This window comes from Neisseria sp. Marseille-Q1983 (genome assembly GCF_018224585.1).
Lineage (GTDB): Bacteria > Pseudomonadota > Gammaproteobacteria > Burkholderiales > Neisseriaceae > Neisseria > Neisseria polysaccharea.
On sequence record NZ_JAGTUI010000016.1, the window covers coordinates 1 to 49,536 of the forward strand.

53 protein-coding genes and 2 pseudogenes are annotated in these 49,536 nt (G+C 53.6%); 30 read left to right on the top strand and 25 right to left on the bottom strand.

All coding sequences use genetic code 11. The features are described 5' to 3' along the window. Positions 1-86: 86 nt before the first annotated feature. Positions 87-602: an acyltransferase gene (locus KEM39_RS05245; protein WP_192886293.1), complete on the bottom strand. Its 516-nt coding sequence runs from the start codon at positions 600-602 to the stop codon at positions 87-89. A 134-nt stretch (positions 603-736) separates the two neighbouring features. On the opposite strand from KEM39_RS05245, the gene rpmE reads away from it, so the two are divergent. From rpmE to KEM39_RS05270, 5 genes are all read left to right on the top strand, one after another. Beyond that, complete coding sequence (gene rpmE, locus KEM39_RS05250) at positions 737-952, top strand: 50S ribosomal protein L31 (protein ID WP_003713538.1); 216 nt, start codon at positions 737-739, stop codon at positions 950-952. Between the two features lie 315 nt (positions 953-1,267). Further along, positions 1,268-1,897 (top strand): CadD family cadmium resistance transporter, encoded by a 630-nt coding sequence (locus KEM39_RS05255; protein ID WP_192886292.1) that lies wholly within the window; start codon positions 1,268-1,270, stop codon positions 1,895-1,897. Positions 1,898-2,042: 145 nt separating this feature from the next. Then, positions 2,043-3,719 carry an ArnT family glycosyltransferase gene (locus tag KEM39_RS05260; protein WP_118997118.1) on the top strand — a complete coding sequence of 559 codons (1,677 nt, stop codon included), beginning with the start codon at positions 2,043-2,045 and terminating at the stop codon, positions 3,717-3,719. Between the two features lie 101 nt (positions 3,720-3,820). Beyond that, entirely contained in the window at positions 3,821-4,426 is a 606-nt protein-coding gene (locus KEM39_RS05265; protein ID WP_003750963.1) for a glutathione S-transferase N-terminal domain-containing protein, read from the top strand. A gap of 71 nt (positions 4,427-4,497) precedes the next feature. After that, on the top strand, positions 4,498-4,890 hold the full coding sequence (locus KEM39_RS05270; protein ID WP_101129563.1) for a ClpXP protease specificity-enhancing factor: 393 nt from the start codon (positions 4,498-4,500) through the stop codon (positions 4,888-4,890). Positions 4,891-4,918: 28 nt separating this feature from the next. On the opposite strand, the gene KEM39_RS05275 is transcribed toward KEM39_RS05270, so the two are convergent. The 4 genes from KEM39_RS05275 to ltgA form a co-directional block, all read right to left on the bottom strand. Beyond that, entirely contained in the window at positions 4,919-5,068 is a 150-nt protein-coding gene (locus KEM39_RS05275; protein WP_009345481.1) for a hypothetical protein, read from the bottom strand. A 20-nt stretch (positions 5,069-5,088) separates the two neighbouring features. Then, on the bottom strand, positions 5,089-5,535 hold the full coding sequence (locus tag KEM39_RS05280; RefSeq protein WP_180301970.1) for a GatB/YqeY domain-containing protein: 447 nt from the start codon (positions 5,533-5,535) through the stop codon (positions 5,089-5,091). A 131-nt stretch (positions 5,536-5,666) separates the two neighbouring features. Then, positions 5,667-5,879: a 30S ribosomal protein S21 gene (gene rpsU / locus KEM39_RS05285; protein ID WP_002214819.1), complete on the bottom strand. Its 213-nt coding sequence runs from the start codon at positions 5,877-5,879 to the stop codon at positions 5,667-5,669. Positions 5,880-6,167: 288 nt separating this feature from the next. Next, the gene (ltgA, locus tag KEM39_RS05290; RefSeq protein WP_101129561.1) at positions 6,168-8,015 is read right to left on the bottom strand and encodes a lytic transglycosylase LtgA; all 1,848 of its coding nucleotides are present in this window, start codon (positions 8,013-8,015) and stop codon (positions 6,168-6,170) included. A 479-nt stretch (positions 8,016-8,494) separates the two neighbouring features. Between ltgA and KEM39_RS05295 the strand changes: the two genes are divergently transcribed. The 4 genes from KEM39_RS05295 (at position 8,495) to KEM39_RS05310 (ending at position 13,855) form a co-directional block, all read left to right on the top strand. Continuing rightward, entirely contained in the window at positions 8,495-9,232 is a 738-nt protein-coding gene (locus KEM39_RS05295) for a methionine ABC transporter ATP-binding protein (protein WP_101129559.1), read from the top strand. Between the two features lies 1 nt (position 9,233). Beyond that, complete coding sequence (locus KEM39_RS05300) at positions 9,234-9,920, top strand: methionine ABC transporter permease (RefSeq protein ID WP_101129558.1); 687 nt, start codon at positions 9,234-9,236, stop codon at positions 9,918-9,920. Between the two features lie 6 nt (positions 9,921-9,926). Then, complete coding sequence (locus KEM39_RS05305; protein ID WP_118997117.1) at positions 9,927-12,791, top strand: DNA methyltransferase; 2,865 nt, start codon at positions 9,927-9,929, stop codon at positions 12,789-12,791. Between the two features lie 200 nt (positions 12,792-12,991). After that, positions 12,992-13,855, top strand: coding sequence for a MetQ/NlpA family ABC transporter substrate-binding protein (locus tag KEM39_RS05310; protein ID WP_101129556.1), 864 nt, complete (start codon positions 12,992-12,994; stop codon positions 13,853-13,855). A 62-nt stretch (positions 13,856-13,917) separates the two neighbouring features. On the opposite strand, the gene KEM39_RS05315 is transcribed toward KEM39_RS05310, so the two are convergent. Then, the gene (locus KEM39_RS05315) at positions 13,918-14,487 is read right to left on the bottom strand and encodes a UbiX family flavin prenyltransferase (protein WP_180301969.1); all 570 of its coding nucleotides are present in this window, start codon (positions 14,485-14,487) and stop codon (positions 13,918-13,920) included. Between the two features lie 157 nt (positions 14,488-14,644). On the opposite strand from KEM39_RS05315, the gene KEM39_RS05320 reads away from it, so the two are divergent. The 16 genes and pseudogenes from KEM39_RS05320 (at position 14,645) to KEM39_RS05395 (ending at position 28,822) form a co-directional block, all read left to right on the top strand. Beyond that, positions 14,645-15,505 carry a ParB/RepB/Spo0J family partition protein gene (locus KEM39_RS05320; protein WP_101129555.1) on the top strand — a complete coding sequence of 287 codons (861 nt, stop codon included), beginning with the start codon at positions 14,645-14,647 and terminating at the stop codon, positions 15,503-15,505. A 232-nt stretch (positions 15,506-15,737) separates the two neighbouring features. After that, the gene (locus tag KEM39_RS05325) at positions 15,738-16,091 is read left to right on the top strand and encodes an ATP synthase subunit I (protein WP_002214803.1); all 354 of its coding nucleotides are present in this window, start codon (positions 15,738-15,740) and stop codon (positions 16,089-16,091) included. Continuing rightward, the gene (gene atpB, locus KEM39_RS05330) at positions 16,081-16,947 is read left to right on the top strand and encodes a F0F1 ATP synthase subunit A (RefSeq protein ID WP_025457637.1); all 867 of its coding nucleotides are present in this window, start codon (positions 16,081-16,083) and stop codon (positions 16,945-16,947) included. Before KEM39_RS05325 ends, atpB begins: the two co-directional genes overlap by 11 nt. A 57-nt stretch (positions 16,948-17,004) precedes the next feature. Further along, positions 17,005-17,241, top strand: coding sequence for a F0F1 ATP synthase subunit C (gene atpE / locus KEM39_RS05335; protein ID WP_003676106.1), 237 nt, complete (start codon positions 17,005-17,007; stop codon positions 17,239-17,241). Between the two features lie 73 nt (positions 17,242-17,314). Next, a complete protein-coding gene (locus KEM39_RS05340; protein ID WP_101119100.1) occupies positions 17,315-17,785 on the top strand; it encodes a F0F1 ATP synthase subunit B in 471 nt (156 codons plus the stop codon). 4 nt (positions 17,786-17,789) lie between these two features. Continuing rightward, positions 17,790-18,323, top strand: a complete 534-nt coding sequence (locus KEM39_RS05345; RefSeq protein ID WP_025457638.1) for a F0F1 ATP synthase subunit delta — start codon at positions 17,790-17,792, stop codon at positions 18,321-18,323. A gap of 10 nt (positions 18,324-18,333) precedes the next feature. Beyond that, positions 18,334-19,881, top strand: coding sequence for a F0F1 ATP synthase subunit alpha (gene atpA, locus KEM39_RS05350; RefSeq protein ID WP_025457639.1), 1,548 nt, complete (start codon positions 18,334-18,336; stop codon positions 19,879-19,881). A 24-nt stretch (positions 19,882-19,905) separates the two neighbouring features. Then, positions 19,906-20,781: a F0F1 ATP synthase subunit gamma gene (atpG, locus tag KEM39_RS05355; protein WP_002214786.1), complete on the top strand. Its 876-nt coding sequence runs from the start codon at positions 19,906-19,908 to the stop codon at positions 20,779-20,781. Positions 20,782-20,818: 37 nt separating this feature from the next. Further along, positions 20,819-22,216, top strand: coding sequence for a F0F1 ATP synthase subunit beta (gene atpD, locus KEM39_RS05360; protein ID WP_002218047.1), 1,398 nt, complete (start codon positions 20,819-20,821; stop codon positions 22,214-22,216). 10 nt (positions 22,217-22,226) lie between these two features. Next, complete coding sequence (locus KEM39_RS05365; protein WP_025457640.1) at positions 22,227-22,649, top strand: F0F1 ATP synthase subunit epsilon; 423 nt, start codon at positions 22,227-22,229, stop codon at positions 22,647-22,649. Positions 22,650-22,844: 195 nt separating this feature from the next. Beyond that, positions 22,845-23,741 (top strand): glycine--tRNA ligase subunit alpha, encoded by an 897-nt coding sequence (glyQ, locus tag KEM39_RS05370; protein WP_025457641.1) that lies wholly within the window; start codon positions 22,845-22,847, stop codon positions 23,739-23,741. A 116-nt stretch (positions 23,742-23,857) separates the two neighbouring features. Further along, positions 23,858-25,921: a glycine--tRNA ligase subunit beta gene (glyS, locus tag KEM39_RS05375; protein ID WP_211709680.1), complete on the top strand. Its 2,064-nt coding sequence runs from the start codon at positions 23,858-23,860 to the stop codon at positions 25,919-25,921. A gap of 16 nt (positions 25,922-25,937) precedes the next feature. Beyond that, positions 25,938-26,986, top strand: a pseudogene (locus KEM39_RS05380) (glycosyltransferase family 2 protein). Between the two features lie 41 nt (positions 26,987-27,027). Beyond that, positions 27,028-27,867 carry a glycosyltransferase family 25 protein gene (locus KEM39_RS05385; protein WP_118829841.1) on the top strand — a complete coding sequence of 280 codons (840 nt, stop codon included), beginning with the start codon at positions 27,028-27,030 and terminating at the stop codon, positions 27,865-27,867. An 11-nt stretch (positions 27,868-27,878) separates the two neighbouring features. Beyond that, positions 27,879-27,974, top strand: coding sequence for a hypothetical protein (locus tag KEM39_RS05390; protein WP_002233110.1), 96 nt, complete (start codon positions 27,879-27,881; stop codon positions 27,972-27,974). A gap of 41 nt (positions 27,975-28,015) precedes the next feature. Next, positions 28,016-28,822 (top strand): glycosyltransferase family 25 protein, encoded by an 807-nt coding sequence (locus KEM39_RS05395; protein ID WP_211709682.1) that lies wholly within the window; start codon positions 28,016-28,018, stop codon positions 28,820-28,822. A 408-nt stretch (positions 28,823-29,230) separates the two neighbouring features. On the opposite strand, the gene KEM39_RS05400 is transcribed toward KEM39_RS05395, so the two are convergent. Continuing rightward, entirely contained in the window at positions 29,231-29,956 is a 726-nt protein-coding gene (locus KEM39_RS05400; RefSeq protein WP_123196433.1) for a 16S rRNA (uracil(1498)-N(3))-methyltransferase, read from the bottom strand. A 103-nt stretch (positions 29,957-30,059) separates the two neighbouring features. Between KEM39_RS05400 and KEM39_RS05405 the strand changes: the two genes are divergently transcribed. Continuing rightward, the gene (locus KEM39_RS05405) at positions 30,060-30,854 is read left to right on the top strand and encodes an inositol monophosphatase family protein (RefSeq protein ID WP_002234194.1); all 795 of its coding nucleotides are present in this window, start codon (positions 30,060-30,062) and stop codon (positions 30,852-30,854) included. Between the two features lie 217 nt (positions 30,855-31,071). Here the strand turns inward: KEM39_RS05405 and KEM39_RS05410 are convergent, their stop codons facing one another. From KEM39_RS05410 to KEM39_RS05475, 14 genes and pseudogenes are all read right to left on the bottom strand, one after another. Beyond that, positions 31,072-31,557, bottom strand: a complete 486-nt coding sequence (locus KEM39_RS05410) for a YchJ family protein (RefSeq protein ID WP_118829845.1) — start codon at positions 31,555-31,557, stop codon at positions 31,072-31,074. 191 nt (positions 31,558-31,748) lie between these two features. Next, positions 31,749-32,495: a 3-oxoacyl-ACP reductase FabG gene (gene fabG / locus KEM39_RS05415; protein WP_118829847.1), complete on the bottom strand. Its 747-nt coding sequence runs from the start codon at positions 32,493-32,495 to the stop codon at positions 31,749-31,751. A gap of 61 nt (positions 32,496-32,556) precedes the next feature. Then, positions 32,557-34,122 carry a glutamine-hydrolyzing GMP synthase gene (gene guaA, locus KEM39_RS05420; RefSeq protein WP_211709683.1) on the bottom strand — a complete coding sequence of 522 codons (1,566 nt, stop codon included), beginning with the start codon at positions 34,120-34,122 and terminating at the stop codon, positions 32,557-32,559. Between the two features lie 99 nt (positions 34,123-34,221). Next, the gene (gene msbA, locus KEM39_RS05425; protein ID WP_002240059.1) at positions 34,222-36,087 is read right to left on the bottom strand and encodes a lipid A export permease/ATP-binding protein MsbA; all 1,866 of its coding nucleotides are present in this window, start codon (positions 36,085-36,087) and stop codon (positions 34,222-34,224) included. Between the two features lie 137 nt (positions 36,088-36,224). Further along, positions 36,225-37,151 carry an ACP S-malonyltransferase gene (fabD, locus tag KEM39_RS05430; protein ID WP_118829852.1) on the bottom strand — a complete coding sequence of 309 codons (927 nt, stop codon included), beginning with the start codon at positions 37,149-37,151 and terminating at the stop codon, positions 36,225-36,227. Between the two features lie 25 nt (positions 37,152-37,176). Further along, positions 37,177-37,548, bottom strand: coding sequence for a DUF1294 domain-containing protein (locus tag KEM39_RS05435; protein ID WP_118997116.1), 372 nt, complete (start codon positions 37,546-37,548; stop codon positions 37,177-37,179). A gap of 46 nt (positions 37,549-37,594) precedes the next feature. Further along, positions 37,595-38,557, bottom strand: a complete 963-nt coding sequence (locus KEM39_RS05440) for a beta-ketoacyl-ACP synthase III (protein ID WP_118997115.1) — start codon at positions 38,555-38,557, stop codon at positions 37,595-37,597. Positions 38,558-38,583: 26 nt separating this feature from the next. Further along, positions 38,584-38,788 (bottom strand): annotated as a pseudogene (locus KEM39_RS05445) (hypothetical protein). A 19-nt stretch (positions 38,789-38,807) separates the two neighbouring features. Continuing rightward, a complete protein-coding gene (locus KEM39_RS05450) occupies positions 38,808-39,224 on the bottom strand; it encodes a DUF6911 family protein (RefSeq protein WP_101129674.1) in 417 nt (138 codons plus the stop codon). A 26-nt stretch (positions 39,225-39,250) separates the two neighbouring features. Then, a complete protein-coding gene (locus KEM39_RS05455; RefSeq protein ID WP_118997114.1) occupies positions 39,251-39,502 on the bottom strand; it encodes a MafI family immunity protein in 252 nt (83 codons plus the stop codon). A gap of 135 nt (positions 39,503-39,637) precedes the next feature. Continuing rightward, the gene (gene plsX / locus KEM39_RS05460) at positions 39,638-40,693 is read right to left on the bottom strand and encodes a phosphate acyltransferase PlsX (protein WP_118997113.1); all 1,056 of its coding nucleotides are present in this window, start codon (positions 40,691-40,693) and stop codon (positions 39,638-39,640) included. Positions 40,694-40,781: 88 nt separating this feature from the next. Beyond that, positions 40,782-41,309 (bottom strand): phosphoribosyltransferase, encoded by a 528-nt coding sequence (locus tag KEM39_RS05465; protein WP_118997112.1) that lies wholly within the window; start codon positions 41,307-41,309, stop codon positions 40,782-40,784. 174 nt (positions 41,310-41,483) lie between these two features. Continuing rightward, positions 41,484-41,663, bottom strand: a complete 180-nt coding sequence (gene rpmF / locus KEM39_RS05470) for a 50S ribosomal protein L32 (RefSeq protein ID WP_002214744.1) — start codon at positions 41,661-41,663, stop codon at positions 41,484-41,486. A gap of 33 nt (positions 41,664-41,696) precedes the next feature. Beyond that, positions 41,697-42,200 carry a YceD family protein gene (locus KEM39_RS05475; RefSeq protein WP_118997111.1) on the bottom strand — a complete coding sequence of 168 codons (504 nt, stop codon included), beginning with the start codon at positions 42,198-42,200 and terminating at the stop codon, positions 41,697-41,699. A gap of 147 nt (positions 42,201-42,347) precedes the next feature. On the opposite strand from KEM39_RS05475, the gene KEM39_RS05480 reads away from it, so the two are divergent. Both KEM39_RS05480 and KEM39_RS05485 read left to right on the top strand, forming a co-directional pair. Beyond that, on the top strand, positions 42,348-42,938 hold the full coding sequence (locus KEM39_RS05480) for a Maf family protein (RefSeq protein ID WP_118997110.1): 591 nt from the start codon (positions 42,348-42,350) through the stop codon (positions 42,936-42,938). 46 nt (positions 42,939-42,984) lie between these two features. Continuing rightward, positions 42,985-43,710 (top strand): SAM-dependent methyltransferase, encoded by a 726-nt coding sequence (locus KEM39_RS05485; protein ID WP_118997109.1) that lies wholly within the window; start codon positions 42,985-42,987, stop codon positions 43,708-43,710. 80 nt (positions 43,711-43,790) lie between these two features. Here KEM39_RS05485 and yidC read toward each other — a convergent pair whose 3' ends face one another. From yidC to rpmH, 4 genes are all read right to left on the bottom strand, one after another. After that, the gene (gene yidC, locus KEM39_RS05490) at positions 43,791-45,428 is read right to left on the bottom strand and encodes a membrane protein insertase YidC (RefSeq protein WP_118997108.1); all 1,638 of its coding nucleotides are present in this window, start codon (positions 45,426-45,428) and stop codon (positions 43,791-43,793) included. Between the two features lie 166 nt (positions 45,429-45,594). Then, entirely contained in the window at positions 45,595-45,816 is a 222-nt protein-coding gene (yidD, locus tag KEM39_RS05495) for a membrane protein insertion efficiency factor YidD (protein ID WP_118997107.1), read from the bottom strand. Between the two features lie 49 nt (positions 45,817-45,865). Next, on the bottom strand, positions 45,866-46,231 hold the full coding sequence (gene rnpA / locus KEM39_RS05500) for a ribonuclease P protein component (RefSeq protein ID WP_118997106.1): 366 nt from the start codon (positions 46,229-46,231) through the stop codon (positions 45,866-45,868). Between the two features lie 2 nt (positions 46,232-46,233). After that, positions 46,234-46,368, bottom strand: coding sequence for a 50S ribosomal protein L34 (rpmH, locus tag KEM39_RS05505; protein ID WP_002214728.1), 135 nt, complete (start codon positions 46,366-46,368; stop codon positions 46,234-46,236). Positions 46,369-46,655: 287 nt separating this feature from the next. Here rpmH and dnaA point away from each other — a divergent pair, with 287 nt between their 5' ends. Together dnaA and dnaN are read left to right on the top strand one after the other, a co-directional pair. Next, positions 46,656-48,212 carry a chromosomal replication initiator protein DnaA gene (dnaA, locus tag KEM39_RS05510; protein ID WP_118997105.1) on the top strand — a complete coding sequence of 519 codons (1,557 nt, stop codon included), beginning with the start codon at positions 46,656-46,658 and terminating at the stop codon, positions 48,210-48,212. Positions 48,213-48,291: 79 nt separating this feature from the next. Next, entirely contained in the window at positions 48,292-49,395 is a 1,104-nt protein-coding gene (dnaN, locus tag KEM39_RS05515) for a DNA polymerase III subunit beta (RefSeq protein WP_118997104.1), read from the top strand. The last annotated feature ends 141 nt before the right edge of the window (positions 49,396-49,536 follow it).

Genomic DNA, 49,536 nt, shown 5'->3' on the forward strand with positions numbered 1-49,536 from the left:
ATTTGTACTGTCTGCGGCTTCGTCGCCTTGTCCTGATTTTTGTTAATCCACTATAGATTATCCGCCCCGACACGTTCAGACGGCATTTAATCATCCAGCAGATTCTTTTTCACCACTGCCGGATTGCCTGCTGCCAAAGAGTAGGGTGGAATGTCTTTTGTAACCACCGCGCCTGCGCCCACGACCGAACCGCGTCCGACGGTTACGCCCGCCATCACAATCACCCTGCGCCCCAGCCAGACATCGTCCTCCAACGTAATCGGACGGATTTCCGTGTAGCCCTCAAAACGTTTGTTTTCACGGTCAAACTTGTGGTTGGTCGAATAGAACAGGCATTCCGGCCCCATCATCACATTTTTGCCAACCACCAGCCCACGGCAGATTTCACAGTTTACCCCGATACCGGAACCATCGCCCAAAACCGTATCCGGGAACACATAGGCACCGCGTTCGATATTGACCCCGCGTCCGATATGCGGAGAAATCCGCCGTGCCAGAAAACCGCGCACCCGTCTGCCGACGATGCCGATGCCGCGCATATGCGACGGCGGCAACACCGAACCGGCGAAGCGCAGCAGCAGGAAAAAGAATTTTGATCCCATCAAACCTCCCTCAAAAGAACTTTTTACATTTTATCGAATATCCTCTTGACGTAACAACAGAAAATAGAGAGAATGTCGGACTTGTCTGTAGCATAGGTACATCCCCTATGCCCGCTTTTTTGAAAGGAAATCAAATGAAACAAGGTATTCACCCGAACTACCACGAAGTCAACGTTACCTGCTCCTGCGGCAACAAATTTGTAACCAAATCCGCGATGGAAAAAGAAAACTTCAATATCGAGGTTTGCTCCCTGTGCCACCCGTTTTATACCGGCACCCAGAAAATCGTCGATACCACCGGCCGCGTGGACAAATTCAACAACAAATTCGGCAACCTGTTCAAACGCTGATTGCCGCTTTGCAAGAATTAAGCCCTGCCATCATTTCGATGGCAGGGCTTTTTAATATTTGGCACACTGACTTCTTATCTATATAGTGGATTAACAAAAATCAGGACAAGGCGACGAAGCCGCAGACAGTACAGATAGTACGGAACCGATTCACTTGGTGCTTCAGCACCTTAGAGAATCGTTCTCTTTGAGCTAAGACGAGGCAACGCCGTACTGGTTTTTGTTAATCCACTATATTTTGACGGGGTTGAAGTTGACATCTACAAGGTTTAATGTTTGAATACATTAAAAAAATATATTTGAATGAGATGTTTTATGATTCAAAATGTCGTTACTTCAATAATCCTGTATTTTGGGACAGCCGTAGACTTACTTATTATCCTAATGTTATTTTTTGCCAAAAGAAAAAGCAGAAAAGACATCATTAACATCTATTTAGGCCAATTTCTAGGCTCTGTTAGCCTGATATTGCTAAGTTTGCTTTTTGCATTTGTCTTAGATTATATTCCTAGTAAAGAGATTTTAGGTTTGCTCGGCTTGATTCCGATTTTCCTAGGCATCAAAGTTTTGCTTTTAGGAGATTCCGATGGAGAGGCTATTGCCAAAGAGGGTTTGCGCAAAGATAATAGAAACCTGATTTTTCTAGTCGCTATGATTACTTTTGCAAGTTGTGGCGCTGACAATATTGGTGTCTTTGTCCCATATTTTACTACCTTAAATTCAGCGAATTTGATAGTGGCTTTACTTACCTTTCTAGTCATGATTTATCTCTTGGTTTTTTCTGCCCAAAAATTGGCACAAGTCCCTTCTGTCGGAGAAACTTTGGAAAAATATAGCAGATGGTTTGTTGCCGTTGTTTATTTAGGATTGGGGATATATATCCTGATTGGAAACAACAGTTTTGATATGCTATGGACTGTGTTGGGCCGGGAAAAAATATTATGAAAAAGATAGTATCTGCAAAGACTGCCCCGTGCAGTCTTTTTTGTTGCCGGTCTTTTTGTGTCTGATGCCGTCTGAAGCAGTCTCTGCACGACCTTTGTGCGAATATTTGCTACACTTGGCAATCCGTCCATTTCTTCTCACGCTTATGCTGACCTATACCCCGCCCGATGCCCGCCCGCCCGCCAAAACCCACGAAAAGCCGTGGCTGCTGCTGTTGATGGCGTTTGCCTGGTTGTGGCCCGGCGTGTTTTCCCACGATTTGTGGAATCCTGACGAACCTGCCGTCTATACCGCCGTCGAAGCACTGGCAGGCAGCCCCACCCCTTTGGTTGCCCATCTGTTCGGTCAAATCGATTTCGGCATACCGCCCGTGTATCTTTGGGTTGCCGCCGCGTTCAAACATTTGCTGTCGCCGTGGGCTGCCGACCCGTATGATGCCGCACGCTTTGCCGGCGTGTTTTTCGCCGTTGTCGGGCTGACTTCCTGCGGCTTTGCCGGTTTCAACTTTTTGGGCAGACACCACGGGCGCAGCGTTGTTTTAATCCTTATCGGCTGTATCGGGCTGATTCCGGTTGCCCATTTCCTCAATCCCGCCGCCGCCGCCTTTGCCGCCGCAGGGCTGGTGCTGCACGGCTACTCGCTGGCACGCCGGCGCGTGATTGCCGCCTCTTTCCTGCTCGGTACGGGTTGGACGCTGATGTCGCTGGCGGCAGCTTATCCGGCGGCATTTGCCCTGATGCTGCCCCTGCCCGTGCTGATGTTTTTCCGTCCGTGGCAAAGCAGGCGTTTGATGTTGACGGCAGTCGCCTCGCTTGCCTTTGCCCTGCCGCTGCTGACTGTCTATCCCCTGCTGTTGGCAAAAACGCAGCCGGCACTGTTCGCGCAATGGCTCGACTATCACGTTTTCGGTACGTTCGGCGGCGTGCGGCACGTTCAGACGGCATTTAGTTTGTTTTACTATCTGAAAAACCTGCTTTGGTTTGCATTGCCTGCGCTGCCGCTGGCGGTTTGGACGGTTTGCCGCACGCGCCTGTTTTCGACCGACTGGGGGATTTTGGGCGTTGTGTGGATGCTTGCCGTTTTGGTGCTGCTCGCCGCCAATCCGCAGCGTTTTCAGGACAACTTCGTTTGGCTGCTGCCGCCGCTCGCCCTGTTCGGCGCGGCGCAACTGGACAGCCTGAGGCGCGGCGCGGCGGCGTTTGTCAACTGGTTCGGCATTATGGCGTTCGGACTGTTTGCCGTGTTCCTGTGGACGGGCTTTTTTGCGATGAATTACGGCTGGCCCGCCAAGCTTGCCGAACGTGCCGCCTATTTCAGCCCGTATTATGTTCCTGATATCGATCCTATTCCGATGGCGGTTGCCGTACTGTTCACACCCTTGTGGCTGTGGGCGATTACCCGGAAAAACATACGCGGCAGGCAGGCGGTTACCAACTGGGCGGCAGGCGTTACCCTGACCTGGGCTTTGCTGATGACGCTGTTCCTGCCGTGGCTGGACGCGGCGAAAAGCCACGCGCCCGTCGTCCGGAGTATGGAGGCATCGCTTTCCCCGGAATTGAAACGGGAGCTTTCAGACGGCATCGAGTGTATCGGCATAGACAGCGGCGACCTGCACACGCGGATTGTTTGGACGCAGTACGGCACATTGCCGCACCGCGTCGGCGATGTACAATGCCGCTACCGTATCGTCCGCCTGCCCCAAAACGCGGATGCGCCGCAAGGCTGGCAGACGGTTTGGCAGGGTGCGCGCCCGCGCAACAAAGACAGTAAGTTCGCACTGATACGGAAAATCGGGGAAAATATATTAAAAACAACAGATTGAGCCGAATTTCTGGATTAAGTGCCGGAAATCGCGTATAATTGCGCGATTAAACCTTTATAAATCAGCCGTTTTGTAGGCATCACACAGGAGCGACAATTATTATGATGACCCTCTATTCCGGCATTACCTGCCCCTTCAGCCACCGCTGCCGCTTCGTTTTGTACGAAAAAGGTATGGATTTTGAAATCAAAGACGTCGATATTTACAACAAGCCCGAAGACCTCGCCGTCATGAACCCATACAACCAAGTCCCCGTGCTGGTCGAGCGCGATTTGGTGCTGCACGAGTCCAACATCATCAATGAATACATTGACGAACGCTTCCCCCATCCGCAGCTTATGCCCGGCGATCCCGTTATGCGCGGCCGGGGCCGGCTGGTGCTGTACCGTATGGAAAAAGAATTGTTCAACCACGCCCAAGTTTTGGAAAACCCCGCCGCTACCAACAAGGAACAGGCGAAAGCGCGCGAAGCCATCGGCAACGGTCTGACGATGCTTGCCCCTTCGTTCAGCAAAAGCAAATACATCCTCGGCGAAGATTTTTCTATGATTGATGTCGCCCTGGCCCCGCTGCTGTGGCGGCTCGACCACTACGATGTCAAACTGGGCAAAAGTGCCGCGCCGCTGCTCAAATACGCCGAGCGCATCTTCCAGCGCGAAGCCTTTATCGAAGCACTGACACCCGCCGAAAAAGCCATGCGCAAATAAGCCCGGAATGCTTGCAAAACCCGTCGTTTTGCAGGCATTTTCCTATTTTGGCGTACAACACGGAACCCATTATGCCCACCTCAACCAAACCCTATATTCTCCGCGCACTTTGCGAATGGTGCAGCGACAACAGTCTCACACCGCACATCCTTGTCTGGGTCAACGAACACACGCGCGTCCCCATGCAGTACGTCCGCGACAACGAAATTATGCTCAACATCGGCGCGACCGCCACGCAAAACCTTCAAATCGACAACGATTGGATCAGCTTTTCCGCCCGCTTCGGCGGACAGGCGCACGACATATGGATACCTGTCGGACACGTCCTCAGCATTTTTGCACGGGAGACCGGAGAAGGTATGGGGTTTGAATTGGAGGAGTACCGCCCCGATACGCCGCCTGAAAACACCTCTGCCGAAACCGCGCCCCGACCCGCCAAAAAAGGCTTGAAATTGGTCAAATAAATCTATGCCGTCTGAACGGAATCGTGTTTCAGACAGCATTTTGTCCGATGGGGCGCAAACGGAATCTGTTTATCGGCAAAACCCGTTTCGGCGTATCAAAACCGTGTTGCCCCTGCCGATTCGATATTGGGATATTGAAAATGCCGTCTGAACCTGCGATACGGGCTTCAGACGGCATTTTTCCTTATATTCATACAATCAGGCGGTCAGTACGGCTTTCAGGATTTTGTTGACTTCGCCCATATCGGCTTTGCCGGAGAGGCGGGTTTTCAATACGCCCATCACCTTGCCCATATCCGCCATACCTGCCGCGCCGGTTTCGGCAACGGCGGCATCGACCGCAGTACGGATTTCGCCGGTGGAAAGCATTTGGGGAAGGTAGCGGTGCAGTACCTCGATTTCGTCGTTTTCTTTATCTGCCAAATCCTGGCGGCCGGCTTCAGTGTAGATTTTCGCGCTGTCTTTGCGCTGTTTGACCATTTTGGTCAGGATGGCGGTGATTTTGGCATCGTCGGCTTCGGTGCGTTCGTCCACTTCAAACTGTTTGACGGCGGCGTTGATGAGGCGGATGGTGCCGAGGGAAACTTGGTCTTTGGCGCGCATCGCGGTTTTCATGTCTTCGGTAAGGCGGATTTTCAGGCTCATGATGTCCTCGCTGGGATGTCGGATGGAAACGGCGGGTTTCGATGCCGTCTGAAAAGCAAAACACACCGCAGAGCAGGTCTTGCGGTGTGTCCTCATATCACAGGGCTGACCTGTAATCTGTACTTGAACGTTTAGTACATTTTGGGCGGCAGTTGTTGGCTGCGCAGGCGTTTTTGCAGGCGTTTTACGGCTGCCGCTTTTTTGCGTTTGCGTTCGGTAGTCGGTTTTTCGTAGGCTTCGCGGGCGCGCAGCTCGGTCAGCAGGCCGGTTTTTTCTACGGCGCGTTTGAAACGGCGCATAGCGACTTCAAAGGGTTCATTCTCTTTTACGCGGATTGCAGGCATTTTATTTCCTTTAATAAATTCGGTTGTTTCATCTGCCCATCATATCGGTGGAAAGGGTAGGGCAGACGGTGTTGAAGGTTTACCGTATCGCTGTGCCTTGCGGCGGCGGGATACGCGCCGTGACGGAAACATCACCTCCTAACGGGTCGGCTTGTGCCGTGTCAAGCTGCTTGAAAAAGCAGGAAAAATAATTTTCGGATTGTCTTATATTTATGGTTCGCCGTCAATGCCGTTCGGGATAAAAATGCCGTCTGAAAGGCCGGGCGGGTTTCAGACGGCATCGGTACGTCAGCGGGCGGGGACAATGCCCATACGCTGTTTGAGCGGGATGTGCGGCGCGCCGAAGAGGGAGGCGTAGTAGGCGGCATTGGTCATCACTTTTTTGACATAGTCTCGCGTTTCGGAAAACGGGATGGTTTCGGCATATACCGCGCCTTCGAGGGGCGTGTCCGCCTGCCATCGGCGCGCCCTGCCGGGGCCGGCGTTATAGCCTGCGGTAGCGAGGACTTCGTTGTTTTGCAGGCGGCGTTTGGTGTCCGCCATATACCACGTTCCCATACGGATATTGCCGTCGGCGGTGTAAAGTTGTGCGGCATCCATACCGATTTTGCCGGCGATTTCGCGCGCGGTGGCGGGCATAACCTGCATCAGCCCCTGCGCGCCTACGCCGGATTGCGCGCCCATAACGAAGCGGCTTTCCTGACGAATCAGCCCGTAAACCCACGCCGGATCGACATTAACATTTTGCGCGTGGCGGATTACCGTGTCTTTAAACGGCGAAATGTAGCGCAAGGTGTAGTTGAGTTTGCGGTCGGTGCGTTCCGCGCTGTTGACCGCCATATCGTAAAAACCGTGGTCGAACGCGGTTTGCGCGGCGGTCAGCAGCTTGTCTTCATCGAAGCCGCGCGTGGCAAAACGCCATTCCGCCTGAGCCTGACGGCGCATTTTTGCATCGCCGGCGGTTCGGCTGTTTTGGAACAATACCAGTGCGCGTTTGACTGCGCCGTCTTCCGCCATACGGAGGACGCTGTTTTTACCGGCATCGGGAACATTGTTGCGCGTATCGATTTTGCGCCCCAACTCTTCCCCTGCCAGTACGGCATAAAAATTCCTGCCCGTCGCTGCCGCCTGTTTGTAAAGTTTTTCCGCCTCTTGCGTGTTGCCCGTTGCGGCGCGACTGCGTGCCAGCCAGTAGAGCCAGGTCGGGCTTTTTTGCAGTTTTTCGGGCATATGCGAGATAACGGAAGCCAGCTCGTCCCAACGTCGGGCGCGCAAGGCGGCGCGGGCGTACCACTCGATTTGGTCATCGGTCAGTTGGCGGCGGTCGGAAACTTTGCCGTAATAGTCCAAGGCGGCAGGCACATTGAGGTTTTGCGACTGATAATGCCCCAATACGCCCCACGCGAAACTGCGTTGTTCGGGGCTTAAACCGTTTTCCATTTCGGACAGCAGGGCGGCGGCATTCGGCGATTTGCGTGCTTCTTTGCCGATGACGTTCAACAGGGCATATTCGCGCGAACCTTGTGTGCCGCCGTCAAATGGGCTGCCCAATGCGGCGGCAAGGTTGCGTGCGTCTGTGGTTTGGCGGCCGGCCAACAGTCCGCGAACGCGCCTCCAGGCATTGTTGCCGTCCAACAAGCCGGATGCGGCTGCCTGTTCCAACAGTTTGGTGCAGCCCGAAGGCAGTTTGCCCGTATTTTTAACCAGTTCGGCGGCACGCGTATAGTCGTTGCGGCTCGAATCGGCGTAGCATTCGACTTCTTGGGCGCGCCCTTCAGGTTCGAGTTTGGCGTATTCCCGTGCAAACAGCGTCCACTGTCTGCGCGCGCCCAAAGACTTCAGCCACTCGTTGCGGACATTTTCTGCCATCGCGCTGTCGCCGGCGTTTTCCAAATAGGCGGCGACGGCGGCATCGTTTTTTTGTTTCACTGCATCCAGTGCGGACGGGTAGCCGCCGTAATCTGCCAGCGTTTTTCCTTCGGGTTCGGCAGGGCGGGTGGGAACGCTTGCCGAAAGACCGGCAGTTTCTATATTGCCTGCCGGGGTCTTGCCGCCGGGCGCGTGTGTCGAAGAACACGCGGCAAGCACCAGGGCCGCCAGCAGCGGCAGGGAATGCTTCATAGAGGGTAGGTACATCGGATTTCCTTAAGAATCGGAACCCTGAACGGTCAGGGTTGGAAAAGACAAAATGCCGTCTGAACAGGCGTTTGCCCGAATTATATGCCGAAACTGCACCGCCTTTGGAATGTTTCCGACATAATTTATATTTTTCAATCATTTGCCGTTTTGGTGAAAACCGCTGCCTTTGCCCGTTTCAGACGGTATAGTGGATTAACAAAAATCAGGACAAGGCGACGAAGCCGCAGACAGTACAAATAGTACGGCAAGGCGAGGCAACGCCGTACTGGGTTTTGTTAATCCACTATATTGTCCGAAATGGTTGCCCGCTTCCTGCCTTATTGACAAAAAAACGCTTTCCCGATAATATCCTACGAAAATTAACCTGCCGATTTGACACAGCTTGCGGGCATAACAGCTAAAGCGTTCCGACAATTCCAGCTTTATCTTCCGCGCCCGTTGTGTCCGACATCGGGCTTTGTTTTATGGGAAAGACAATGATTATTTTGGACAAGGTTTCCAAGCATTACCAAACGCGCGACAAGACCCGTTTTGCCGCCGTCGAGCCGACCAGCCTCGAAATCCGCGACGGCGAAATCTTCGGGCTGATGGGCTATTCCGGCGCGGGCAAATCCACCCTGTTGCGGCTGATTAACCTGTTGGAACGTCCCGACACGGGCAAGGTCAACGTCTGCGGACAAGAGCTGACCGCGCTTGATGCCGCCGCATTGCGTCAGGCGCGGCAGAATATCGGCATGGTATTTCAACAGTTCAATCTTTTGAGCAACCGCACCGTCGCCGGCAATGTCGCCTTTCCTTTGGAAATCGCCGGATGGCCGTCTGAAAAAATCAAAGCGCGCGTCAAAGAATGCCTTGAAATCGTCGGACTGACCGAACGCACCGGCCACTATCCCGCCCAGCTTTCCGGCGGACAAAAACAGCGCGTCGGCATCGCCCGCGCGCTCGCATCCAAGCCGCAAGTCATCCTCGCCGACGAACCCACTTCCGCCCTCGACCCCGCCACCACGCGCAGCGTCTTGGAATGTTTGGAAGACATCAACAAACGCTTCAACGTAACCATCGTCATCGTAACCCACGAAATGAGCGTCATCAGACGACTGTGCGACCGCGCCGCCCTCTTGGATAAAGGCAAAGTCGTCGAAATCGTCGAAGTACGCGGCAACCAAATCCACGCCCGATCCGACATCGGGCGCGAACTGATTCGGGAGGACTGATATGGCAGACTTAACATTCCAACAAGCCGTTTCCAACATCATCGGTATGAAAGGCGAAATCGTCCGCGCCTTGGGCGAAACCTTTGTGATGGTCGGGCTGTCCACCACATTCGCCGTCATCTTCGGCACGCTGCTGGGCGTGCTGCTCTTCGTAACCTCCAGCCGCCAGTTGCATTACAGCAAGCCGGTAAATTTCCTGCTCGACAACTTAGTCAACCTCATGCGCGCCTTCCCCTTCGTCATCCTGATGATTGCGATGATACCCGCCACACGCGTCATCGTCGGCAGCACCATCGGCCCGGTTGCCGCCTCGCTGGTGTTGAGCGTGTCGGGATTGTTTTATTTTGCCCGTTTGGTGGAACAAAACCTGCGCGAAGTCCCCAAAGGCGTGATTGAAGCCGCCGCCGCGATGGGTGCGCCGCCGGTTGCCATCGTCCGCAAAGTCCTCTTAAATGAAGCGCGCGCGGGTATGGTTTCCAGCATCACCGTGCTTGCCATCGGACTTTTGTCATACAGCGCGGCGGCAGGAATGATAGGCGGCGGCGGCTTGGGCGACCTCGCCATCCGCTACGGCTACTACCGCTACCAAACCGAAGTCATCGTCTTCATCGTCGCCCTCCTCGTGCTGCTGGTCATCCTGATTCAAAGCACCGGCAACGCGTTGGCGCGGAAACTCGACAAACGTTAAACCCGAATGCCGTCTGAAAGCACACTTCAGACGGCATTTTCCCAACAGGCACGCATCATGACCCCAGACCTCCAAACCCTCCAACACAACGCCGAACAATTCATCCGCGACTGCGAACCCCTGCATTACGAAATGGGGCACGCCCAAAAATTCATCGCCGCCTTATGCAAAGTGTACGGCCTCGACGCACACTTCGCCGTCCAATACGAACACCGCGTCCGCAAAGCCGACCTCAAAGGCATCAACCGCATCGACGGCTTCTTCCCCGGCCTGCTGATGATAGAAATGAAATCCGCCGGCGAAGACCTCGAAGCCGCCTTCATCCAAGCCCTGGAATACGTCCAACTCATAGAGCGCATCGAAGACAAGCCCCGCCACATCCTCGTCTCCGACTTCAAAAACCTCCACCTTTACGAGCTGAACCAAGGCTTTACCGGCATCGTCCTCGACAAAACCCTCAAAATCAAACTCACCGGCTTCCGCGCCCACGTCCAAGACTTCGCCTTCATCGCAGGCTACGAAGCCGCCATTGCCGAGCGCAACGAAGCCCTGACTATAGCCGCCGCCGCCAAACTCGCCGCCCTGCACCAAGAATTCCACAAACAAGGCTACCAAGGCGCAGAACTCCAAACCATGCTCGTCCGCATCCTCTTCTGCCTCTTTGCCGACGATACCGGACTCTTCGCCCAAAACAAAGCCTTCGAGCAACTTGTCGAAGAAAGCCTCGCCGACGGCGCAGACCTCGGCAGCCGCCTCAACGCCCTCTACAAATGGCTCGACACCCCCGAAGACAAACGCCGCACCACCCCCCGCGCCCTGCTTGACCAATACAGCGGCTTCCGCCTCAAATTCCCCTACATCAACGGCAAACTTTTTTCAGACGGCATAGACGAATTCGTCTTCAACGCCTCTATGCGCCGCACCCTCCTCGAATGCTGCGAAATCGACTGGAGCCTCATTTCACCCGACATCTTCGGCACACTCTTCCAAAACATTATGGAAAACGCCGACGCACCCGGCGGCGGCAAAAAATCCGTCCGCCGCCGCGAACTCGGCGCACACTACACCAGTGAAAAAAACATTAAACGCGCCATCGCCCCCCTCTTTCTCGACCGCCTCAAAGCCGAGCTTGAGCAGGCCGCCGGCGACCCCAAAAAACTCGCCCGCTACATCACCCGCCTGCAAACCCTCCAAATCCTCGACCCCGCCTGCGGCTGCGGCAACTTCCTCATCGTCGCCTACCGCGAAATCCGCCTGCTTGAAATGCAGGCAATCCGCCAACTCGCCCGCATTCCCGGCGCACAGCAAATGCAGTCCCAATGCGACGTCCACCAATTCCACGGCATCGAAATCGACCCCGCCGCCGTCGAAATCGCCACCGTTGCCATGTGGCTCACCGACCACCAGATGAACCGCCTCTACCAAGACGGCTACAAACGCATCCCCCTCGCCCACAAAGCCGACATCCGCTGCGCCAACGCCCTCCAAACCGACTGGGCAGACGCCATATCCCCCCAAAACCTCGACTATATCGTCGGCAACCCACCGTTTTTAGGCAAAAAAGAACAAAATGCCGAACAGAAAAAAGATATGGAAAAAGTGGTAGGACATCTCAAAGGTTCGGGGATTCTCGATTACGTTACAGCTTGGTATTTCAAAGCAAACGAATTGATGAAACACAACCCCAAAATCCGCACCGCCTTCGTTTCCACCAACTCCATCACCCAAGGCGAACAAGTCCCCGCCCTCTGGAAGCCCCTGCTTTCAGACGGCATCCGCATCCGCTTCGCCCACCGCACCTTCAAATGGAACAACGAAGGCAAAGGCACCGCTGCCGTCCACTGCGTCATCATCGGCTTCGACCGCGACGAAATCCAAAAAGGCGAACGCCTCAGCCTTTGGGATTACAGCCAAGACATCGGCGGCGACGGCAAAGAACACCAAGTCCGCAAAATCAATCCTTATCTGCTTGAAGCAGACAATATCCTGCCCGCCAAAAGAAGCCGCCCCGTATCAACAGATGTTCCGACAATGAATTACGGAAGCATGCCGATTGACAACGGCTTGCTGATTCTGTCTCAAGAAGCGTTTCAGACGGCATTAAACGAAGACCCCGAAAATAGCGAACTGATCCGCCCCTATATGGGCGGCAGCGAATTTCTGAACAATGAAAAACGTTATTGCCTGTGGTTGGAAAACGTCGATCAAGAACGCCTGTCCCAAAGCAAATTTGCTTCGGAACGGGTAGGGCAAGTCAAAGCCTACCGCCTGTCCAGTTCGCGCGCAGCCACTGTAAAACTGGCTGAAACACCGCACTTGTTCGGCGAAATCCGCCAACCTGACAGCCGTTATCTGCTGTTGCCCAAAGTGTCGTCTGAAAACCGCCGTTTTCTTCCCATCGGTTACATCGAACCTGAAACCATTGCCAACGGAAGCGCATTGATTATCCCCAACGCCACCCTCTGCCACTTCGGCATCCTAAGCTCCACCATGCACAACGCCTTCATGCGCACCGTCGCAGGCAGATTGGAAAGCCGTTACCAATACTCGGCAAGTATCGTGTACAACAACTTCCCCTTCCCCGAAAACCCCTGCCGCGCCGCCATCGAAACCGCAGCCCAAGCCGTCCTCGACGCACGCGCCGCCGAAACCGAACGCATCCGCCGCCTCAACCGGACCCTGCCAGAAAAAGAACGCCGCCCCATGCCCACACCCGCCACCCTCTACAACCCCGACACCATGCCCCCCGCCCTCGCCGCCGCCCACAACGCCCTCGACGATGCCGTGGACGAGGCCTACGGCTACACAGGCGGCAACAGCGACAGCGAACGCACCGCCTTCCTCTTCCGCCTCTACAAAAATGCCGTCTGAAAAAGGCGGGCGAAAAACCCGCCACGGCATCGGTTCGGCTGCGGTTCGATGCCGTCCGAACGCCAAAACCCCCACCGCTATCCGAAAAATGCTATAAAATCCCCCTGTTCGCGGCAAATGCCGTCTGAACGCCGAATCCGGACGGCAGGGTTTCCTGCCCGTCATTTTTGTTTGAAACCGCCACAACATCAGGAGAAAATATGAAAACCTTCTTCAAAACCCTTTCCGCCGCCGCACTCGCGCTCATCCTCGCCGCCTGCGGCGGCCAACAGGACAGCGCGCCCGCCGCATCCGCTTCTGCCGCCGCCGACAACGGCGCGGCGAAAAAAGAAATCGTCTTCGGCACGACTGTCGGCGACTTCGGCGATATGGTCAAAGAACAAATCCAACCCGAGCTGGAGAAAAAAGGCTACACCGTCAAATTGGTCGAGTTTACCGACTATGTGCGCCCGAATCTGGCATTGGCGGAGGGCGAGTTGGACATCAACATCTTCCAACACAAACCCTATCTTGACGATTTCAAAAAAGAACATAATCTGGACATCACCGAAGCCTTCCAAGTGCCGACCGCGCCTTTGGGACTGTATCCGGGCAAGCTGAAATCGCTGGAAGAAGTCAAAGACGGCAGCACCGTATCCGCGCCCAACGACCCGTCCAACTTCGCACGCGCCTTGGTGATGCTGAACGAACTGGGTTGGATCAAACTCAAAGACGGCATCAATCCGCTGACCGCATCCAAAGCGGACATCGCCGAAAACCTGAAAAACATCAAAATCGTCGAGCTTGAAGCCGCGCAACTGCCGCGCAGCCGTGCCGACGTGGATTTTGCCGTCGTCAACGGCAACTACGCCATAAGCAGCGGCATGAAGCTGACCGAAGCCTTGTTCCAAGAACCGAGCTTTGCCTATGTCAACTGGTCTGCCGTCAAAACCGCCGACAAAGACAGCCAATGGCTCAAAGACGTAACCGAGGCCTATAACTCCGACGCGTTCAAAGCCTACGCGCACAAACGCTTCGAGGGCTACAAATACCCTGCCGCATGGAATGAAGGCGCAGCCAAATAAGGCAGTCGTATAAAATGATGCCGTCTGAACCGCATTCCGTGTTCAGACGGCATTTTTGTCCTTTAATCCGCCATCCCCTGCCATTCCGCCGAATCCGGCGTATCGATTCCGAACAGCGACAGCGCGTGTGCGACACTGTGTGTAACAATATCGTCTGCGGTTTGCGGCTTGCGGTACATCGCAGGAACAGGGGGAAACACCACGCCGCCCATTTCCGTTACCCGCTTCATATTGTCCAAATGGGCAAGGTTCAGCGGCGTTTCGCGCACCATCAGCACCAGCCGCCGCCTTTCCTTCAAAACCACATCCGCCGCACGCGTCAAGAGGTTGTCGCCGAAGCCGTGCGCGACCGAGGCAAGCGTCCGCATCGAACAGGGGGCGACCAGCATCCCGTCCGTTTTAAACGTACCGCTGGCAATGCACGCCCCGATATTGCCGATCGGATGCACGAAGTCCGCCAAGGCATACACTTCGTCTCTCGCATAAGCCGTTTCCGAAGAGCGCGCCATCTCCGCGCCTTTCGATACCACAAGGTGCGTTTCGACATCTTGCGCGCGCAAAAGTTCCAAAGCCTTCACGCCGTATTGGAAACCGCTCGCCCCGCTGATGCCGATTATCAAACGCCGTACCATCATCCGCCTTTCCCATAAAACCGCCTGCAACGGCAAACCGGCTATTATAGTGAAAAAACAGAAATCCGATAAACACGGATACAAATTGTCGGCAACACCCAATATCCGATAAAATACCCGATTTAACATCCTATCTGAATAGGCACGGGAGGGCGGTATGGCAAAAGTAAAAGGCGGATTGGGGCGCGGCTTGGATTCGCTGCTCGCCAACGGCGCGGACAACAGCAGCGGCGACCGATTGACCACGGTTGCGGTTAAAGATATCCGGCCCGGCCGCTATCAGGCGCGTGTTCAAATCGATGACGAAGCCTTGCAGGAACTGGCAGATTCGATTAAGGCGCAAGGCGTGATACAGCCCGTCATCGTGCGCGAACACGGACTGTCCCGATACGAACTGATTGCAGGCGAACGCCGTTGGCGCGCCGCACAGATTGCCGGCCTGACCGAAATCCCCGCCGTTATCAAAACCATCAGCGACGAAACCGCATTGGCAATGGGTTTGATCGAAAACCTCCAGCGCGAAAACCTCAACCCCATCGAAGAAGCACAAGGCTTGAAACGCCTTGCCGACGAGTTCGGGCTGACCCACGAAACCATCGCCCAAGCCGTCGGCAAAAGCCGAAGCGCGATTTCCAACAGCCTGCGCCTTTTAAGCCTGCCCGAACCCGTGCAGGAAATGCTTTACCAACGCCGCCTCGAAATGGGGCACGCCCGCGCACTGCTGACCCTGCCCGTCGTCGAACAGCTCGAGTTGGCGCAAAAGGCCGTCAAAAACGGCTGGTCGGTGCGCGAAGTCGAACGCCGCAGCCAGGCCGCCCTTCAAAACAAACGCCCCGAGCCCAAAAAAACTGCCGCCGCCGACATCGGCCGCCTGAATGATTTGCTGACTGAAAAACTGGGTGTTAACGCCGAAATCAAAACCGCCAACCATAAAAAAGGCAGAATCATCCTGCATTTCGACACGCCCGAAACCTTCGACCACATCTTGAAGCAGTTGGGAATAGATTACCTGCCTTAATTTTGCAGGATATGCCGTCTGAAACATAAAACGTAAAGAAATTCGGACAAACTTTCCAATAATCTGTAATTATATGTAATGTGTGTTAGAATGACACCTGCCGCCGTTATTCAGGCGGCGGGTGCGGCGGATTGGGATACGTTGTTTCACAAAGATTAACTGTCGCTTGACGTAATAAGGCTTCTAAATTATATTAGCCGCGCCTCAAATCCGAGGCGGAAACATTCCCTTTATGAAGCAGATTATCATCCTACAATCCGCCGTATTGTCCATATGCGCCGCAGTTGCCTTTGCCGTATGGGGTTTTGCCGGATTCCTTTCGGCGGTCGGGGGCGGTTTGTCCTACCTGCTTCCCACGTTTGTTGCAGTTTTACTTTTAAAACTTTTCAGGGGAAACCCTTTCCTGCAAAGCAGGATGTTCGTCTTCGGAGAGATTTTAAAAGTAGTGCTGTCGCTGTTGTCTATGCTTGCCGTATTTGCAATATGGCATCAATCGCTGGTGTTCGCCCCGTTTCTAATGGGGCTGCTCGGTGTCAGCCATTTGGTTTTTTTAGTATTGTTGAGAGTGAAAGATTATGGCAGGTGAAACCATTACCGCTGCCGACTACATCAAGCACCACTTGCAGAGCTTGACCAGTTTGTCGGATGTTACTCAGGGTCAGGGACTGAAAAACATTGCTGATTTTTCGTTTATTAACCTTGATGCCGTCTTTTTTGCCGTCCTGTTGGGCGTAATCGGCAGCTTTCTGTTGTGGCGCGGTGCAAAAAAAGCGACGGCAGGCGTTCCCGGACGTTTTCAGGCCGCCGTGGAAATCTTGTTCGAGTTTGTGGACGATATGTGTAAGAGCATCATTCACAATGAAAAGTCTAGAAAAGCCGTCGCGCCGTTGGGTCTGACGCTGTTTGTCTGGATTTTCCTGATGAACGCGATGGATATGCTGCCGGTCGATTTGCTGCCGATGGTATGGCAGGGCATTACCGGCAACCATCACGCCCTGCTGCGCGTCGTGCCGACTGCCGATTTGAACACCACTTTGGCACTCGCTGTCGGCGTGTTGCTGATTTGTATTTATTACAACATCAAAATCAAAGGATTGGGCGGATGGTTTCACGAGTTGTTCAGCGCGCCGTTCGGTGCAAAACTCGCACCTGCGAACTTTCTGTTGAATTTGGTCGAGTTTCTTTCTAAAACCGTATCCCACGGTATGCGGCTGTTCGGCAATATGTATGCGGGCGAATTGGTATTCTTGCTGATAGCCTTGCTTGGCGGTGCTTGGGCGGCTTCCGGCAGCATCGAAGTAATGGATCCGATTCTGTTTGTCTTCCACATTATTGCCGGTTTGGCATGGGCGATTTTCCATATTTTGGTGATTACCCTGCAGGCGTTTATTTTCATGGCGTTGGCGTTTGTCTATATCGGACAGGCACATGATGCGCACTGATTTTCTTAAGTAGTTTGTTTTTTGTAGTTTAACCTTTGTTTCTTTAAGGAGTTTAAAATGGGTTTGATTGCTATCGCATGTGGTTTGATCGTTGCATTGGGCGCACTGGGTGCCTCTATCGGTATCGCAATGGTCGGTTCTAAATATTTGGAATCTTCTGCTCGTCAACCTGAGCTGATTGGTCCTCTGCAAACCAAACTGTTCTTGATCGCTGGTCTGATTGACGCGGCCTTCTTGATCGGTGTGGCTATTGCCCTGTTGTTCGCCTTCGTTAACCCGTTTGGTGCTGCGTAATCAAGACGGAGAAATCCGTTCAGATACAGGCTTACCGTCTGTTTGATTAACCCAGATACGAAGGTTAAGTAACGTGAATATTAATGCAACCTTATTTGCGCAAATCCTAGTTTTCTTTGGCTTGGTTTGGTTTACGATGAAATTCGTATGGCCACCGATTGCCAAAGCATTGGATGAGCGTGCCGCAAAAATCGCCGAGGGCTTGGCTGCTGCCGAGCGCGGTAAGAGCGATTTTGAGCAGGCAGAGAAAAAAGTTGCAGAACTTATGGTCGAAGGGCGTCATCAGGTAACCGAAATGGTTGCCAACGCCGAAAAACGTGCTGCAAAAATTGTAGAAGAAGCCAAAGAGCAAGCTTCTCATGAAGCAGCACGCATTGCAGCCCAAGCAAAAGCTGATGTAGAGCAAGAAGTTAACCGTGCACGCGAAGTGTTGCGCGAACAGGTTGCTTCATTGGCTGTTAAAGGTGCGGAATCTATCCTGCGTAAAGAAGTCGATGCTTCCAAACATGCAGATTTGCTCAGTGCCTTAAAACAGGAGCTGTAATCTTATGGCAGAGTTCGCAACGATTGCCAGACCTTATGCGAAAGCATTGTTTAGTCTGGCTCAGGAAAAAAACCAAATCGAGTCTTGGTTGGGCGAACTGAAAGAACTCACAGCGGTTGTTCAAGATGAGAAAGTCATCGCTTTCATCGAGCAGCCGGAAACGGGATCTTCTGAAAAGGCAGAAACGCTCAAAGGTCTTGTCGGTATCAAAAATGTCGAATTGGCAAATTTTATTACCGTTTTGGCCGAGCAAAAGCGTTTGCTGGTATTGCCGGAAATTTATGCCCAATATCAAGATTTGACCTTGATACACAACAATACGAAATCGGCAGTAATTTACAGCGCGTATGAACTCAGTTCTCAGCAGCTGGCCGATGTTACCGATATCCTGATAAAACGCTTCAACAGCAAATTGGATGTGGTGGCTAAAGTTGCCCCTGAATTAATTGGCGGCATCAAAGTAGAGGTGGGTGATCAGGTCTTGGATTTGTCCGTACAAGGCAAACTGAATGCTTTGTATGCGACTATGACAAATTAGGAGAGTTTTCATGCAGCTTAATCCTGCTGAAATTAGCGATTTGATTAAAGCCAAAATCGAAAATCTGTCCGTCAATGCAGAAGTGCGTACCCGTGGTACTGTCGTTTCTGTTACAGACGGCATTGTGCGCATTCATGGCTTGTCAGACGCGATGCAAGGTGAGATGCTCGAATTCCCCGGTAACACTTTCGGTCTGGCCATGAACTTGGAGCGCGACTCCGTCGGTGCCGTAGTGTTGGGTGAGTACGAACACATTAAAGAAGGCGATACAGTTACCTGTACCGGCCGTATTTTGGAAGTGCCGATCGGTCGCGAACTGGTTGGCCGCGTGGTTGATGCATTGGGTCGTCCTATCGATGGTAAAGGTCCAATCAACACAACATTGACTGCTCCAATCGAGAAAATTGCACCGGGCGTGATTGCGCGTAAATCGGTTGACCAACCAATGCAAACCGGTCTGAAAGCCATTGACTCTATGGTTCCGGTTGGTCGTGGTCAACGTGAGTTGATTATTGGCGACCGTCAGACAGGTAAAACGGCTGTGGCATTGGATGCCATCGTCAACCAAAAAGGTACGGGTGTTATCTGTATCTATGTCGCTATCGGTCAAAAAGCATCTTCTATTGCCAACGTGGTACGCAAATTGGAAGAGCATGGCGCGATGGAACACACGATTGTGGTTGCTGCAACTGCATCTGAAGCGGCGGCATTGCAATATATCGCACCTTATTCAGGTTGTACGATGGGTGAATTCTTCCGCGACCGTGGCGAAGATGCCTTGATTGTTTATGACGATTTGTCCAAACAGGCTGTGGCTTACCGTCAAATTTCCCTGCTTTTGCGCCGTCCGCCCGGCCGCGAAGCCTATCCCGGCGATGTGTTCTACCTGCACTCCCGTCTGTTGGAACGTGCGGCACGTGTCAATGAACACGAAGTGGAGAAATTGACCAACGGCGAAGTAAAAGGCAAAACCGGTTCTCTGACCGCGTTGCCGATTATCGAAACCCAAGCGGGCGACGTATCTGCTTTCGTTCCGACTAACGTCATTTCGATTACCGACGGTCAGATTTTCTTGGAAACCGACCTCTTCAACGCCGGTATCCGTCCTGCAATCAATGCCGGTATTTCCGTATCCCGCGTAGGCGGTGCTGCACAAACCAAAGTGATTAAAAAGCTGGGTGGCGGTATCCGTTTGGCATTGGCGCAATATCGTGAATTGGCGGCTTTCTCGCAATTTGCATCCGATTTGGATGAAGCGACGCGCAAACAATTGGAGCATGGCGAAGTCGTAACCGAACTGATGAAACAGAAACAGTTCAGTACGCTGAATACGGCTGAAATGGCTTTGACCCTTTGGGCAATCAACAACGGTTCGTATTCTGATGTTCCGGTTGCCAAAGCCCTGGCTTTTGAATCTGAATTTTTGAGCTTTGTCCGTACCCAACATCCGGAAGTTTTGGAAGCCGTCAATGCTTCAGGTGCAATGTCTGACGAGAGCGAGAAAACGCTTGAAGCAGCCATGAAATCCTTCAAATCTTCTTACGCCTATCAGGCATAAGGCTTGAAGTGAAAGGAGTCTGAAATGGCAGTAGGAAAAGAGATTCTCACCAAAATCCGCAGTGTTCAGAATACCCAAAAGATCACTAAAGCGATGCAGATGGTGTCAACCTCTAAAATGCGGAAGACTCAGGAACGGATGCGTTTGGCGCGTCCGTATGCCGAAAAAGTGCGTATGGTGATGAGCCATCTTGCGCAAACCAATACCGATCATGGTATTCCGTTATTGGAATCTCATCGGGAGATCAGACGTGTCGGTTTTATTTTGATTACGTCTGATAAGGGTTTGTGTGGCGGTTTGAACGCCAACGTGCTGAAAAAGTTTTTGGCACAAGTTCAAGAGTATCAGAATCAAGGTATTGAAGAGGAAATCGTATGCCTTGGCAGTAAAGGTCTGATGGCGTGTCAGAGCATTGGTCTGAATGTGGTTGCCAGTGCCGTAAATTTGGGCGATACCCCAAAAATGGAAATGCTGCTCGGACCTTTGACAGAACTCTTCCAACGGTATGAGAAACATGAAATTGACAGAATCCATCTGGTGTATTCGGGTTTTGTCAATACCATGCGTCAGGAACCGAGAATGGAAGTATTGCTGCCTATCGGTGAGAACGTGATTGGCGATTCAGCTCCCAAATCACCGTTCAGCTGGGAATACCGCTACGAACCGACTGCACTTGCAGTGTTGGAATATCTGGTTCGCCGCTATTTAGAGTCTGTGGTTTATCAGGCGTTGAGCGACAATATGGCATCCGAACAGGCAGCCCGCATGGTTGCCATGAAAGCTGCAACAGACAATGCAGGCAATGCCATCAAAGAGTTGCGTTTGGTATATAACAAATCGCGTCAAGCTGCGATTACCACGGAATTGTCAGAAATTGTAGCAGGTGCGGCGGCTGTCTGATGCCGTCTGAATCCTGTACGGAAATTAGGATACGATAATGAGCCAAGGCAAAATCGTACAAATTATCGGTGCGGTTGTTGACGTGGAATTTCCACGCGACATGATTCCGCGCGTTTACGACGCTTTGAAATTAGACGAAAACGGTCTGACTTTGGAAGTCCAACAGCTTTTGGGCGACGGCGTAGTCCGTACCATTGCGATGGGCAGCTCGGACGGTTTGAAACGCGGCATGACTGTGAGCAATACCGGTGCGCCCATTACTGTGCCGGTAGGTAAAGGTACGTTGGGACGCATTGTCGATGTATTGGGAACGCCTGTTGACGAAGCAGGTCCGATCGATACCGACAAGAGCCGTGCCATCCACCAAGCCGCTCCTAAGTTTGACGAGCTGTCTTCCACAACCGAATTGCTCGAAACGGGCATTAAAGTGATTGACTTGCTGTGTCCGTTTGCTAAGGGTGGTAAAGTAGGTTTGTTCGGTGGTGCCGGTGTGGGTAAAACCGTGAACATGATGGAATTGATCAACAACATCGCCAAAGCGCACAGCGGTCTGTCCGTATTTGCCGGCGTGGGCGAGCGTACCCGCGAAGGTAACGACTTTTACCACGAGATGAAAGATTCCAACGTATTGGATAAAGTGGCGATGGTTTACGGTCAGATGAACGAACCTCCGGGCAACCGTCTGCGCGTCGCATTGACCGGTCTGACCATGGCGGAATACTTCCGTGATGAAAAAGACGAAAACGGCAAAGGTCGCGACGTATTGTTCTTCGTTGACAACATCTACCGTTACACCTTGGCCGGTACCGAAGTATCCGCATTGTTGGGTCGTATGCCGTCTGCAGTGGGCTACCAACCGACATTGGCTGAAGAAATGGGTCGTTTGCAGGAGCGTATTACCTCTACCCAAACCGGTTCCATTACTTCCATCCAAGCCGTATATGTACCTGCGGACGACTTGACCGACCCGTCTCCGGCAACAACTTTCGCCCACTTGGACGCAACCGTTGTATTGAGCCGCGATATTGCCTCTTTGGGTATTTACCCGGCAGTCGATCCGCTTGATTCCACTTCGCGCCAATTGGATCCGATGGTATTGGGTCAAGAACACTACGACGTGGCGCGCGGCGTACAGTCCACACTGCAGAAATACAAAGAATTGCGCGACATCATCGCCATCTTGGGTATGGACGAATTGTCTGACGAAGACAAACTGACCGTAATGCGTGCGCGTAAAATCCAACGCTTCCTGTCCCAACCGTTCCACGTTGCCGAAGTGTTTACAGGTTCTCCGGGCAAATATGTCGCCCTGCGCGATACCATTGCCGGCTTCAAAGCCATCTTGAACGGCGAATACGACCATCTGCCCGAGCAGGCATTCTATATGGTCGGCAGCATCGAAGAAGCGGTTGAGAAAGCGAAAACCTTAAACTGAGGAGGTCGGCATGAGCATCATGCAAGTTGAGGTGGTCAGTAGCGAGCAGAAAATCTATTCAGGCGAGGCAACATTTATCGTTGTTCCGACTGTACAGGGCGAACTCGGTATTTATCCGCGACACGAGCCGATTATGAGTTTGGTGCGTCCCGGCGCGTTGCGTTTGACCGTTCCGGGCGAGGATAAAGAGGTTTTGGTTGCTGTTTCCGGCGGTGTTTTGGAAGTACAGCCTGATAAAGTAACTGTCTTGGCGGATGTTGCCGTCCGTAGTGCAGAAATGGATCGGGCACGTGCGGAAGAGGCGAAAAAAGCCGCAGAAGCGGGCATTTCCCAAGCTAAAGACGATAAGGCTTTGGCGGAAGCACATAAAGCATTGGCTGCTGCGATTGCACAGCTCAAAACTTTGGACTATATCCGTTCGCACAAGAAATAAACTTGTTTGGTTTGGAAAAGCACGACCGTTTGGTCGTGCTTTTTATTTTTCCAAGTTTTGAAAATATAGTGGTTTAAATTTAATCCACTATATCATGTATGCCGTGTTTTCAAATCAGTCTGTCTTTGAGATAAACCTATCCAAACAGCAATGGAAACAGTAAAATAAAACCTTTATTTTATCGAATAATAAGTCATGCTCACCTTTCAACAAATCATCTTCAAACTGCAAACATTCTGGGCAGACAAAGGCTGCACCGTCATCCAACCTTTCGACATGGAAGTCGGCGCAGGTACTTCCCATCCCGCCACCTGTCTGCGCGCACTCGGCCCCGAGCCTTGGTTTGCCGCCTACGTCCAACCCAGCCGCCGCCCCAAAGACGGTCGCTACGGCGACAACCCCAACCGCCTGCAACACTATTACCAATTCCAAGTCGCCCTCAAGCCCGCTCCCGCCAATATCCAAGACCTCTATCTCGACTCCCTGCGCGAATTGGGCATCGACCCCAAAGTGCACGACATCCGCTTTGTCGAAGACGATTGGGAAAACCCCACCCTCGGCGCATGGGGCTTGGGCTGGGAAGTTTGGCTCAACGGCATGGAAGTAACACAGTTTACCTATTTCCAACAAGTCGGCGGCATCGACTGCACCCCCGTACTCGGTGAAATTACCTACGGCATCGAACGCTTGGCGATGTACCTGCAAGGCGTAGAAAACGTCTATGACCTCGTTTGGGCAAAAACGCCGGACGGCAATACCGTAAGCTACGGCGACGTGTACCACCAAAACGAAGTCGAACAATCCACCTACAACTTCGAATACAGCGATGCCGATTGGCTGCTGCGCCAGTTCAACGACTACGAAGCACAAGCCAAACGCCTGCTTGCCGAAGAAAACGTCAGCCTTGCCCTGCCTGCCTACGAGCTCGTCCTCAAAGCGGGGCATACATTCAACCTATTAGACGCACGCGGTGCCATTTCCGTTACCGAGCGCGCCACCTACATCGGCCGCATCCGCGCGTTGAGCCGCGCCGTGGCGCAAAAATATGTCGAAAGCCGCGAAAAACTGGGCTTCCCGTTGATTAAAAAATAACGATACGTCGTCTGAAACAGGTTTTCAGACGGCCTTTTTTGCGTATCCATTAATACAGGCCGTACGGCATATGCAGGCTTTATAAGCAGGGCCTACGGACAAACAGAAAGTCTCATATGACAACCCAAACCCTTTTAATCGAACTCCTTACCGAAGAACTTCCGCCCAAAGCCCTTAATAATCTGGGCAACCACTTCGCCGCTTCCGTTGCCGAAGGCTTGGAAAAAGCGCAACTGGTTGGCGGCGCAGCCAAATTTACCGCCTACGCTTCTCCTCGCCGTTTGGCGGTTCAAGTCAAAAACGTCAAAGCTGTTCAGGCAGATCAAAAAATCGTGAAAAAAGGCCCTGCCGTAGCGAATGCCGTAAAAGACGGTGTGCCGACCAAGGCTTTGGAAGGTTTCGCACGCGGCGCGGGCGCGAAAATCGAAGACCTGACCATCGTCCACGACGGCAAGCAGGACGTGTACGCTTACGAATACGTCCAAACCGGCAAACCGTTGGGCGAACTTTTGGAAGACATTATCAATGCCGCAGTGAAAAAACTGCCGATTCCGAAAGTCATGCGTTGGGGCAGCAGCACGTTTACTTTCGTGCGTCCCGTCCACGGGCTGATTGTGCTGCACGGCGGCGACATCGTAAACGTCAGCGTTTTGGGTTTGCAAAGCGGCAATCAAACCTTGGGACACCGCTTCCTTTCCAGCGGCGAAATCACCATTGAAAACGCCGACAGCTACGCCGAACAAATGCGCGAACAAGGCAAAGTCGTCGCTTCGTTTGCCGAGCGCAAAGCTGCGATTCAGACGGCATTGGAAGGGCAGGCACGCCGTCTGAACGCGACTGTTGCCGCCGATGAAGCATTGCTGGACGAAGTAACCGCGCTGGTCGAATACCCCGTTGTTTTGGAAGCCGGTTTTGAGGAACACTTCCTCGCCGTGCCGCAAGAATGCCTGATTCTGACGATGCAGCAAAACCAAAAATACTTTCCGCTGCTCGACCAAAACGGCAAGCTGATGAACCGCTTCCTGTTGGTCTCCAACCTGCAAACCGAAGATCCGTCGCACATCATCCAAGGCAACGAACGCGTCTTGCGCGCTCGCCTGTCTGATGCCGAGTTCTTCTACAAGCAAGACCAGAAAGCGACTTTGGAAAGCCGCCTGCCCAAGCTGGCGAACGTGGTTTATCACAACAAAATCGGCTCGCAAGCCGAACGCATCGAACGCCTACAAAGCATTGCCGCCCACATCGCCAAGGCTTTGGGCGCGGATGCCGCCGCAGCCGAACGCGCCGCGCGTCTTGCCAAAGCCGACTTGGTAACCGAAATGGTCGGCGAGTTCCCCGAACTGCAAGGTACGATGGGCAAATACTATGCCCGCTTGGACGGCGAAACCGAAGAAATCGCCGAAGCTGTCGAGCAACACTACCAACCGCGTTTTGCCGGCGACAAGCTGCCCGAAAGCAAAATTGCCGCCGCCGTGGCACTGGCGGACAAGCTGGAAACCCTGGTCGGAATTTGGGGCATCGGCCTGATTCCGACCGGCGACAAAGACCCCTACGCCCTGCGCCGCGCCGCCTTGGGTATTTTGCGGATGCTGATGCAGTACGGTTTGGACGTGAACGAACTGATTCAGACGGCATTCGACAGCTTTCCCAAAGGTTTGCTCAACGAAAAAACGCCGTCTGAAACCGCCGACTTTATGCAGGCGCGCCTTGCCGTGTTGCTGCAAAACGATTATCCGCAAGACATCGTTGCCGCCGTACTCGCCAAACAGCCGCGCCGTTTGGACGATTTGACCGCCAAACTGCAGGCTGTCGCCGCGTTCAAACAACTGCCCGAAGCCGCCGCGCTCGCCGCCGCCAACAAACGCGTGCAAAACCTGCTGAAAAAAGCCGATGCCGCGTTGGGCGAAGTCAATGAAAGCCTGCTGCAACAGGACGAAGAAAAAGCCCTCTTTGCCGCCGCGCAAGGCTTGCAGCCGAAAATCGCCGCCGCTGTTGCCGATGGTAATTTCCAAACCGCCTTGTCCGAACTGGCTTCCGTCAAACCGCAAGTCGATGCCTTCTTCGACGGCGTGATGGTGATGGCGGAAGATGCCGCTGTGAAACAAAACCGCCTGAACCTGCTGAACCGCTTGGCAGAGCAAATGAACGCGGTAGCCGACATCGCGCTTTTGGGCGAGTAACCGTTGTACAGTCCAAATGCCGTCTGAAGCCTTCAGACGGCATCGTGCCTATCGGGAGAATAAATTGCAGCCTTTAGTCAGCGTATTGATTTGCGCCTACAACGTAGAAAAATATTTCGCCCAATCATTAGCCGCCGTCGTGAATCAGACTTGGCGCAACTTGGAGATTTTGATTGTCGATGACGGCTCGACAGACGGTACGCTTGCCATTGCCAAGGATTTTCAAAAGCGGGACAGCCGCATCAAAATCCTTGCACAAGCTCAAAATTCCGGCCTGATTCCTTCTTTAAACATCGGGCTGGACGAATTGGTAAAGCCGGGGGGGGGGGGGAATATATTGCGCGCACCGATGCCGACGATATTGCCGCCCCCGACTGGATTGAGAAAATCGTGGGCGAGATGGAAAAAGACCGCAGCATCATTGCGATGGGCGCGTGGCTGGAAGTTTTGTCGGAAGAAAAGGACGGCAACCGGCTGGCGCGGCACCACGAACACGGCAAAATTTGGAAAAAGCCGACCCAGCACGAAGACATTGCCGCCGTTTTTCCTTTCGGCAACCCCATACACAACAACACGATGATTATGCGGCGCAGCGTCATTGACGGCGGTTTGCGTTACAACACCGAGCGGGATTGGGCGGAAGATTACCAATTTTGGTACGATGTCAGCAAATTGGGTAGGCTGGCTTATTATCCCGAAGCCTTGGTCAAATACCGCCTTCACGCCAATCAGGTTTCATCCAAACACAGCGTCCGCCAACACGAAATCGCGCAAGGCATCCAAAAAACCGCCAGAAACGATTTCTTGCAGTCTATGGGTTTTAAAACCCGGTTCGACAGCCTTGAATACCGCCAAATAAAAGCAGTAGCGTATGAATTGCTGGAGAAACATTTGCCGGAAGAAGATTTTGAACGCGCCCGCCGGTTTTTGTACCAATGCTTCAAACGGACGGATACGCTGCCCGCCGGCGCGTGGCTGGATTTCGCGGCAGACGGCAGGATGCGGCGGCTGTTTACCTTGAGGCAATACTTCAGCATTTTGAACCGGCTGATTAAAAACCGTTGAGAACCGCCGCTTTATCCAACAGACAAAAAACAGGATAAATTATGCAAAACCACGTTATCAGCCTGGCTTCCGCCGCAGAACGCAGGGCGCACATTGCCGATACCTTCGGCAGGCACGGCATCCCGTTTCAGTTTTTCGACGCACTGATGCCGTCTGAAAGGCTGGAACAGGCAATGGCGGAACTCGTACCCGGTTTGTCGGCGCACCCCTATTTGAGCGGAGTGGAAAAAGCCTGCTTTATGAGCCACGCCGTATTGTGGAAACAGGCATTGGACGAAGGTCTGCCGTATATCGCCGTATTTGAGGACGACGTTTTACTCGGCGAAGGCGCGGAGAAATTCCTTGCCGAAGACGGCTGGCTAAAAGAGCGGTTTGACCCCGATTCCGCCTTTATCGTCCGTTTGGAAACGATGTTTATGCACGTCCTGACCTCGCCCTCCGGCGTGGCGGACTACTGCGGGCGCGCCTTTCCGCTGTTGGAAAGCGAACACTGGGGGACGGCGGGCTATATCATTTCCCGAAAAGCGATGCGGTTTTTCCTGGACAGGTTTGCCGCCCTGCCGTCTGAAGGGCTGCACCCCGTCGATTGGATGATGTTCGGCAACCCTGACGACAGGGAAGGAATGCCGGTTTGCCAGCTCAATCCCGCCTTGTGCGCCCAAGAGCTGCATTATGCCAAGTTTCACGACCAAAACAGCGCATTGGGCAGCCTGATCGAACACGACCGCCTCCTGAACCGCAAACAGCAAAGGCGCGATTCCCCCGCCAACACATTCAAACACCGCCTGATCCGCGCCTTGACCAAAATCAGCAGGGAAAGGGAAAAACGCCGGCAAAGGCGCGAACAGTTAATCGGCAAGATCATTGTGCCTTTCCAATAAAAGGAGAAAAGATGGACATCGTATTTGCAGCAGACGGCAGGATGCGGCGGCTGTTTACCTTGAGGCAATACTTCGGCATTTTACGCCGGTTGTTGAAAAACCGTTGAGAACCGCCGCTTTATCCAACAGACAAAAAACAGGATAAATTATGCAAAACCACGTTATCAGCTTGGCTTCCGCCACAGAACGCAGGGCGCACATTGCCGATACCTTCGGCGCGCGCGGCATCCCGTTTCAGTTTTTCGACGCACTGATGCCGTCTGAAAGGCTGGAACAGGCAATGGCGGAACTCGTACCCGGCTTGTCGGCGCATCCTTATTTGAGTAGTGTGGAAAAAGCCTGCTTTATGAGCCACGTCGTATTGTGGAAGCAGGCGTTGGACGAAGGCGTACCGTATGTTGCCGTATTTGAGGATGATGTCTTACTCGGCGAAAGGGCGGAGAAATTCCTTGACGAAGACGCTTGGCTGCAAGAGCGTTTTGACAAGGATTCCGCCTTTATCGTCCGCTTGGAAACGATGTTTATGCACGTCCTGACCTCGCCCTCCAGCGTGGCGGACTACGGCGGGCGCGCCTTTCCGCTGTTGGAAAGCGAACATTTTGGTATGGCGGGCTATATCATTTCCCGAAAGGCGATGCGTTTCTTTTTGGACAGGTTTGCCGTTTTGCCGTCCGAACGCCTGAAGGCGGTGGATTGGATGCTGTTCAGCAGTTTCCTCGACAAAGGGGGGATGACGGTTTGCCAACTGACCCCCGCCTTGTGCATCCAAAGCGAAACCCTGCCCAGCCAACTGAAAAACGGCAGGCAGGAATCGTACCGCAACCGCCGCTCCCCGAAGGTTTTGTTGAAACGCGCTTTGGGAAAAATCGGCAGGGAAATCGAAAGGGCGAGGGAACGGAAACGTCAGAAAAAATTGGAAAAACACCTCGGGCGGCACGTCGTCCCGTTTGAATAGGTTTTGGCCTTTCCTTATTTGGCGGGTGTGCGCTGTCCCTAAATTTATGTCGGGGAATCCGGTTTGTTCGGTTTCACTTGTTTTCGGGTAAGCCCTAATTCGTGATTCCCACGAAAACAGAAAGCCAAAAACAGAAACCTGAAATCTCGTCATTCCCGCGCAGGCGGGAATCCAGTCCGTTAAGTTTCAGTCATTTCCGATAAATCACCGCAACGTTAAATTTCTAGATTCCCGCCTGCGCGGGAATGACGGCGGAGAGGGTTTGTTGTTTCGGATAAATCCCTGTAGTTTTTCGTTTCTAGATTCCCGCTTTCGCGGGAATGACGACACGGGAAATCTTATTTGAACCTACTATATCTTAATCGGCTGCAAAATGCCGTCTGAACGGGTTTCAGACGGCATTTCTGTTTATGCGAAATCGCCCCAAAGCGTCTGCATGGCGGCGAGGGCGGCGAGGGCGGCGGTTTCGGTGCGCAGGATGCGTTTGCCCAATGTTACGGCTTGGAAGCCGGCATCAAATGCCTGTTGTTCTTCCTGTTCTGTCCAGCCGCCTTCTGGCCCGACCATAAAGACGATTGCGCCGGACGGGTGGTGGATGTCGCCGAGTTTGCGGGCGCGGTTGATGCTCATAATCAGCTTGGTGCTTTCAGACGGCATTTTGTCGAGTGCTTCACGATAGCCGATGATGGGCAGTACGGGGGGAACGGTGTTTCTGCCGCTTTGTTCGCACGCGGAAATGACGATTTCCTGCCAGCGTGCGAGGCGTTTGGCGGCGCGTTCCCCATCGAGGCGGACGATGCAGCGTTCGCTGATGACGGGCTGTATGGCGGTTACGCCGAGTTCGACACTTTTTTGCAGGGTGAAATCCATGCGATCGCCGGAGGAGATGGATTGTATCAGTGTGATGTTGAGCGGGGACTCGTTGTCGGTTGTGTCTTCGTGTAGGATTTCGGCTTCGGCGCGGCGTTTTTCCAAAAAAGACAGCCGTGCGGCATGTGCCTTGCCTTTGCCGTCGAAGAGAGTGATGTTTTCGTTGGGGCGGACGCGCAGGACGTTGAGGTGGCGGACGATGTTGTCGGGCAGGGCGACGGTTTGTCCGACGGAAAGGTTTTCGGGCAGGTGGAATCGGGGCATAGTTTTTGGCGGTTCGGACGGTTATAATCCGTCGCAGCGGCGTGATGGAAACGGACATTATACGTTTGCGCGCCGCAAGTTCAAAATATAAGGACAGTAGGAAGTGTTACACCGTTTGCAGAAAGTCGTGCGCCATATCGCGCAAACCGAAATTATGCCGCGTTTTTTGAATACGCCGTCTCACCGCAAGGAAGACGGTTCGATGTTGAGCGAGGCGGACATTGCCGCGCAGACGGCTTTTGCCGCCGCGTTGCCGCTTCTGATCGATTGCCCGATGTTGGGCGAGGAAATGTCGCGGCAGGAACAGTCGGCTTTGTGGGAACAATATTCGGGGGAAAAGGGGCTGTGGATTGTCGATCCGATAGACGGGACGAACAATTTTGTCAACGGGCTGCCGCATTTTGCCGTGTCGGTGGCGTTTGTCCGCAACGGGCGCGCCGAATTGGGCGTAATCTACAATCCGGTCAGCGGCGAATGTTTTTATGCCGAACGCGGGCAGGGGGCGTTTTTAAACGGGACGCGCCTGCCCCTGCGCCTCGTGGATAAAAAACTCAATGAGGCGATTGCGGGCGTGGAAATCAAATATCTCCGTTCCGGAAAACTTTCCAGCCGCATGAGTACGCTCGCGCCTTTCGGGACGATACGCAGTATGGGCAGCAGCACGCTGGACTGGTGTTATCTGGCGTGCGGGCGTTACGATGTTTATGTCCACGGCGGGCAGAAGCTGTGGGACTATGCTGCGGGTGCGTTGATTTTTGAGGAGGCGGGCGGCAGGCTGACAACTTTGGAAGGCGACGGGTTTTGGAGTGGTGAACACGTGTTCAAACGCTCGGTCGTTGCCGCGCTCGAACCGAAGCTGTTTGAACGCTGGGTCGGGTGGATACGGGAAAACCAATAGGTTTCAACAGGTTTGTTAATATATTTTCACGATTAACGTTTCTTAACATTAATTCGGGTACAATCCTTTCCGCTGATTACCGCTGCCGTTTCTCCCTTTTCGGCAGTGCAGCAAGTAAGACGTTTTCCCGCAATGTATTGACCATTCATACTTACCCTTGGTATGAATGGTTTTTTTTGCGCGTTGAAAATGCCGTCTGAACGTTCAGACGGCATTTTTATGCGACAGGTTTCAGATATTTGCCGCAGCAGGCTTTGAATTTCTTTTCAGAACCGCAAATGCAGGGCTGTTTCATGGTAGGCAGCGGAACAGTCGGATCGATGAAATACCATTGCTCCGCTATTTTCACGAATGCCGACAGCTCGTGATGCGCCGCTCGGTTTCCGCCGTCTTGGAAGTAGGCTTCAAATTCGACTTGGGCGTGCTGTTTGCCGAAGTTGCGGTGTGCGATGACATTCAAGCCCAGCCATTCGGTTTCTTTGCTCCACTGCATCAGTTCGGCGGCATCGAGGAATGTTTGTTGCGCCGGAACGGTAGTAGTGATGATGTAGTCGATAAGATGCAGCACATACGCGCTGTACCGCGAACGCATGAGGGCTTCGGCGGTGGGCGGCAGGATTTGGCGCAGATGAAGCGGGCGGCAGCAGCCGGCATAGCTTGTGCCTGAGCCGCAGGGGCAGGGCGGGGCGTGGTGTGTGTTCATCAAAATTTCCTCACCGGTTGAAACCCCTCCCTTTAGGGAGGATAATCAAATTGGGAGAGATGTAACCTCTTCCAATTCAGGGCAACACGTAGGGCGACGCTTTATGTGTCGCCCTGTGTGTTGAAACATTTTGTTTGGGAATGCAAATGCCGTCTGAAGGCTTCAGACGGCATTGCCGGCACGGCAGCCCGTCAGGGCATCAGCATACCGCCGTTGACGTGCAGCGTCTGACCGGTGATGTATTTTGCCTGATCGGAAGCGAGGAACAGAACCGCATCGGCGATGTCTTGCGCGTCGCCGAATCTGCCCAAGGCGGTTTGGGCGGTAAAGGTTTGGCGGGTTTCTTCCGGCAGGGCGCGGGTCATATCGGTATCGATAAAGCCGGGGGCGACGCAGTTGACGGTAATGCCCCGGCTGCCGACTTCGCGCGCCATAGATTTGGCAAAACCGATCAAGCCTGCTTTTGCCGCGGCATAGTTGGTTTGACCGGCATTGCCCATCACGCCGACGACGGATGTGATGTCGATGATGCGGCCGGAACGTTGTTTCATCATGCCGCGCAAGACGGCTTTGGAGGCGCGGAAGACGGATTTTAGGTTGACCTGCATGATGTCGTCCCACTCTTCTTCTTTCATACGCATCAGGAGGTTGTCGCGGGTGATGCCGGCGTTGTTGACCAGAATATCCAGCTTGCCGAACGTTTTTTCGATGTCGGCAATCAGGTTTTCGATGGTTTCGGGTTCGGCAGAATCCAATGCACGACCTTCGCCGCCCCATTGCGCCAACCGCCCGCTAATCGCCGCCGCACCGCTCTCACTGGTCGCCGTACCGATGACTTTGGCACCGGCTGCCGCCAGCGTATCGGCAATCGCTGCACCGATACCGCGCGATGCGCCTGTTACCAAAGCGATTTTGCCGCTTAAATCTTGTGTGCTCATATTTTTTCCTTTTTTCCGATAATCGAAGGACTGCGCCGGACGGTGCAGCCCTGTTTGCTGTTTATTCCCACTCGATGGTGGCGGGCGGTTTGCCGCTCACATCGTAAACCACGCGGTTGATGCCTTTGACTTCGTTGATGATGCGGTTGGACACGCGGCCGAGCAGTGAGTATGGCAGTTCTGCCCAGTGTGCGGTCATAAAGTCGCTGGTGATGACGGCACGCAGCGCGACGACGTAGTCGTAAGTGCGTCCGTCGCCCATTACGCCGACGGATTTGACGGGCAGGAATACGGCGAAGGCTTGGCTGGTCAGGTCATACCAAGGCGTGCCGTTTTCGTCGGTAGTGTTGCGTAATTCTTGAATGAAAATGTCGTCTGCTTGACGGAGCAAGTCGGCGTATTCTTTTTTCACTTCGCCCAAGATGCGCACGCCCAAACCTGGACCCGGGAACGGATGGCGGTACACCATTTCGCGCGGCAGACCCAAAGCAACGCCCAGTTCGCGCACTTCGTCTTTAAACAAGTCGCACAACGGCTCAAGCAGCTTGAGCTTCATGTTTTCAGGCAGGCCGCCGACGTTGTGGTGCGATTTGATGGCGTGGGCTTTTTTGGTTTTCGCGCCTGCGGATTCGATTACGTCAGGGTAAATCGTACCTTGCGCCAGCCATTTGGCGTTGGTGAGTTTTTTCTCTTCGGCATCAAATACTTCAATAAATTCCGCGCCGATGATTTTGCGTTTTTTCTCGGGGTCGGTTACGCCGGCGAGTTTCGCCATAAACTGCCTTTCGGCATCGACGTGTATCACTTTCACACCCAAGTTGCGGGCGAACATATCCATCACCATTTTGCCTTCGTTCAGGCGCAACAAACCGTGATCGACGAACACGCAGGTCAGTTGGTCGCCGATGGCACGGTGAATCAGCGCGGCGGCTACGGAAGAGTCCACGCCGCCGGACAGACCCAAAATCACTTCGTCGCTGCCGACCTGTTCGCGGATTTTGGCAACGGCTTCTTCGATGTAGTTCGGCATCGTCCAGCCCGGTTGCGCGCCGCAGATGTCCAAGACAAAGCGGTTCAACAGGGCGCGGCCTTGTTTGGTGTGGGTTACTTCGGGGTGGAATTGGATGCCGTAGAATCGTTTTTCGGCGTTTTCCATCATCGCAATCGGGCAGGACGGGGTGTCGCCGATGACGGCGAAACCGTCGGGCAGTTTGGACACTTTGTCGCCGTGGCTCATCCATACGTCGAGCGTGTTGGGCGTGTCGTCTTGAATGCCGCGTGTCAGCTCGCTGTCGATGGTTTTGACTTGCGCGTAACCGAATTCGCGCTGGTTGCCGGGCTGCACTTCGCCGCCCAAGTGGTGCGCCATAAACTGCATTCCGTAGCAGATGCCCAAAATCGGAATGCCCAAATCAAAAATGCCGGTATCGGCTTGATAGTCGGATTCGTAAACGGAATTAGGGCCGCCGGAAAGGATGATGCCTTTGGGGTTGAAGGCTTTGATTTCGTCCAAAGGCATATCGAAGGAATGCAGCTCGCAGTAAACGTGGGCTTCGCGCACGCGGCGGGCAATCAGCTGGGTAACTTGCGAACCGAAGTCGAGGATGAGGATTTTGTCTTGGGTCATAATGGGTTTTACGGTGATTGAAGATAATCGGATGGGTCGGCGGATATGATGCCGTCTGAAAGGGTCGGAGCGATTGTACCATTTCAGACGGCATTTTGTTTATGCCGTCCGGACGGCGGCATCTTTGTTTGAGATATTGCGTAACATCGTGTAGTAGCCGTTTTGGGACATCAGTTGTTCGTGTGTGCCTTGTTCGATGATTTTGCCGTCGTCCATTACGATGATGCGGTCGGCCCCTTCGATGGTGGTCAGGCGGTGGGCGACGATGATGCCGGTGCGGTTTTCCATCAGGCGTTCGAGCGCCTGTTGGACGAGGCGTTCGGATTCGTTGTCCAATGCGCTGGTGGCTTCGTCCAATAATAATATCGGCGCGTCTTTCAAAATGGCGCGGGCAATGGCGACGCGTTGCCGCTGTCCGCCGGATAAGTTGCTGCCGTTCGATCCGATGGGCTGGTGCAGTCCGAGCGGGGAACTGTCAATCAGGCTTTGCAGGTTGGCGGCTTGGAGGGCGGATAGGACTTCGGCTTCGCCTGCGTCGGGACGGCTGTATCGGACGTTTTCAAACAGGGTGTCGTCAAACAGGAATACGTCTTGGGAGACGAGGGCGAATTGGGCGCGCAGGCAGTCGAGTTTGATGTCGGCGATGTCGATACCATCTATGCAGATGTTGCCGGCAGACGGTTCGACAAAGCGGGGCAGCAGGTTGACGACGGTGGATTTGCCGCTGCCGGAACGTCCGACCAAGGCGACGCGTTCGCCTTGTCTGATGTCGAGGTTGAAGTTGTCGAGGGCTTTGATGCCGTCTGAACGGTATTCGACATCGACGTTGCGGAAGCTGATGCGCCCTTCGACACGCTGCGGTGCGAGCGTGCCTTTGTCCTGTTCGGGCGGGGTGTCGAGAAATGCACATACGCCGTCGGCGGCGAGGAACATCGTCTGCATAGGGATGCTGATGTTGGCAAGGCTTTTGATGGGGGCGTACATTTGCAGCATCGCGACGATGAATGCCATAAATTCGCCGATGGTGGTGTAGCCATTTTGGCTTTGCCACAGGGCGATGAAGATGACGACGGCGAGGGCGATCGAGGCAATCAGTTCGCTGAACGGGGAATGTGCCGCCGTTGCCTGCGTGATTTTTTTGCTGAGGCGGACGATGGTGCGGTTGACCGCGTCGAACCGGTTTGCCGCCTGCGCCTGCCCGTTGAACAGCTTGACGACGCGGTGTCCCTGATGGGTTTCGGCAATCACGTTGTTCATCGTGCCTATGCTTTTTTGCGAGTCGGAAATGACGTGTTTCAGACGGTCGCGGTAGTAGCGCGAGAGCAGGGAGAGCAGGGGGAACATCAGGACGACGATGAGGCTGAGCTGCCAGTTGAGGTAAAGCAGGACGATGGTCAGGCCGGTAACGATCATCGTGTCGCGCGTGAGGACGGTGAAGATGTCGCTGGCGTTGCTGACCGACTGTTCGGTCAGGTTGAGCATATTCATCAGTACGGTGCCGGACGGCGTTTCCTGATGGTAGCGGGAGGAAAGGGTCAGCATTTTGGCAAACATATCTTTGCGGATTTTGCTGATGGTCATCACGGAGACCCAAGTCATCAGATAGGTGCTGGTAAAGCGGCAGATGCCACGGATGACGACGAGGATGATGAGGAAGAGGGGGACGGTCCAGATTTTGTTTTCCGTCCCCCAAACCATATAGGTAAACTGTTCGCGCCAGTTTTGCAGGGTGGAAATGATGCCGGCGGCGGCAGACAGCTCGGGCGGCGCGGCGGGTGCGGAAAAGCCGTGGTTAATCAGGGGGGCGATGAAGGCGGCAAGGTAGCTTTCGGTGGCGGCAACGCCGAAAATGGCAATCAGGGCGGCAATGATGCGGATTTTGTAGGGGCGGACGTATGCCATCAGGCGCATAAAGCTGCGCGCGTCTTCTTTTTTAAACAGTCCGAAAGTCAGTTTTTCTATCATATCGGTGGGGCGGGAACTGCAACGGCAGCCGCTGTCGGTGGTTTGGTCGGGATGGATTATAGCGTAAATATGGGGCTGCCGCCGTTCGGACGTGAAAAGCAGCCTGAAGAGGGCAGGCTGCTTTTTGCGGAACGAAGTCAGTGCGCTTCGATAAAGGCGGCAACCTGTCCGGCATCGGTCAGCGCGCTGCACGCGGCGGCCTTGTTGATGCGTTTTGCCAAGCCCGCCAACACTTTGCCCGGGCCGCATTCGGCGGATTCGGTGATGCCGTCTGAAACAAGGGCGTTGACGGTTTCCGTCCAGCGTACGGGGCTGTAAAGCTGGCGGACGAGCGCGTCTTTGATTTTGCCGGCATCATCGTAGGCGGCAACGTCGGCGTTGTGGATGACGCGGATTTGCGGCTGCTTGATTTCAACGGTTTTCAGGGCTTCGGCGAGTTTGTCGGCGGCGGGTTTCATCAGGCTGCAATGGGAAGGTACGGACACGGGCAGCGGCAGGGCGCGTTTGGCGCCGGCTTCTTTGGCGGCAAGCATAGCGCGTCCGACGGCGGCGGCGTTGCCTGCAATCACGATTTGTCCGGGCGAGTTGAAGTTGACGGCTTCAACCACTTCATCCTGTGCGGATTCGGCGCAAATTTGTTTTACCTGTTCATCTTCCAAGCCGAGAATCGCCGCCATTGCGCCCACGCCTTGCGGTACGGCGGACTGCATCAGTTCGGCGCGCAGGCGTACGAGTTTGACCGCGTCGGCAAAATCCAATGCGCCGGCAGCGACAAGCGCGGTATATTCGCCGAGGCTGTGTCCGGCAACGGCGGCAGGCGTTTTGCCGCCCGCTTCCAAATAGGCGCGGTAAACGGCAACGCCGGCGGCGAGCATAATGGGCTGGGTGTTGACGGTTTGACCGATGATTTCGGCATCGCTGCCGTTAATCATCGCCCACAAGTCCTGCCCCAATATGGCGGAGGCTTCGGCAAAGGTGTTTTTGACGATGGCGTGTCCGGCAAAGCCGTTCATCATACCGAGGCTTTGGGAACCTTGTCCGGGAAAAAAGAAGGCAAAAGACATAGTATTCCTTTGTTGGGTTGGATTGTCAGAGATGTTGCCCGAGTTTTACAAAAAGTTCGGGCGGAACGAAATAATCAATCAGGATGCAGGTCGCTAGGACATTGCCCGAAACAGTCAGACGGAACAGCACAACAAAACGCTTTTTCGCCGTTTTATGCCTGAATATCCTGCTGCCCAAGTATGCGCCCGTCCAACCGCCGAACAAGGCAGGCAGCAGCAGGCGGTGTTCGGGAATGCGGCGTTTTCCCCGCACGGCACGCCGTTTGTCGATGCCGTAAAGTGCAAACGTATAGAGGGACAATATTGCGTAACACGCGCCCAATACGGGGAGGAGCAGCGAAACGGCAGACAGAAATGCCGCACACGCAATCGGTTTGAAGAAAGCCTGCCGCTTCATGATATGGGAAATGCCGTCTGAAAGCCTGCTTCAGACGGCATCGGGTTCAATATTGCAACAGCACCGCGCCCCACGCGAAACCGCCGCCGATGCCTTCGAGCAGCAGGTTTTGACCGCGTTTGATTTGTCCGCTGCGGATGCCCGTATCCAAAGCCAGCGGAATCGAGGCGGCGGACGTGTTGCCGTGGTCTTGGACGGTCAAGATTACTTTGTCCATGCTCAAGCCCAAGTGTTTGGCGGTAGAGTCGATAATGCGCTTATTGGCTTGGTGCGGCACGAGCCAGTCGATTTGTTCGGCGGTATAACTGGCTTCGCTGATGACTTCGTCGGCGATTTTTGCCAGCATTTTGACGGCAAACTTGAATACGCCGGGACCGTCCATTTTGACGTAGGGAGAGCCGCAGATTTGTCCGTCGGCAATTTTCCCGGGGGCGTTGAGCAGGTTCAGATAATTGCCGTCGGCTTTGAGTTTGGCGTGGATGATGCCCGGTTCGTCGGACGCGCTCAAAACCACCGCGCCCGCGCCGTCGCCGAACAGCACGCAGGTTGTACGGTCGTTCCAGTCTACAATGCGGCTGAAGGTTTCCGCACCGATGATCAGTGCGTTTTTCGCCATACCGCTTTTGATGTAGGCGTTTGCCGTAGTCAGCGCGTACATAAAGCCCGCACACACTGCCTGTACGTCAAACGCGGGGCAGCCGTTGTCTATCCCCAGTTTTTGCTGCACGATGGTTGCAGTAGACGGAAACTGCATATCCGGCGTTGCCGTTGCCACGATAATCAGGTCGATTTCATTGCCGTTCAAACCTGCGGCATCCAGCGCGCGGCGCGCCGCTTCGGCGGCAAGGTCGCTGGTTTTTTCGTTTTCGGCTGCAATATGGCGGAACTTGATGCCCGTGCGCGCGGTAATCCACTCGTCAGAGGTATCTACCTTTTGAGCAAGGTCGTCATTGCTGACGCGGTTGGCAGGAAGATAGCTGCCCGTGCCGGAAATTTTGGCATACTGCATGGGAACGGCCTTTTTAGAGAGTTGGTTCAGATTCGGCTATTGTAAGCGAAAAACCGATGATTGCCCAATACGGACAGGGTGCAAATGACGGAAACAGGGATGGGGGGTGTGGTTTGGGATACAGATGGTTTTCAGATGCAGATTGCCGTGGACAGGCAGGGCGGGGTTGCCGATACGCTGTTTTAAGCGAAGGAAATGCCGTCTGAAAACCAAACATGCTTCAGACGGCATTTTGATTGTTGGCTTTCCATCAAATTATTGGTGCCGGTGTTTGTTTTTGTATAATAAATTCAGAAATTATATTTTGAATTGTAGAAATATTTTTAGAGATATGCTCAATAGGGTAGGAATCTCCCCAAATTTCCATTGTATTTCCACTATAATTTTCCGTTTTAAGGTTTTTGACTTCAATATCCCCGCCTTCTAAAATTGTTTGAATCATTGGCAAATAATATCCTTTTTCAAAATAGATAGTTAATTCGGTATTGCCAAATTCCGGCTCGGGGATGATTCTGAAAACAAGGACGCCGGTTTTTTTCTCAAAATTTGATACGGAAAAAAAGTGATTGATTTCCCTAATGTCAGGATTTTCCAAAACGGGGATTTGGATTCGTTCCCCGTTGTCTGCCATAAAAAATCCGCCAAAAACAACCGTCGATGTTTTCATGTTTATCAACCCATTGGCTTTATTGGTTAATCGGACGTGCTTTCTATCTCAAATTCCTTGTTGATAAAAGAAATTTCCCGGGATTCTTGTTCCGTCAGCCGGACATCGAAATCTTCGATATAAGTACACAGGGTTTCAAAAGCCAGAAAACGTTCCGAATAATGAATATAATCCAATGCGGATTCAATCAGACGGGCATCAAGCCTGCCTTCAAGGGATTTTCCGAACTTCATAATCCGTTTGTCTAGAGCTTTCATCCGTTTTTCTAATGTCTTCATTTTTCAAATACTCCTTATTTTACAAGGCGATATTTGGGAAGTGTCGGACAGGCGCATCGCCGTCCGCATCCGCAGGTTTGGTGCGGGCGGATGCCGTCTGAAAGGGGCTGGGGCGTTCAGACGGCATCGTGCGTGTTACAGACCGCCGGCGGTTTCGTTTTGGGCGGCTTGGGCGGCTTCCAGTGCGGCGAGTTGCTCGGCAACGCCTTGTTCGATTTTGGAAAGGCCGGCGGACTTGGCTTCATGGTAGGCTTCTTCGAGTGCGTAGCGGAAACCGGTTTCGTCTGTGCCGCCGTGGCTTTTAATCACGATACCGCGCAGCCCGAGCAGGATGGCCCCGTTGAATTTGCGCGGGTCGAGTTTGTTTTTCAACCCTTTGAGGGCGGGCAGGGCGGCAACGGCGGCAAGTTTGTTGAACAGGTTGCTTTGGAATTCGCGGCGGATGGCGCCGCCCATAAATTTGACTGCGCCTTCGATGGTTTTGAGCATAACGTTGCCGACAAAGCCGTCGGCGACGACGACGTCTGCCTCGCCGTAGAGGATGCCGTTGCTTTCGATGTTGCCGATAAAGTTGAGTTTGCTGTTTTGCAGCAGTTTGTAGGTTTGTTTGACGGTGTCCGTGCCTTTGATGTCTTCCGTGCCGACGTTGATCAGTCCGACGCGGGGCCGCCCTTTTTGGGGATGGAGGGCGTGGAAGAGTTCGCTGCCGACAATGGCGAACTGGGCGAGCTGTTCGGGCGTGCAGTCGACGTTTGCGCCGAGGTCGAGCGCGAGTGTGACGTGGTCGGTGTCGGAAGGAAGGAATTTGGCGATGGCGGGGCGTTCGATGCCGGGTATGGTCTTGAGGACGAAACGTGCGGTTGCCATGAGCGCGCCCGTGTTGCCTGCGGATACGGCGGCTTGGGCTTTGCCTTCTTTAACCTGGTTGATGGCGACGCGCATGGAGGAGTCTTTTTTGTTTTTCAGGGCGGATTGCGGGGCTTCGTCCATGCCGACAACTTGGGTGGTATGGCAGATGTCAATAAGTTCCATCGGCGCGCCTGCCGCGGTCAGGGCTTGATGCAGTTGCGTTTCGTCGCCGGTCATAATCAGGCGGACATCGGGATGTGCTTGGAGGAATGCGGTTGCGCCGGGTACGGTAACGGCAAGTCCTTGGTCGCCGCCCATGGCATCTACGGCCAATGTAATCATAGGGTTTCTCCGGTGGGTTTTCGGTCTGCGGCAGGGGTCGTGCGGGCTTCAGACGGCATCGGTTCGGAAAATATGCCGTCTGAAAGGGTCAGCCTCGGCCGGCCTCGGCAAGGCGGTTGTGTTCGTCGATGTCGAGTGCGTCCCACGGATAGTTGATCCACCAGTCTTCTACGGTAATGCCGCTGAAATAGGGAATGCCTTCGGGGATTTTGCCTGCTTTGGCTTTGATTTTTTCGTGCAGGACGGCGACGCCGACAGTGCCGAAGTCTTCCTTGAGCAGTTCTTTCAGGCAGAACTCCATGGTTACGCGGCTGTCGTCCACTTCATCGACGACGAGCACGTTTTTGCCCCGCAGGGCTTCGGGAACGGGGTCGAGCCATTGGACTTTTTTGACTTCTTCGGTAACCTGTCCTTCGTTGTCGCTGTCGTAATAGGCGGTGGTTACGGCATAAATCGGAATTTCCAGAAAACAGCGCAGCATACGTGCCGGAATAAAGCCACCGCCGCCGATGGCAATCATGGCATCGTATTTGACGCCGGAGTTCCGGATTTTTTCTGCCAATGCTTTGATGACGCGGTGGATATCATCGTAGGTGTACCAGATTTTCTGTTTCATCGGAATTTCCTTGGTGGTTGGGGCTTTTGGAATATTTTCACGGGGTATTATACGGAACGCTTTGCCCCTGTGTGTTGACGTATGGCGAAAGTTTGGACGGATGGTGCGTCCAATGCAAAAAAAGCCAGTAATTGCATGGCAATGTCCTGGCTTTTTCAGTCAGTCGAATAGGGATTATTCGCCTTTGGCTTTGACCACTTTGCGGCCGCGGTACATACCGTTGGGGGAAATGTGGTGCGGGCGGTGTACTTCGCCGGTTGTGCTGTCGACAGACAGTGCGGGCGCGGTCAGTGCGTCGTGCGAACGGTGCATACCGCGTTTGGAAGGGGATTTTTTGTTTTGTTGAACGGCCATTTCAAGCTCCTAGATAAATAAACTGTGTCCTAATTAACTGCTTTTCAAACCTGCCAAAACAGCAAAGGGGTTGGGTTTGTCCCGATTGACTTCTTCCAGTGTCCCATTGTCGCCGCAGTCTTCGTGTCGCGGCGAAAAGGGCAGGGACATCAGGATTTGGTCTTCTACCAATGCGCGCACGTCGAGTTCTTTTTCAATCAGTATGCCTTCGAGTTCTTCGTCGGCAAGCATGGATTCGTCCAAGGACTCTTCGTCGGAAAACAGGACAATACGGCTGCTTTCATCGAGCATGAACGGCATGGGTTTGATACATCTCTGGCAGATCAGGGGCATATCGGCTTTGACGTTCAGGTCGAGGAACAGGCGTTGCAGCCGGTCGCGACCGCCGGTCAGTGTAAACGATATTTTGGTCTGCCTGTCGGCGGGATAATCGTGCAAACTGACTCGCTCGTCCAATTCTTCCAGCAGAAAACTGCCTTGCAGGTTCTGCCCTTCGGCGGCAAAAATTTCCGGGTCAATCAAATTAGGGTCTGACATAAACGGGGTATGATATAATTTAGATGTTCTAACGTCAATATTTTTAAGAAAAATGTTGCGGTACGACGAAGGCGGGTATCCGTGTTTCAGCGCATGGCTGGATTTTACCGCCCCTTCGGGCGTGTTTTCAACGGTAAGGAGGATGGGATGGGTTTGGAACTGCCTTTGATTTTGGGTACGAGTTCGGTTTTCCGCCGCGAACAGATGGAAAGGCTCGGCATTGCCTTTCAGGCGGCATCCCCCGATTTTGACGAAACGCCGATGTTGGGGGAATCAGCCCCTCAGACGGCATTGCGCCTTGCCGAGGGTAAGGCGCGGTCGTTGACCGGGCGTTTCCCCGAGGCGTTGATTGTCGGTGCGGACCAGGTGGCGTGGTGCGACGGCAGGCAGTGGGGCAAGCCGATGAACCTTGCTAATGCGCAAAAGATGTTGATGCATTTGAGCGGCAGGGAGATTGAGTTTTACAGCGCGGTCGTGCTGTTGAATACGGTTACGGGCAGGATGCAGCGGCATATCGATAAGACTGTGGTCGTGATGAGGAAGTTGGACGAGTTGCACATCCTCCGCTATTTGGAGCGCGAGCCTGATGCGGTTTATTGCTCGTGTGCGTTGAAGAGCGAGGATTTGGGTGCATTGTTGATCGAACGGATTGAAAGCAGCGATCCGAATGCTTTGATCGGTTTGCCGGTTTTCCGTCTGGTCGATTTCTTGAAAAATGAGGGCGTGGATGTTTTGTAACTGCCCGTTTATGCCGTCTGAAGGGTTCAGACGGCATTTTTAACCGATGAGTGAGGGAATGATGTCTCCTGTTTTGTATTTGATTCCTACGCCTTTGGGTACGCCCGATACGCCGTGCCTGTTGCCGCATGAACAACAGGCGGTTGTCGGGCTGACGGATTTTGTCGTGGAAGCGGAAAAAACGGCGCGTGCGCATTTGAAACATTTGGGCGTGACTACGCCTATCCGCGAGCTGAATCTGCAAACACTGAATGAACACACGGATTTGAAGACTTTGCCGGAATTGCTGAAACCTTTGCAAGAAGGGCGCAGTATGGGCATTGTCAGTGAGGCGGGTTGCCCGGCCGTTGCCGATCCGGGCGCGAATTTGGTGGCATTGGCGCATAAACACGGTTTTGAAGTACGGCCTTTGGTCGGCCCGTCCAGCTTGTTGCTGGCACTGATGGCTTCGGGTGCGAACGGGCAGAGTTTTGCGTTTAAGGGTTATCTGCCGTCTGAAAAAAACGAGCGGATTCAGAGTTTGAAGGCTTTGGAGCAACGTTCGCGCCAGCAGAATGAAACGCAGCTGTTTATCGAAACGCCTTACCGCAATGATGCGCTGCTTGCCGATGCGGTGGAAAACCTGCATCCTGAAACGCGTTTGTGTGTGGCTACGGATTTGACCTTGCCGACACAGGAAATCATCAGCCAGACGGTTGCGCAGTGGCGAAAAAGAAAAGAAATGCCGAACTTGAAGAAACGCCCGACGATTTTTGTGATGTATGCGGGTTGAAGATTTCCGCCCCGATAGGGGGTAAACAATAAAAATGCCGTCTGAACAGGTTTCAGACGGCATTTTTCATGCTGCGGCATCTAGGAAACAACTTCGCCTTGGGCGCGTTGTTTTTCGATGCTGCGGTTGATGTGCCACTGCTGGGTGATGGTTAAGAGGTTGTTGACCACCCAGTACAAAACCAAACCGGCAGGGAAGAAGAAGAACATAACGGAGAAAACCAAAGGCATGATTTTCATCATTTTCGCCTGCATCGGGTCGGTCGGCGGCGGGTTGAGGAATGTTTGGGCAAACATCGTTACCGCCATAATCACGGGCAGGATGTAGTAGGGGTCGGAGCGGCTAAGGTCGGTAATCCAGCCCAGCCAAGGTGCCTGACGCAATTCTACGGAGGCGAACAATGCCCAGTACAAGCCGATGAAGACGGGGATTTGCAACAACATAGGCAGACAGCCGCCCAGCGGGTTGATTTTTTCGTCTTTGTAAAGCTGCATCATCGCTTGTTGTTGCGCCATACGGTCGTCGCCGTATTTCTCTTTTATGGCTTGCAGTTTGGGTGCGGCGGCGCGCATTTTTGCCATCGAGCGGTAGGACGCGTTGGTCAGCGGGTAGAGGACGGCTTTGACGATGATGGTCAAAACGACGATTGCCCAGCCCCAGTTGCCGATGATGTTGTGCAGTTGGTTCAGGAGCCAGAAGAGTGGGGAAGCGAACCAGTGTACTTTGCCGTAGTCTTTTGCCAGTTGCAGGTTGTCGGCGATGTTTGCGATGACGGATGTGGTCTGCGGGCCGGCATACAGATTGATGGCAGTTTCGGCTTTTGCGCCGTTTTGGATAGCGGCTAAAGGCACGCTGACGCTTGCGCTGTACAGGTTGTCGTTGCGGCGTTTGATGTCGATACGGCAGTCGCCAGCGGCGCAAACGCTTTGTCCGCCTTTAGGCTGCAAAATCCAAGCGGACATAAAGTGGTGTTCAATCATGCCGAGCCAGCCGGTTTGGGTTTTGCGGGCGTATTCGGCTTCGTTTTTGCCTGATTTGGCATCGTCGTCCAAGTCGGAGAAGCTGACTTTTTGGAATTTGTCTTCAGGAGTGTACACGACGGGGCCGAGGTAGGAGCGTGTGAAGTAGCCTTGGCCTTCCGGTTGGCTGTGGTCGCGTACGATGCGGTAGTCCGCGCTCAGGTTGGCGGGCTTGCCGCTGGTGTTGGTAATGTCGAAACGGACGTTAACGAGGTAGCTGTCTTTGGTAAAGGTATAGACTTTGTCGATTTTCAGTCCGTTGGTTTCGGGCGCGCTCAGGCGGACTTCGACTTTGTCGCCGTTGAGGCTGTATTGTTTTTGTGCGGCGGTAAAGTTGACGCCTTTCAGGATGTTGTTGCCTTGTGCGTCCAAAAGCTCGGATTGGGCAACGTAGGTGTATTCTTTGCTGTCGTCAAACAGGGAGAAGGGTTTGTTTTCGTTGCCGTTTGCTTTGTATTTGAGCAGGGTCATTTGACGCAGGTCGCCGCTTTTTTCGTCGATAACGGCTTTGACCGTATCGGTCGTTACGGTAATCGGCGTTGCGGGGGCGAGCGCGGCTTCGGCGGAAGCAGTTACGGCCTGTTGTTGTGCCGCCTGTTGGGGCGCGGGGGCGGGTTTCGGAGTGGGGAACATCTTTTCCCATCCGATCATAATCACCAGTGCGATGGCGAAAAACGCCGTGAGTCTTTTAAAATCCATAAGAGTTTCCTGAATGGTCGGAAATGCCGCAGGTTGCGGATTCCGATAGACGGGGAATAACGGCAGGCTTTATACCCGGCGGTCGTGCCGCCTGCCCGAAGCTTCAGACGGCATTATATAGAAACCGATGGGAAATAAAAGAAAAGCGTGCAGTTTGAATATCGGGTCAGGGAACGGGGTCGTGTCCGTGTCCGCCGAGGGGGTGGCATCGGGCGATGCGTTTTGCCGCAAGCAGGCCGCCTTTGAATGCGCCATATTTTTTGACTGCTTCGACGGCATATTGCGAACAGGTCGGCGTATAGCGGCAGCGGGGCGGAATCAGCGGGCTGATGCAGTATTGGTAGAACCTTATCAGAATCAGCAGCAGTTTGGATAACAGAAAGTTCATGGAGGATGCCTTATGTGTAAACCCGCTGGCGCATGCCGTATCGCCCGATTTATGCCTGTTTTTTGCAGTTTGAATCCGAACCGCCCAGCATGAGCTGCGCCAGTTCTTCCCGTGCCTGTGCCGCAGTGTCCCTGTCGAATTTCCGATGGGCGCGGACAACGAAATCTTGCGGCGGCAGCTTGTTTTTATTTAATCTGAACCAGTCGCGGATAACGCGTTTCATGTAATTCCGTTCGTTGGCCCGTTTGGCTGTTTTTTTACCGACGACCAGCCCGAGGCGGGGGTGCCCTAGTCCGTTGCCGTCTGAACGGGAGACTTGCAGAAGGTCTCGGCTGCGGCGTTTCCTGAATGCAAAAACGGATGAAAAATCATCCGTTTTTAACAAGCGGTACTGCCTTCCGAAGCGGTAGTCCAAAATTATACCGCCAGGCGTTTGCGGCCTTTGGCGCGGCGTGCAGCCAATACTGCGCGGCCGCCGCGTGTTTTGGAGCGCACCAGGAAGCCGTGGGTGCGTTTGCGTTTGGTAACGGAAGGTTGATAAGTGCGTTTCATGATGTTTCCTAAAAATCGGTAGATAGATAAACTGTGAATTACACTCTAATTTGCTGCTTTTGTCAATCAATATAGAAACTTTGCAGGAGGATTGCCCGATTGCCTGCGGATTTCTGCCGCCTTTCTGTGGATAAATTTTTGCACGGGTTGTGGATAAAATATCGGCGAGTCGGTATAATCGGTTCGCTGCATTTTGAACCGATGTGTGTTCAACAGATTTGTTTTCTTTTTGAAAATATTATATTTTCTTTGTTTTCGATTTCATTTTTACCGATTCGAGCTTATCCATGACATTAGCAGAGTTTTGGCCGCTGTGCCTCCGCCGTCTTCACGATATGTTGCCTCAAGGGCAGTTTGCGCAATGGATTGCGCCCCTTACGGTTGGTGAGGAGGGTGGCGTATGGGTGGTGTACGGCAAGAACCAGTTTGCCTGCAATATGCTCAAGAGCCAGTTTGCCGGAAAAATAGAAGCGGTGAGGGAAGAGTTGGCTGCCGGCCGTTCCGCCTTCGTATTCAAACCGGGAGAAGGCGTGCGTTATGAGATGGCGGCGGTTGAAAGTGCTGTCGAACCTGCTGAGCCGTCCTTGCATGCGGTGTCGGAGGAAATGCCCGTGCAGGAGGTTCTGTTGGACGAGCTGCCGTCTGAAGAGCCTGTCAAACCCGCTGCGTCGAAAACGGCGGCGGATATTTTGGCGGAACGTATGAAAAACCTGCCGCACGAGCCGCGTCAGGCTGCCGAGCCTGTTTCTCGGCCGGAATCGGCGGCAGTTGCCAAAGCACGGATGGATGCGCAGCGCGATGCGGAAGAGGCGCGTTACGAGCAGACCAATCTGTCGCCGGACTATACGTTCGACACATTGGTTGAAGGCAAGGGCAACCGCCTTGCGGCGGCTGCGGCGCAGGCGATAGCGGAAAGTCCGGGACAGAGTTATAACCCGTTTTTTCTCTATGGCAGTACGGGTTTGGGTAAAACCCACCTTGTGCAGGCGGTTGGCAACGAACTGTTGAAAAACCGTCCCGATGCCAAAGTGCGCTATATGCATTCGGATGACTATATCCGCAGCTTTATGAAGGCGGTTCGCAACAACACTTACGACGTGTTCAAGCAGCAATACAAGCAATACGACCTGCTGATTATCGACGACATCCAGTTCATCAAAGGCAAAGACCGTACGATGGAAGAATTTTTCTATCTGTACAACCATTTCCACAACGAGAAAAAACAGCTCATCCTCACTTGCGATGTTTTACCCGCCAAAATCGAAGGTATGGACGACCGCCTCAAATCCCGTTTTTCATGGGGACTGACTTTGGAACTCGAGCCGCCCGAATTGGAAATGCGTATCGCTATTTTGCAGAAAAAGGCGGAAGCGGCGGGCATCAGTATCGAAGACGAAGCCGCGTTGTTCATTGCCAATCTGATCCGTTCCAACGTGCGCGAGCTTGAAGGTGCGTTTAACCGTGTCGGAGCGAGCAGCCGCTTTATGAACCGTCCCGTCATCGACATCGATTTGGCGCGTACCGCTTTGCAGGACATTATTGCCGAGAAGCACAAAGTCATCACCGCCGATATCATCATCGATGCGGTGGCGAAATATTACCGCATCAAAATCAGCGACGTACTCGGCAAAAAACGCACGCGCAACATTGCCCGTCCGCGTCAGGTTGCCATGAGCCTGACCAAAGAACTGACCACTTTGAGCCTGCCGTCTATCGGTGATTCGTTCGGCGGACGCGACCATACGACCGTCATGCACGGCATCAGGGCGGTGGCGAAACTGCGCGAGGAAGACCCCGAGTTGGCGCAGGATTACGAGAAACTGCTGATTCTGATTCAAAACTGACCGAACGCGCCTTTCAGACGGCATGATATTGCCCATGCCGTCCGAAGGGTAAAAAATCCAACCGATTTAAGGAGCGAAAATGTTGATTTTACAAGCCGAGCGCGACAGCCTGCTCAAGCCGCTGCAAGCCGTTACCGGCATCGTCGAACGCCGCCACACCCTGCCCATCCTGTCCAACGTCCTGATTGAGGGCAAAGGCGGTCAGACCAAACTCTTGGCAACCGATTTGGAAATCCAAATCGACACTGCGGGTCCCGAGGGCGGCGCGGGCGACTTCCGCATCACTACCAATGCCAAGAAATTTCAGGACATTTTGCGCGCGCTGCCTGCCGGTGCGCTGGTGTCGCTGGATTGGGACGACAGCCGTCTGACGCTGAAGGCGGGCAAATCGCGTTTTGCCCTGCAGACCCTGCCTGCCGCCGATTTTCCGATGATGAATGTCGGCGAGGACATCAGCGCGACTTTTTCGCTGGAGCAGGAGCGTTTCAAAACCATGCTGTCGCAAGTGCAGTACAGCATGGCGGTGCAGGACATCCGCTATTATCTCAACGGTCTGCTGATGCAGGTTGAGGGCAGCCAGTTGCGCCTTGTGGCGACCGACGGACACCGCCTTGCCTATGCAGCCTGCGCGATTGATGCGGATTTGCCGCGCGCCGAAGTGATTTTGCCGCGCAAAACGGTGCTGGAACTGTTCAAACTGTTGAACAACCCCGACGATCCGATTCAAATCGAGCTGCTGGACAAACAGGTGCGTTTCCAATGCAACGGCACGACCATCGTCAGCAAGGTCATCGATGGCAAATTCCCCGATTTCAACCGCGTGATTCCTTTGGATAACGACAAGATTTTCGTGTTGTCGAGGGCGGAATTGTTGGGCGCGTTGGAACGTGTGTCCATTCTTGCCAATGAAAAATTCCGCGGTGCGCGATTGTTTTTGCAGCCCGGCCTGTTGAGCGTCGTGTGCAGCAACAACGAGCAGGAAGAAGCGCGTGAGGAAATCGAAATCGCCTATCAGGGCGGGGAATTGGAAGCCGGTTTCAATATCGGCTATCTGATGGACGTGTTGCGCAACATCCATTCCGACGATATGCAGCTTGCCTTCGGCGATGCCAACCGCTCGACGCTGTTTACCGTGCCGAACAATCCGAATTTCAAATATATTGTGATGCCGATGCGGATTTGACGGTTTTCCGGAGCGCGATGCCCGTATTGGAAATATGCCCCGAACCGTGCAGACGGATTCGGGGTTTTGTTCGGCTGTCGGAAAGGTATAGTGGATTAACTTTAAACCAGTACGGCGTTGCCTCGCCTTAGCTCAAAGAGA

Bases quoted from the DNA above. Each gene is read 5' to 3' on its own strand.
- KEM39_RS05265 (WP_003750963.1), top strand. From the start codon at position 3,821: ATGATGACCCTCTATTCCGGCATTACCTGCCCCTTCAGCCACCGCTGC.
- plsX (WP_118997113.1), bottom strand. From the start codon at position 40,693: ATGATTACATTGGCCGTAGATGCCATGGGCGGCGACCAAGGACTTGCC.
- KEM39_RS05255 (WP_192886292.1), top strand. From the start codon at position 1,268: ATGATTCAAAATGTCGTTACTTCAATAATCCTGTATTTTGGGACAGCC.
- glyQ (WP_025457641.1), top strand. From the start codon at position 22,845: ATGCTCACCTTTCAACAAATCATCTTCAAACTGCAAACATTCTGGGCA.
- KEM39_RS05270 (WP_101129563.1), top strand. From the start codon at position 4,498: ATGCCCACCTCAACCAAACCCTATATTCTCCGCGCACTTTGCGAATGG.
- KEM39_RS05455 (WP_118997114.1), bottom strand. From the start codon at position 39,502: ATGAAGACATTAGAAAAACGGATGAAAGCTCTAGACAAACGGATTATG.
- KEM39_RS05485 (WP_118997109.1), top strand. From the start codon at position 42,985: ATGAGTGAGGGAATGATGTCTCCTGTTTTGTATTTGATTCCTACGCCT.
- KEM39_RS05465 (WP_118997112.1), bottom strand. From the start codon at position 41,309: ATGAAACAGAAAATCTGGTACACCTACGATGATATCCACCGCGTCATC.
- KEM39_RS05280 (WP_180301970.1), bottom strand. From the start codon at position 5,535: ATGAGCCTGAAAATCCGCCTTACCGAAGACATGAAAACCGCGATGCGC.
- fabD (WP_118829852.1), bottom strand. From the start codon at position 37,151: ATGTCTTTTGCCTTCTTTTTTCCCGGACAAGGTTCCCAAAGCCTCGGT.
- KEM39_RS05475 (WP_118997111.1), bottom strand. From the start codon at position 42,200: ATGTCAGACCCTAATTTGATTGACCCGGAAATTTTTGCCGCCGAAGGG.
- KEM39_RS05400 (WP_123196433.1), bottom strand. From the start codon at position 29,956: ATGCCCCGATTCCACCTGCCCGAAAACCTTTCCGTCGGACAAACCGTC.
- KEM39_RS05305 (WP_118997117.1), top strand. From the start codon at position 9,927: ATGCCGTCTGAAAGCACACTTCAGACGGCATTTTCCCAACAGGCACGC.
- fabG (WP_118829847.1), bottom strand. From the start codon at position 32,495: ATGAGCACACAAGATTTAAGCGGCAAAATCGCTTTGGTAACAGGCGCA.
- KEM39_RS05435 (WP_118997116.1), bottom strand. From the start codon at position 37,548: ATGAAGCGGCAGGCTTTCTTCAAACCGATTGCGTGTGCGGCATTTCTG.
- atpB (WP_025457637.1), top strand. From the start codon at position 16,081: ATGGCAGGTGAAACCATTACCGCTGCCGACTACATCAAGCACCACTTG.
- guaA (WP_211709683.1), bottom strand. From the start codon at position 34,122: ATGACCCAAGACAAAATCCTCATCCTCGACTTCGGTTCGCAAGTTACC.
- rpmE (WP_003713538.1), top strand. From the start codon at position 737: ATGAAACAAGGTATTCACCCGAACTACCACGAAGTCAACGTTACCTGC.
- KEM39_RS05385 (WP_118829841.1), top strand. From the start codon at position 27,028: ATGCAAAACCACGTTATCAGCCTGGCTTCCGCCGCAGAACGCAGGGCG.
- atpE (WP_003676106.1), top strand. From the start codon at position 17,005: ATGGGTTTGATTGCTATCGCATGTGGTTTGATCGTTGCATTGGGCGCA.
- atpA (WP_025457639.1), top strand. From the start codon at position 18,334: ATGCAGCTTAATCCTGCTGAAATTAGCGATTTGATTAAAGCCAAAATC.
- KEM39_RS05260 (WP_118997118.1), top strand. From the start codon at position 2,043: ATGCTGACCTATACCCCGCCCGATGCCCGCCCGCCCGCCAAAACCCAC.
- msbA (WP_002240059.1), bottom strand. From the start codon at position 36,087: ATGATAGAAAAACTGACTTTCGGACTGTTTAAAAAAGAAGACGCGCGC.
- dnaN (WP_118997104.1), top strand. From the start codon at position 48,292: ATGTTGATTTTACAAGCCGAGCGCGACAGCCTGCTCAAGCCGCTGCAA.
- KEM39_RS05325 (WP_002214803.1), top strand. From the start codon at position 15,738: ATGAAGCAGATTATCATCCTACAATCCGCCGTATTGTCCATATGCGCC.
- dnaA (WP_118997105.1), top strand. From the start codon at position 46,656: ATGACATTAGCAGAGTTTTGGCCGCTGTGCCTCCGCCGTCTTCACGAT.
- glyS (WP_211709680.1), top strand. From the start codon at position 23,858: ATGACAACCCAAACCCTTTTAATCGAACTCCTTACCGAAGAACTTCCG.
- KEM39_RS05245 (WP_192886293.1), bottom strand. From the start codon at position 602: ATGGGATCAAAATTCTTTTTCCTGCTGCTGCGCTTCGCCGGTTCGGTG.
- yidC (WP_118997108.1), bottom strand. From the start codon at position 45,428: ATGGATTTTAAAAGACTCACGGCGTTTTTCGCCATCGCACTGGTGATT.
- KEM39_RS05310 (WP_101129556.1), top strand. From the start codon at position 12,992: ATGAAAACCTTCTTCAAAACCCTTTCCGCCGCCGCACTCGCGCTCATC.
- KEM39_RS05395 (WP_211709682.1), top strand. From the start codon at position 28,016: ATGCAAAACCACGTTATCAGCTTGGCTTCCGCCACAGAACGCAGGGCG.
- KEM39_RS05410 (WP_118829845.1), bottom strand. From the start codon at position 31,557: ATGAACACACACCACGCCCCGCCCTGCCCCTGCGGCTCAGGCACAAGC.
- KEM39_RS05390 (WP_002233110.1), top strand. From the start codon at position 27,879: ATGGACATCGTATTTGCAGCAGACGGCAGGATGCGGCGGCTGTTTACC.
- KEM39_RS05315 (WP_180301969.1), bottom strand. From the start codon at position 14,487: ATGGTACGGCGTTTGATAATCGGCATCAGCGGGGCGAGCGGTTTCCAA.
- rpmH (WP_002214728.1), bottom strand. From the start codon at position 46,368: ATGAAACGCACTTATCAACCTTCCGTTACCAAACGCAAACGCACCCAC.
- ltgA (WP_101129561.1), bottom strand. From the start codon at position 8,015: ATGTACCTACCCTCTATGAAGCATTCCCTGCCGCTGCTGGCGGCCCTG.
- rpmF (WP_002214744.1), bottom strand. From the start codon at position 41,663: ATGGCCGTTCAACAAAACAAAAAATCCCCTTCCAAACGCGGTATGCAC.
- KEM39_RS05320 (WP_101129555.1), top strand. From the start codon at position 14,645: ATGGCAAAAGTAAAAGGCGGATTGGGGCGCGGCTTGGATTCGCTGCTC.
- KEM39_RS05480 (WP_118997110.1), top strand. From the start codon at position 42,348: ATGGGTTTGGAACTGCCTTTGATTTTGGGTACGAGTTCGGTTTTCCGC.
- KEM39_RS05440 (WP_118997115.1), bottom strand. From the start codon at position 38,557: ATGCAGTATGCCAAAATTTCCGGCACGGGCAGCTATCTTCCTGCCAAC.
- atpG (WP_002214786.1), top strand. From the start codon at position 19,906: ATGGCAGTAGGAAAAGAGATTCTCACCAAAATCCGCAGTGTTCAGAAT.
- KEM39_RS05300 (WP_101129558.1), top strand. From the start codon at position 9,234: ATGGCAGACTTAACATTCCAACAAGCCGTTTCCAACATCATCGGTATG.
- atpD (WP_002218047.1), top strand. From the start codon at position 20,819: ATGAGCCAAGGCAAAATCGTACAAATTATCGGTGCGGTTGTTGACGTG.
- KEM39_RS05450 (WP_101129674.1), bottom strand. From the start codon at position 39,224: ATGAAAACATCGACGGTTGTTTTTGGCGGATTTTTTATGGCAGACAAC.
- KEM39_RS05345 (WP_025457638.1), top strand. From the start codon at position 17,790: ATGGCAGAGTTCGCAACGATTGCCAGACCTTATGCGAAAGCATTGTTT.
- KEM39_RS05295 (WP_101129559.1), top strand. From the start codon at position 8,495: ATGATTATTTTGGACAAGGTTTCCAAGCATTACCAAACGCGCGACAAG.
- rpsU (WP_002214819.1), bottom strand. From the start codon at position 5,879: ATGCCTGCAATCCGCGTAAAAGAGAATGAACCCTTTGAAGTCGCTATG.
- KEM39_RS05275 (WP_009345481.1), bottom strand. From the start codon at position 5,068: ATGCCGTCTGAAGCCCGTATCGCAGGTTCAGACGGCATTTTCAATATC.
- yidD (WP_118997107.1), bottom strand. From the start codon at position 45,816: ATGAACTTTCTGTTATCCAAACTGCTGCTGATTCTGATAAGGTTCTAC.
- KEM39_RS05365 (WP_025457640.1), top strand. From the start codon at position 22,227: ATGAGCATCATGCAAGTTGAGGTGGTCAGTAGCGAGCAGAAAATCTAT.